Source organism: Rhodopirellula sp. SH410 (assembly GCF_055811895.1).
In genome coordinates, this window is the sequence record NZ_CM147949.1 from 517,291 (window position 1) to 574,961 (window position 57,671).

General features: G+C 57.7%; 41 protein-coding genes and 1 tRNA gene (1 of these 42 running past the window's edge). 21 read left to right on the forward strand and 21 right to left on the reverse strand.

Features of this window, described 5'->3' with window-relative positions:
• The 3 genes in view from glgC to SH410x_RS02145 are tightly spaced (at most 34 nt apart) and all read left to right on the forward strand, a layout consistent with a single transcriptional unit that may run on beyond the window.
• Nucleotides 1-915: the 3' portion of a glucose-1-phosphate adenylyltransferase gene (glgC, locus tag SH410x_RS02135; RefSeq protein WP_473674183.1), read on the forward strand. It extends 342 nt beyond the left edge of the window; only the last 915 of its 1,257 coding nucleotides appear in the window; its start codon lies off the left edge, out of view; the stop codon is at nt 913-915.
• Between the two features lie 31 nt (nt 916-946).
• Nucleotides 947-2,656, forward strand: coding sequence for a bifunctional riboflavin kinase/FAD synthetase (locus tag SH410x_RS02140; protein ID WP_473674185.1), 1,710 nt, complete (start codon nt 947-949; stop codon nt 2,654-2,656).
• A gap of 34 nt (nt 2,657-2,690) precedes the next feature.
• Nucleotides 2,691-3,683: a DHH family phosphoesterase gene (locus SH410x_RS02145; RefSeq protein WP_473674187.1), complete on the forward strand. Its 993-nt coding sequence runs from the start codon at nt 2,691-2,693 to the stop codon at nt 3,681-3,683.
• Nucleotides 3,684-3,779: 96 nt separating this feature from the next.
• Here the strand turns inward: SH410x_RS02145 and SH410x_RS02150 are convergent, their stop codons facing one another.
• The 3 genes from SH410x_RS02150 to SH410x_RS02160 are packed head-to-tail and all read right to left on the reverse strand — an operon-like array spanning nt 3,780 to nt 7,430.
• Nucleotides 3,780-4,868: a lysylphosphatidylglycerol synthase transmembrane domain-containing protein gene (locus SH410x_RS02150; RefSeq protein WP_473674189.1), complete on the reverse strand. Its 1,089-nt coding sequence runs from the start codon at nt 4,866-4,868 to the stop codon at nt 3,780-3,782.
• Nucleotides 4,865-5,524: a hypothetical protein gene (locus SH410x_RS02155; RefSeq protein ID WP_473674191.1), complete on the reverse strand. Its 660-nt coding sequence runs from the start codon at nt 5,522-5,524 to the stop codon at nt 4,865-4,867. Before SH410x_RS02155 ends, SH410x_RS02150 begins: the two co-directional genes overlap by 4 nt.
• Nucleotides 5,517-7,430 carry a cation:proton antiporter gene (locus SH410x_RS02160; RefSeq protein WP_473674192.1) on the reverse strand — a complete coding sequence of 638 codons (1,914 nt, stop codon included), beginning with the start codon at nt 7,428-7,430 and terminating at the stop codon, nt 5,517-5,519. Before SH410x_RS02160 ends, SH410x_RS02155 begins: the two co-directional genes overlap by 8 nt.
• Nucleotides 7,431-8,445: 1,015 nt before the next feature.
• On the opposite strand from SH410x_RS02160, the gene SH410x_RS02165 reads away from it, so the two are divergent.
• Nucleotides 8,446-9,807 carry a Gfo/Idh/MocA family protein gene (locus SH410x_RS02165; protein ID WP_473674194.1) on the forward strand — a complete coding sequence of 454 codons (1,362 nt, stop codon included), beginning with the start codon at nt 8,446-8,448 and terminating at the stop codon, nt 9,805-9,807.
• 131 nt (nt 9,808-9,938) lie between these two features.
• Complete coding sequence (locus tag SH410x_RS02170) at nt 9,939-11,348, forward strand: amidase (protein ID WP_473674195.1); 1,410 nt, start codon at nt 9,939-9,941, stop codon at nt 11,346-11,348.
• 105 nt (nt 11,349-11,453) lie between these two features.
• On the opposite strand, the gene SH410x_RS02175 is transcribed toward SH410x_RS02170, so the two are convergent.
• Together SH410x_RS02175 and trhO are read right to left on the reverse strand one after the other, a co-directional pair.
• Entirely contained in the window at nt 11,454-13,304 is a 1,851-nt protein-coding gene (locus SH410x_RS02175) for a hypothetical protein (protein WP_473674197.1), read from the reverse strand.
• Nucleotides 13,305-13,768: 464 nt separating this feature from the next.
• Nucleotides 13,769-14,803, reverse strand: a complete 1,035-nt coding sequence (trhO, locus tag SH410x_RS02180) for an oxygen-dependent tRNA uridine(34) hydroxylase TrhO (protein WP_473674199.1) — start codon at nt 14,801-14,803, stop codon at nt 13,769-13,771.
• A 210-nt stretch (nt 14,804-15,013) separates the two neighbouring features.
• Here trhO and SH410x_RS02185 point away from each other — a divergent pair, with 210 nt between their 5' ends.
• Nucleotides 15,014-15,748 carry an ankyrin repeat domain-containing protein gene (locus tag SH410x_RS02185; protein ID WP_473674200.1) on the forward strand — a complete coding sequence of 245 codons (735 nt, stop codon included), beginning with the start codon at nt 15,014-15,016 and terminating at the stop codon, nt 15,746-15,748.
• 174 nt (nt 15,749-15,922) lie between these two features.
• Here the strand turns inward: SH410x_RS02185 and SH410x_RS02190 are convergent, their stop codons facing one another.
• Nucleotides 15,923-16,711: a glycosyltransferase family 2 protein gene (locus SH410x_RS02190; protein WP_473674202.1), complete on the reverse strand. Its 789-nt coding sequence runs from the start codon at nt 16,709-16,711 to the stop codon at nt 15,923-15,925.
• 296 nt (nt 16,712-17,007) lie between these two features.
• On the opposite strand from SH410x_RS02190, the gene SH410x_RS02195 reads away from it, so the two are divergent.
• Nucleotides 17,008-17,430, forward strand: coding sequence for a thioredoxin family protein (locus SH410x_RS02195; protein ID WP_473674204.1), 423 nt, complete (start codon nt 17,008-17,010; stop codon nt 17,428-17,430).
• A gap of 98 nt (nt 17,431-17,528) precedes the next feature.
• Here the strand turns inward: SH410x_RS02195 and SH410x_RS02200 are convergent, their stop codons facing one another.
• Nucleotides 17,529-18,107, reverse strand: a complete 579-nt coding sequence (locus tag SH410x_RS02200) for an RNA polymerase sigma factor (RefSeq protein ID WP_473674206.1) — start codon at nt 18,105-18,107, stop codon at nt 17,529-17,531.
• 294 nt (nt 18,108-18,401) lie between these two features.
• Between SH410x_RS02200 and SH410x_RS02205 the strand changes: the two genes are divergently transcribed.
• The gene (locus tag SH410x_RS02205; RefSeq protein ID WP_473674208.1) at nt 18,402-19,427 is read left to right on the forward strand and encodes a sensor domain-containing diguanylate cyclase; all 1,026 of its coding nucleotides are present in this window, start codon (nt 18,402-18,404) and stop codon (nt 19,425-19,427) included.
• Between the two features lie 139 nt (nt 19,428-19,566).
• Nucleotides 19,567-21,900, forward strand: a complete 2,334-nt coding sequence (locus SH410x_RS02210) for a sulfatase-like hydrolase/transferase (protein WP_473674210.1) — start codon at nt 19,567-19,569, stop codon at nt 21,898-21,900.
• A gap of 91 nt (nt 21,901-21,991) precedes the next feature.
• Here SH410x_RS02210 and SH410x_RS02215 read toward each other — a convergent pair whose 3' ends face one another.
• From SH410x_RS02215 to flhA, 5 genes are all read right to left on the reverse strand, one after another.
• The gene (locus SH410x_RS02215; RefSeq protein ID WP_473674211.1) at nt 21,992-22,390 is read right to left on the reverse strand and encodes a hypothetical protein; all 399 of its coding nucleotides are present in this window, start codon (nt 22,388-22,390) and stop codon (nt 21,992-21,994) included.
• A 3-nt stretch (nt 22,391-22,393) separates the two neighbouring features.
• Nucleotides 22,394-23,620, reverse strand: coding sequence for a glycosyltransferase family 4 protein (locus tag SH410x_RS02220; protein ID WP_473674213.1), 1,227 nt, complete (start codon nt 23,618-23,620; stop codon nt 22,394-22,396).
• 2 nt (nt 23,621-23,622) lie between these two features.
• A complete protein-coding gene (locus SH410x_RS02225) occupies nt 23,623-24,441 on the reverse strand; it encodes a FliA/WhiG family RNA polymerase sigma factor (protein WP_473677227.1) in 819 nt (272 codons plus the stop codon).
• A gap of 549 nt (nt 24,442-24,990) precedes the next feature.
• Entirely contained in the window at nt 24,991-26,184 is a 1,194-nt protein-coding gene (locus SH410x_RS02230) for a flagellar biosynthesis protein FlhF (RefSeq protein ID WP_473674215.1), read from the reverse strand.
• Complete coding sequence (gene flhA, locus SH410x_RS02235; protein WP_473677228.1) at nt 26,184-28,232, reverse strand: flagellar biosynthesis protein FlhA; 2,049 nt, start codon at nt 28,230-28,232, stop codon at nt 26,184-26,186. Before flhA ends, SH410x_RS02230 begins: the two co-directional genes overlap by 1 nt.
• A 452-nt stretch (nt 28,233-28,684) precedes the next feature.
• Between flhA and SH410x_RS02240 the strand changes: the two genes are divergently transcribed.
• Nucleotides 28,685-30,127, forward strand: a complete 1,443-nt coding sequence (locus tag SH410x_RS02240; protein WP_473674217.1) for a neutral/alkaline non-lysosomal ceramidase N-terminal domain-containing protein — start codon at nt 28,685-28,687, stop codon at nt 30,125-30,127.
• 391 nt (nt 30,128-30,518) lie between these two features.
• A complete protein-coding gene (locus SH410x_RS02245) occupies nt 30,519-35,204 on the forward strand; it encodes a PVC-type heme-binding CxxCH protein (protein WP_473674219.1) in 4,686 nt (1,561 codons plus the stop codon).
• Between the two features lie 84 nt (nt 35,205-35,288).
• Here the strand turns inward: SH410x_RS02245 and SH410x_RS02250 are convergent, their stop codons facing one another.
• The 3 genes from SH410x_RS02250 to SH410x_RS02260 all read right to left on the reverse strand — a co-directional run bounded on the left by SH410x_RS02250 (nt 35,289) and on the right by SH410x_RS02260 (nt 39,132).
• Nucleotides 35,289-36,335, reverse strand: coding sequence for a molybdopterin-binding domain-containing protein (locus SH410x_RS02250; protein WP_473674220.1), 1,047 nt, complete (start codon nt 36,333-36,335; stop codon nt 35,289-35,291).
• Nucleotides 36,332-38,302: a uroporphyrinogen decarboxylase gene (hemE, locus tag SH410x_RS02255; RefSeq protein ID WP_473674222.1), complete on the reverse strand. Its 1,971-nt coding sequence runs from the start codon at nt 38,300-38,302 to the stop codon at nt 36,332-36,334. Before hemE ends, SH410x_RS02250 begins: the two co-directional genes overlap by 4 nt.
• A 464-nt stretch (nt 38,303-38,766) precedes the next feature.
• Nucleotides 38,767-39,132 (reverse strand): hypothetical protein, encoded by a 366-nt coding sequence (locus SH410x_RS02260; RefSeq protein ID WP_473674223.1) that lies wholly within the window; start codon nt 39,130-39,132, stop codon nt 38,767-38,769.
• Nucleotides 39,133-39,259: 127 nt separating this feature from the next.
• Here SH410x_RS02260 and SH410x_RS02265 point away from each other — a divergent pair, with 127 nt between their 5' ends.
• From SH410x_RS02265 to SH410x_RS02295, 7 genes are all read left to right on the forward strand, one after another.
• Nucleotides 39,260-39,982, forward strand: a complete 723-nt coding sequence (locus tag SH410x_RS02265; protein ID WP_473674224.1) for a 3-keto-alpha-glucoside-1,2-lyase-like domain-containing protein — start codon at nt 39,260-39,262, stop codon at nt 39,980-39,982.
• A gap of 880 nt (nt 39,983-40,862) precedes the next feature.
• Nucleotides 40,863-41,201 carry a hypothetical protein gene (locus SH410x_RS02270; protein WP_473674226.1) on the forward strand — a complete coding sequence of 113 codons (339 nt, stop codon included), beginning with the start codon at nt 40,863-40,865 and terminating at the stop codon, nt 41,199-41,201.
• A 563-nt stretch (nt 41,202-41,764) separates the two neighbouring features.
• Entirely contained in the window at nt 41,765-42,259 is a 495-nt protein-coding gene (locus SH410x_RS02275) for a hypothetical protein (protein ID WP_473674227.1), read from the forward strand.
• 1,621 nt (nt 42,260-43,880) lie between these two features.
• Nucleotides 43,881-44,921 carry a family 43 glycosylhydrolase gene (locus SH410x_RS02280; protein WP_473674229.1) on the forward strand — a complete coding sequence of 347 codons (1,041 nt, stop codon included), beginning with the start codon at nt 43,881-43,883 and terminating at the stop codon, nt 44,919-44,921.
• A gap of 1,211 nt (nt 44,922-46,132) precedes the next feature.
• Nucleotides 46,133-46,657, forward strand: coding sequence for a DUF805 domain-containing protein (locus tag SH410x_RS02285; protein ID WP_473674231.1), 525 nt, complete (start codon nt 46,133-46,135; stop codon nt 46,655-46,657).
• Nucleotides 46,658-47,338: 681 nt separating this feature from the next.
• Entirely contained in the window at nt 47,339-47,830 is a 492-nt protein-coding gene (locus SH410x_RS02290) for a DUF1569 domain-containing protein (protein WP_473674233.1), read from the forward strand.
• Nucleotides 47,831-47,867: 37 nt separating this feature from the next.
• Nucleotides 47,868-48,386, forward strand: a complete 519-nt coding sequence (locus SH410x_RS02295; protein ID WP_473674235.1) for a hypothetical protein — start codon at nt 47,868-47,870, stop codon at nt 48,384-48,386.
• Nucleotides 48,387-48,929: 543 nt separating this feature from the next.
• Here the strand turns inward: SH410x_RS02295 and SH410x_RS02300 are convergent.
• From SH410x_RS02300 to SH410x_RS02320, 5 genes are all read right to left on the reverse strand, one after another.
• Nucleotides 48,930-49,003 (reverse strand) — tRNA-Val (locus SH410x_RS02300).
• A 50-nt stretch (nt 49,004-49,053) separates the two neighbouring features.
• Entirely contained in the window at nt 49,054-49,248 is a 195-nt protein-coding gene (gene rpsU / locus SH410x_RS02305; RefSeq protein ID WP_044256699.1) for a 30S ribosomal protein S21, read from the reverse strand.
• Between the two features lie 224 nt (nt 49,249-49,472).
• On the reverse strand, nt 49,473-49,745 hold the full coding sequence (locus SH410x_RS02310) for a hypothetical protein (protein WP_473674237.1): 273 nt from the start codon (nt 49,743-49,745) through the stop codon (nt 49,473-49,475).
• Nucleotides 49,746-50,109: 364 nt separating this feature from the next.
• On the reverse strand, nt 50,110-51,597 hold the full coding sequence (locus SH410x_RS02315; protein WP_473674239.1) for a COG3014 family protein: 1,488 nt from the start codon (nt 51,595-51,597) through the stop codon (nt 50,110-50,112).
• 97 nt (nt 51,598-51,694) lie between these two features.
• A complete protein-coding gene (locus SH410x_RS02320) occupies nt 51,695-52,642 on the reverse strand; it encodes a penicillin-binding protein activator LpoB (protein WP_473674241.1) in 948 nt (315 codons plus the stop codon).
• A 318-nt stretch (nt 52,643-52,960) separates the two neighbouring features.
• Here SH410x_RS02320 and SH410x_RS02325 point away from each other — a divergent pair, with 318 nt between their 5' ends.
• The 3 genes from SH410x_RS02325 to SH410x_RS02335 all read left to right on the forward strand — a co-directional run bounded on the left by SH410x_RS02325 (nt 52,961) and on the right by SH410x_RS02335 (nt 55,660).
• Nucleotides 52,961-53,377: a hypothetical protein gene (locus SH410x_RS02325; protein ID WP_473674242.1), complete on the forward strand. Its 417-nt coding sequence runs from the start codon at nt 52,961-52,963 to the stop codon at nt 53,375-53,377.
• 11 nt (nt 53,378-53,388) lie between these two features.
• A complete protein-coding gene (locus tag SH410x_RS02330) occupies nt 53,389-53,604 on the forward strand; it encodes a hypothetical protein (protein WP_473674244.1) in 216 nt (71 codons plus the stop codon).
• Nucleotides 53,605-53,773: 169 nt separating this feature from the next.
• Nucleotides 53,774-55,660, forward strand: coding sequence for a hypothetical protein (locus SH410x_RS02335; RefSeq protein WP_473674246.1), 1,887 nt, complete (start codon nt 53,774-53,776; stop codon nt 55,658-55,660).
• 306 nt (nt 55,661-55,966) lie between these two features.
• Here SH410x_RS02335 and SH410x_RS02340 read toward each other — a convergent pair whose 3' ends face one another.
• The gene (locus tag SH410x_RS02340; protein WP_473674248.1) at nt 55,967-57,658 is read right to left on the reverse strand and encodes a Kelch repeat-containing protein; all 1,692 of its coding nucleotides are present in this window, start codon (nt 57,656-57,658) and stop codon (nt 55,967-55,969) included.
• Nucleotides 57,659-57,671: the final 13 nt, after the last annotated feature.

The following is a 57,671-nucleotide window of genomic DNA, read 5'->3' on the forward strand; positions in this document are numbered from 1 at the left end:
CGGGAGATGCCGGAGTACGTGGTGATTCTCGCGGGCGATCACTTGTACAAGATGAACTACCGCACGATGGTGGATTTTCACCGTCGCAAAGGTGCCGACGTCACCGTGGGTGCCTTGCGTGTGGACCGTCGGGAAGCTCATCAGTTTGGCGTGATGCAGGTCGATGCGGACAATCGGCTGGTCGAGTTCCAAGAGAAACCGGAGCATCCGCAGTCGACGCTCGATAACCCCGATGTCTGTTTAGCATCGATGGGGATTTACGTCTTCAGCACGCGGTTCCTGTTTGAGCGTTTGTGCGACGATGCAACGGATTCAAACAGCAGCCATGACTTCGGCAAAAATATTATCCCGGCGGCGATTGTCGACAGCAATGTGTTTGCCTTTCCGTTCACCGACGAGAATCGGAAATCCGATGCGTACTGGCGAGACGTCGGCACGATCGAGGCGTATTACGAGGCCAATATGGATCTCGTTCGTGTGGACCCCCAACTCAATCTGTATGATGCCGAGTGGCCCATCCGTTCGTTCCGGCCGCAGTTGCCGCCTCCCAAATTTGTCTTTGGCAGTGATGGAGGCTCGACGCGTCAGGGTGTTGCGTTGGATTCGATCATTTGCCAAGGTGCCATCATCAGTGGTGGCAGCGTGATGCGATCGATCATCGGGGCGGGGTGCCGAGTCAATAGCTACGCTCAGATCGAAGACAGTATTCTGTTTGATGATGTCGAGGTCGGGCGGCACACTCGCATCCGGCGTGCGATTATCGACAAGGGTGTACGGATCCCGCCGGAAATGGAAATCGGCTATGATCCGGTTGCGGATGCTGAGCGTGGTTTAACGGTGACGGAAAGCGGATTGGTGGTCATCGCGCGTGGCGAGCTGGTTGGCGCTCAGGATTCCGTATCTTCGTTCGCCTGATCGACTGGATCGGAAAGTACTTCTCGCTGTCATGTTGCCTGTCAACATCGTCTTGCTCAACTCTCTCGTATTCAACGCGGTCTCATTCAATGCTGGCGTGGTCGTTGCCAGCCTGCTCGTGCTGATCGGTTTTTGGGCTGGGCGGCGGACGCGTCGGACGGAACCCTATCTCACGGAGGCGTATACCGACTCGTTGACGGGTCTGTCGAACCGTCGGGCCTTTGATAAGCGGCTCGACGCACTGTTTCGAGCGTACCGCGACGGCGGGAGTGCGTTCGTCCTGGCGTTGGTCGACATCGATCGTTTCAAAGCGATCAATGATTCCCACGGCCACCCTGCGGGCGACGTCGTCTTGCAGCGAATTGCGGCGATGCTGGACGGTGGATGCGGCGAAGCGAGTATGGTGGCGCGGTACGGTGGTGACGAGTTCGCGATTCTCGTCGCCGGACCCCTCGAGGCTGCTGTCGAACGATTCGACCAATTGCGTCACCGGATTGCCGAACAACCGATCGCGGTAGGGCGTGCTGCAATCGATGTCACGATCAGTGTGGGGCTGAGTGAATCCCGCAGCGAGCAGGCGGTCGGCGCCGTTGTGCACCGCGCTGATGAATCGCTGTACCTCGCAAAGCAGCAGGGGAGAAACCGGGTCTGTTTCGACGCCGCCCTAACGGAATCAGCATTGATCGGGCATACTGGCGGCATTCTCCGTCCCAAGTTCGAGAACGATACCCGCCTGGAAATGACCCCGCCCCGCCCTACCCCCCTTTTGACCTGTCACCTGGACGAGCTGGAGACCAATCCCGAAGTGCAGGATCGGGTTAAACAGGGGGCTGTCAGTATCGGTAATTTTGACGGTGTGCATGTGGGGCATCGCGAGCTGCTCGCACGCGTGCGAGCGGCAGCCGATCGTTTGGGGGGGCCCGCCGTGGTGGTCGTGCTCGACCCGCACCCCGCAACCGTGCTGCGGCCGCATAGTGCGCCGGCCCGATTGACGACCATTCCGCGCCGCGCCGAGTTGATGGGCGAACTCGGTATCGACGTGCTGGTCGTTTGCCCGGCCTCGCTGGAGTTCCTCAATCGCACCGCGGACGAGTTTTTTCAGTTGTTGATCGTCGATCGTTTGCAGGCACAAAGCGTTGTCGAGGGACCCAATTTCTTTTTCGGACGTGATCGCGGCGGCGACATCAATCGATTGCGTCTGCTGTGTGAACAGACGGGGAAATCGTTGGAAATCGTTGAGCCACGGATGGCAGAGCAACGGATGGTGAGCAGTTCACGCATCCGTGAAGCGATATCGGCTGGGCAAATTCGGGCAGCCAATGCCATGCTGAACTCGACGTATCAAATCACCGGTCGGGTGGCGCGAGGCGCCGGCCGCGGTCGTACATTGGGGTTCCCAACGGCCAACCTCGTCGACGTCGCCGCGCTCATTCCAGGCCATGGTGTCTACGCCGCATTCGTGACGGGTGAGAGCTTGCCCGCCCAGGGCCAGGCCACCTCGCCACTGCTCGCTGCGGTCCACGTCGGTCCCAACCCAACGTTTGACGATGAGCAGCGGACCAAGGTCGAGGTCCATTGTTTGGATTTTGATGGCGACCTGTATGGTCAAACGGTAACCGTCCATTGGTTGGGTGCGATTCGCGGAGTTGAGAAATTCGATGGTGCCGATGCGCTCGCGGCACAGATCCAGCGGGACATCTTGGCGGTTCGCAATCTCGCTTCCGACATAGAATCTCTTTAACAACCGTTTTGTCTTAAAAAAAGAAAGTGTCTCCGTGGGAGTCAATTGGAAAGCCTTCGTCGATCAAATCAGTCACTACCAATCGTTTGTCTTGGTCAGTCACATTCGCCCTGACTGTGACGCCTTAGGCAGTGAGCTCGGCATGGCCGAGGTGCTCCGGGCGATCGGTAAAGACGTCCGTATCATCAACGCCCATCGCACACCGCAAGCGCTTTCGTTTCTCGACCCCGCGGGCAACATCGATGTGCTCGGTGACAGTGTCGAAGCGGAGGATGTGAAGGCGGATTGCATCATGATTCTCGACACCAGCGCATGGGCGCAGCTCGGTGACATGGGCGACGTGATCCGCGCCTCGCGCGCCGACAAAATGGTGCTCGATCACCATGTGGGCGAAGACGACCTCGGCGCGACGATGTTCAAGGACTATCAAGCCGAGGCGACGGGGCAATTGGTGGTTCAAGCCGCTGACGCGTTAAAGGTTCCGATCACCCGCGCGATGGCGGTGCCTGTGTTCGCAGCCATCGCGACGGACACCGGCTGGTTTCGCTTTCCCTCGGTGACAGCGGAGACGTATCGCGTGATTGCCCGGTTAATGGACGTCGGCGTCGTGCCCAGCGAAGTGTATGGTGATTTGTATGAACGGGACACGATCGGCCGCTTGAAACTGCGCGGTCTGATTCTCTCACGTACCACCACGGAAATGGATGGCACGCTCGTCTACACGCATGTCAGCAAAGGGGACTTCACCGCCTGTGGGGCTGAGGCGAACGACACCGAAGACGCGATCAATTTGACGCTAGCGGTGCGCGGCACGCAGGCGGCCGTGATCTTTGTCGAACAGCTTCGAGGTGGCTTCAAATTGTCATTCCGAAGTCGCTGTGGATTTGACTGCAATGAGATCGCACGTCAGTTCGGTGGCGGGGGGCACAAGGCCGCCGCCGGCGCCTTCCAAGAAGGGTCGCTCGCCGCTGTTCAAGAGCGAGTGTTGCCCGTCGTCCGCGAAGCATTGCAGCGGGCACTTGCTTGAAAACGGGCACTTGCGTCGACGCACAGGCACTTGCATCGATGGATGCTGGGCTAGCGTCCGAGGTCTTGGGGGGCCCCGGATTCGCCCCGTCGATTTTTAATGGGTTTTGTCGTCGAGCGTTTCCGTCGCAAAGTCGTCCGGGTGCTGCTCTGCATACACAAGGCTCTCTTGAACGTCTTTGCCAGCGGTCCAATAGAAAATGATTCCGATTCCGGCAATCACGAGCTTCACCAGTTCAAACACCAGTGCCACCAGCGTCCCCGACGCGTCTGTCACGCGGGCTGGAACGAGGTGGTAGAGCGTCTCAATGGTCACTTCGAGCACCCCAATCCCGGCGGGCGTGATGGGCAGGGCCGACGCGAGCATACCGATGGGAACGATGACGAAGTGCTCGGCGAGGGTCGGCGGTGAGGCGTACATGGATGTAGCGATCAAGTACATGCTGACAACGAAGGAACCCTGCACGCACACGCTCATCAGTAGCGACAGGGCAAACGCCCATGGATGGTTGTGGAAGGCGCGTAGGGGCGGTCCGACTTTTTCGATCAACGGCCCAACGACGGGGACGCCTGAGAGTTGCCGAATCACGCGGTCAACAATGTTTCCGCCCAGGACGAGCATGAGCAGGACGGCCGTGCCGGTGCCCAGCATTCCGCCCACGATCCATTTGATGTGCTCGACACTAATCCCGTTGAGCTCGAATGGATCGGTCGACTCACGCATGATCAGTCCCGCCGAAACGAGTAGGAGCAACCCATACATGCCCGACCCACGATCGACGAACACCGACGCGACTGCGGCAACGCGTTTCCCGGGGCTGCGGCGGGCCAGAAAGACAGCTTTAAACAGATCACCGCCTACGCTTCCCGCAGACACGAAGCTGAGTAGAAAGCAAATGGAACTGAGCCGTAGCGACTCGAGTAAACTCAGCGGGATGCCTTGGCAGCGAACGAGTACCCACCACCGCAGGAACGACACGAAGAGGGCGATCATGGCGACGCCCAGCGCGGCGGCCAGCACGGGGTAGTTGATCGGACGCTCGGCAAGTTGTTGCCAGTTGGACGCGGGCATCCGCCACAACAGGTATCCAATGATCAGGACAGGCGCAAGGAACTTCCCGAGCGTCAGCGCAATGCCAATCGCTTTGGATTTTTGTTTCGGACGTACGGGCGTGTCTGTATTCACCGGATGAACCACTCGTGAAATCCTTCGACGAGCATCGCGGGCTGGGCTGCAACATGGCGCAGCAGCAAGAACGTCGTCATCATGGCGGCGACTAACATGGCCCAGCCACGACGAGGATACGGGGGTGGGGTGGGGCGAAGTTCGGCGCGAAGGCGTTTGGCGAACTGATTCCAGAAGGCGAGCGGGAGTGTTGGCTCAAACGCCACCACGCTGCTGCAATCGTTCCCGCGAACGGGGTCGAGTCGCAGGTGGGCGGCCAATGCGGGGAGGTGCACCTGCAGTTGAGTGTCGTTTTCGACCGTGTTCGAGTCCAGTGCCTGGGCGGCCCGAATCATGGCGGGGTAGACCTCTTCAGCCGTGCGGCCATAGATGACTAGTTTCGCTGGGCTATTGATGACCACCAAGCAAGCGAACAGGAAATACAAAAGCAACAGGGGGATCCAGACCCATACGCCGAGCAGAGCAGCGGTTGCGCTGGGGAAGAATAATTCCATCGGTCCGATCACGATCAAGCCTGAGATCGCGAGCAAGACGAAGGCCAAGTCGCGGGCACCGGTGGTCACCCAAACAAAACCACCGATGCGAATGACCGAAAAAATGAGCAGGTAAACGATCAAGGGCGAGAACGCAATCGTTGCGGCGAATGGATCAAACATGGGTAGCTTTGTCTCCCGTTTCTGGCGAGTCATGGTCCGTCGTGTCGTCGGGTGAGCTGTTATCCTGTGAAGCGTGCTGCGATGGAATCGGGCTGACCGTGACGAATGTCACAATTGTTTGTCCTGCCACGGGGACGAGAGGATCGTCGATCGTGTTGATTTTCAGTGTGCCTTCGCCATCGATCGAACACATCACGATCGCTTGTTCACCATATTTGGCGTTGAAATCTTGGTAAGTGAATTCAGCGGATATTTTCGTCGACTTGATTACCGCGCCTGCGTCGTGCATATCACGCAGTAGCGAAAAGGTAACGCCCTTTCCGAACAATTCGCGACCGGCCAGACTTTTGGTCAGCTCTCGACGGCCTGGGACATTTTTCGTCTTGAATGTTAGTTGATACAGCCGCGAGGAATCAAACTGGTTGCGGCATTCTCGCAATGCCAGCGAGTTGACTTCATCGTTGGGCGTTAAGGCCATGAATCGACTGATCCCCGTCATGTCCAGTTCGTCGCGGACATGTTCGTTGAGGATATTGGCGCACTCAGCACGGATTCCTGCCATTCTCGCTTGAGTGACCTTATTGAAGTTCGTGTCGACCAGCAGCAGCGGTATCTTGGCGTGGTCGAGTTCCTCGGCAAACTCACGGACCCACGGATCCGCACCGACGATCAATATCCCTTGAGACGCTTCTTCGGCAAGCTTCAGAAATCTTGCGAGCGGACCGGCTGCGATGCCATAGACGGTCACCGTTCCGATGATGACTAAAAAGGTCACCGTCGCGAGTTGACTCGACCCCGGAATGACCAGATCGCCGCGACTCTCCATTCCGAGGGCAAACACACTGCTGACGGCTGCGGCGACAATCCCACGCGGTGCGAGCCCCGCGATAAACGTTCGTTCGCGATAGTTTAGCGGACTGCCCAGTAGCGATAGGTAAACGGAAAGCGGGCGGACGACTAACACCAGCGCCAAGAGCAAAGCCAGCCCCGGCAATCCAATTGCACCGATGTCGGCCAAATCAACACGCGATCCAAGAATAATGAACAGGCAGCCGATCAAGAGAGTCCGCAGGTTCTCCTTCAGCTCGACGATATGCTCGATATGAAAGTGCTTTTGGTTGGTTAGCCAAATCCCCAGGACGGTCACGGTAATCAGCCCCGACTCGTGGGCCAGTTCATTGCTAATCGCGAAAAGCAATAACGTCAGGGTGAGCGCGGTCACGCCGTGCAAATGATCGGGAACCCAGAAGCGTCGTAACGCCTGGGTCAGCATCGCACCGCCAGCGCATCCAAGCACCAATCCAACGGCGAGCGTCCAGGTCAGCGATCCGATGACACTCGTCCATTCCGGTGACGCATGTTGGAGCAGCACCTCTTCATAGACCAGCACGGCTAATACCGCACCGATCGGGTCGATGACGATACCCTCCCACTTCAGAGTCGCGGCGACCCGGCGGCTCGGCCGCACTTGACGCAGCAGCGGACCGATGACAGTCGGCCCGGTCACCACCAAAATCGCGCCCAACAGGGCGCTGAGTTGCCAGCCCCAGTGCAGCAGGAAATGCACGGCGACCGTATTGCCCATGAATGAGAGCAACGCTCCGATGGTTACCAGCCGCAGCGATGCCGACCCTGATTCGCGAAGTTCGCCGAGCTTCAGCGTCAAGCCGCCCTCAAACATGATCACGCCTACCGACAGGGCGACCCAGGGAAATAGCAAATTTGGGCCCGCCGAATGATCGCCGTCGGTCAGGTTGGCCAGGAATTCATCCGGCTGCACGAACCAGCCCAGGCAGACGCCGAACAGCAGTAGTACCAGAATGCTGGGGAAGCCAGTTCGCCACGCCAGCCACTGAGCCGTCACACCCAGAGCGGGCACCAAGGCCAAGTAAAGCAGAAAGTCCATGACGCTGAATCAGTTCAACAAGGAATGGGAAGGGCTGGTATTGTAGCCAGACGGCTCCGCCCGTCTGAGCTATGGGCAAATGGTAGCTCAGATCGAACGATCGATCGAAGCCGTTGGCGACCAGGTGCTAAAAAAATTTCGCTCTCTGTGATCGTTCAGACTCGCGAGTAACGCAGTTTTTGCGGTTCAATGGTGAACCGATTGCCGTAAGATGCCAAGCAATGTGGCGTGAACAGCCGTTTCCTCGCTGCGGCTCACCAGGTCGCCGGCAACCGCCAGTGCGGAGAAGCCGATCAAAAAATTTGTCCATCGGTGCCACCCTCGCCGACCTGCCCCATGAATTGCAAAGGTAGGGCCGGTTCCACCGGCCGTATGCGTTGGATGAGGGGCTCGATCGACGAAGGCCAGGGGATGGCCGGTAGGAACCGGCCCTACGTGATACCCCTCACGCAAATGAGTCGTCCTGTTTTTTCAAGAGGATGTAGGGCCGGTTCTACCGGCCGTATGCGTTGGATGAGGGGCTCGATCGACGAAGTCCAGGGGATGGCCGGTGGGAACCGGCCCTACGTGATACCCCTCACGCGAATGAGTCGTCCTGTTTTCAAGAGGATGTAGGGCCGGTTCCACCGGCCGTATGCGTTGGATGAGGGGCTCGATCGACGAAGTCCAGGGGATGGCCGGTGGGAACCGGCCCTACGAGATACCCCTCACGCGAATGAGTCGTCCTGTTTTCAGGAGTATGTAGGGCCGGTTCTACCGGCCGTATGCGTTGGATGAGGGGCGCGATCGACGAAGGCCAGGGGATGGCCGGTGGGAACCGGCCCTACGTGATACCCCTCACCCAAATGAATCGTCCTGTTTTCAGGATTATGTAGTATGTAGGGCCGGTTCCACCGGCCGTATGCGTTGGATGAGCGGCTCGAACGACGACCCCCAGGGGATGGCCGGTGGGAACCGGCCCTACCTGCTAAACTATTGGCAATGAATTCTTCCTTTTTTTTCCATGGATTTTTAAATGAGTGCTAATCGACGCGATTTCCTCCGTACCACTGCCGCTGCTGGCTCCGCTCTTTCGCTCGCGGGGGCTGCCTCCGCCGCCGAGCAAGCCGATGCCTCCGATTCAAAAAAACGACGCCTTGCTGCGATTGGTGTGGGAGGCAGTCGGGGACGCTACAACCGTGGAGGGAGTATCGCTCGGGGCGCCGCAAAATTTGCCAACATGATCGCGGTCTGCGACGTCGATGACAAACATACCGCCGAATTTAACGAAGACTTCGGCGGGAAGCTCAAGATGTACCGCGATTATCGGGAGATGCTCGAAACTGAAAAACCCGAAGTCGTCACGATCGGTACACCGGATCACTGGCACGTGCCCATTGCAATCGCCGCCCTCCGCAGTGGTGCGCATGTGTACTGCGAAAAACCGTTGACGCTGACGATCGACGAGGGCAAGCAGATTCGCAAAGTGGTCGAAGAGACCGGCAAGGTGTTCCAGGTTGGAACGCAGCAGCGGAGCGATATGTCTCGCTTTCTGACTGCGGTCGCGATGGTGCAAACCGGGTATCTTGGCGAAAACGTCAACGCCTACGTGGCGATCGGTGGCGCTCCCGATGGTGGTCCGTTTGAAAACACCGCTGCTCCCGAAGACATCGATTGGAACATGTGGGTGGGGCCAGCACCCGAGGTCAAGTATTGTGACGAACGCCGCCGGTTCTTCCGCTGGTTCTTTGAGTACTCCGGCGGGAAGATGACGGATTGGGGTGCCCACCACATCGATATCGCGCAGTGGGCACTCGCACCCGGTGAAACGGGGCCGGTCCATATCGTAGGCAAGGGCACGTTCCCGCAACGGGTGCCCGCTGACTTCAATTGGAACTCGTTCCTCAACGGAGAAGCTTCGTTGCCTAACGGCTATAACACGGCGACAAAGTTTCACATTGACTTGAAGTATGGAAACGGATCGACGCTCAGTGTCAACGATCACTACAAACGGGAAAATGACAATGTCGACTTTCCCAACGGCATCTTGTTTGAGGGCAGCAAGGGACGGATCTTCGTCAATCGAGGCAAGCTCGAAGGCAGTCCCGTCGACGCGCTCACCGACGAGGATCGCAAGAAGATCGACGAGCAAATCATCAAGCTGTGCAAAGGCAAGAAGCCGGGCAACCACATGGCAAACTTCTTTGAGTGTATTGAGGATGGTGGGGTGCCGATCTCCGACGTCTGGTCGCACCATCGCACCATGACGACCTGTCACTTGTGCAATATTTCATTGATGTTGGGCCGCGAACTGAAATGGGATCCCAAGGCTGAGGAGTTCATTGGCGATGACCAAGCCAATCAACTGCTCAGTCGCAAATCACGCGACGTGACCTGAGCGACCGCTGGGGTGACGCGGACCGTCTGGTTTGCGGAGGTTGCACGATAGGAGATCTGATCTATCTTGGTCTGGTTCCTGGCGTCCGAAGCTCCGCACACTGAGAGAAGTGATCCAACACTCATCTGCCCATGAAACCGCCTACCGCTTCCGCATTCACCGATGATGCGTTGGCCCGCCACGACGGGGTGGCGATCGCGCGTTTGATTCGTGATGGGCAGGTGAGTGCCAGCGAGGTGATCGGTGCGGCGATCGCGCGAGCGAACCTGGTTGATCCTTCCCTGGGAGCGATTGTCGCCAACTGTTTTGACACGGCTGGGCGTCGGGCCGGCCAGCCCGTCAGCGGGGCGTTTGCTGGCGTCCCGACCGTGATCAAGGATATGACGGACGTCGCGGGAATACCGACGAGATACGGTACGGCGGCGTTTGATCATTCGCCCTCCGTCAAACGCACTCACCCGACGGCCCAGCAACTGTTCGACATGGGCATGATTTGTTTGGGCAAGAGTGCGATGCCGGAATTTGGGTTCACCGCGTCGACGGAGTTTCCCGACCGGCCGCCTGCGCGAAACCCATGGAACCTCGAGCACACGCCTGGCGGCTCATCCGGCGGTTCGGCTGCCCTGGTCGCTGCGGGCGTGGTTCCGATTGCCCACGGCAGCGATGGGGGCGGTTCGATTCGCATCCCTGCCTCGTGTTGCGGGCTGGTGGGGCTGAAGCCCACACGCGGTCGGCTGCCGGCGTCACAGGGCCGCGAGCCCTTCGTGGGGATCGTGACCGACGGCGTGCTCACACGCAGCGTTCGCGATACCTCGCTGTTCATGGCCGAAGCCGAGCGACTCACCCCACGCCCCGGATTCACGCCGATCGGTCATGTTGAGCGGCCACTCGAGCGACCGCTGAGAATTGCTGCGGTGTCCGGTAAATTACTCGATGGTCCTGTCGACGCGATCGTCAAACACGAATTTGAATCAACCCTCAATCTGCTCGAATCGATCGGCCATCAGGTCTTGCCAATCGAACTGCCGGACACAGAGCAGTTTGCCGAGGACTTCCAGAATCTTTGGTGCCTGTTGGCATGGATGACAGTGTCGACGGCCAAGCGACGGATTGATTCGAGTTTCGATCGCCGTCGAATGTCCGATTTCGTGAAAGCATTGGCGAGCCAGGTACCGCGGCGACTTCGTCAATTGCCGGGGGCTCTGATTCGGCTCCGGAGGTCGTCGCGTCGGTGTGCCCGTTTGTATGCTCAGTACGACGTTTTGGTCAGTCCCACGGTAGGCCAACGACCGCCGCAGATCGGCCATCTCGCAATGGACCTCCCGATGGACGAGCTTATGCAACGGATGCGGCAGTGGGCGTGTTTCACCCCCATCGCGAATGCCACCGGGGCACCTGCGATCAGTCTCCCGCTCGGGTTTGACAGGGAAGCGAACCTGCCCATTGGGATCATGTTCAGCGCTAACCTGCAGCAAGAACGGTTGCTGTTGGAGCTCGCGCTGCAATTGGAGGCAGCGCAGCCGTTCAGGCAGTTGGTGTGAGTCGGATGGTACCCTTGTCCCGTCCGAGGCCGTCGTCATGACGTCACTTCCGTATTCACCCAACGCGCCGGTGTTTAATCGACGATCTCCAGCACTGCGAGCAGGTTACCGGCCTGTCGCGTACCAGCCACTGTCTTGGGACTGTTGCCGTACTTTCGATTGCCATGCGTTAGCTTGAGGCTGTTTCACCGGGGCTGGTGCAGTGGTGCGGCGACGTGTTGTCTCGCCGGGCACGCTCGCTGGCATGCGGTCGCTCGTTCCCTGGATCGAGGCTTCCCGAACCGGGACGCTGAGGCGTTGCGGTTGATGGGAGTGACTCGATGTTTGAGGAGTGCCGCGATAGTAGGATGCCGACGGGGGAGGCAGCGCCGGCAGTAAGTCCGGAGCCGTCAATTTTTTAGTCGAATCAAACGGATTGAGGTAGTCGTCTGGTGCGGGAATTGGGCGGACTCGCGGCGCCGAATCGGACGATTCATACACCAAACGATTACTGCCTTGAGGATTGGGCACTCCTGTCGTCAGCCCTTGCAAATCCCGTTCATCGCGTTCGATTTCGGCGCGGGTACGCTGAGACGAATCATCGGTTGATGAGCGCGTATTGTCGGGGGGATTGAGTTGATATTGCGAATCGGTCGATGGTTGCTTCGATTCGGAGCTACCACTGCTTCGATTGCTACCATACGGATCGCTTGTGTTCTCCGGTGCAGCATACGGCGACGCTTTGTCAGCAGATTCCTTTTGAGTTGCGGTGCGGCCGGCCTCATAGCCCTGCCGGTAGGCGTCGTCGACGGAGGCTGAGTTGTCTTGCGGATCTGGATACGCGGGTTTCGCGGAATTCAAGCTCGGTGCCGCAAGCGGTTGGAGGTCCGGCTGCACTTCTCGCTGGTAGGCGGGCGCGTTGTCCGAGGAACTGCCCGTTAGCGGGCTGAGGTTGCCATACGCTCCACTCGCATCGGAATCGGGATAGCTCAATCGACCGGAGAAATTCGAAGTCGTTGGCGGCGGCGGCAGCGTGGGGGGGGCGAGCGGCTGCAAGTCACCGTTGCTGGTGGCGCCACCCATCGAATTTTCGTAGCCGTTGGGCAGCGATGTGCTCGGGATGGGGGAGGTGCCGTAGTATGTACCCGCCGCTGGATCGTATGGGGATGTCGCGTTGCACGGGGCGATACCTGAGTTGGGAGTCATCTCATACGATGTGCCAGGGGGCGGCGTTTGAGCGTATGATTGGGCCGGCGCAAAGGTGGCATAAGGTGTCCGCTGTACCTGCTCAACCGTGGATGCACAGGATTGCTGGACCGTGACCGTCGTGCCCGTCACCGGATCGACGGTTGTCGCCGGGCGGTAATACGTGATCGGCGCCGCGTAGTAGGAGGTGCGGTATCCGGTCCCAAGCAGGGAATTGAAAAACCGCGACAATCCACCTTGTTGAGGTGCAGCGTACGTCGGCGTCACGGGCAACTGTACCGTTGATCCATAGTTGGCTTGATAGGTCGTCGCGGGGGTCGTGATGACGCTGGGCGACGCGGTCGCGTAATTATTGGGGTAGAAGTTCCCGGCTCCATAGGGGCCGCCACCTGCAGGCACCACGCCGCGATATCCCGTTGTGATGGGCTGGTCCGAATACACCGATGGATTATTAAGCGGTACCGCAGCATAAGCGGGCATCTGAACCGAACTGGGTTGCGCGTAGATGCTCGTGCCCGCCATCGGTAACACGGTCGTACTCGGCGCAGTCGTCACCAAGGGTGTGTAGCCCGAGGTATACGGCGTGTACCCTGCTGCATAGGGCGTGGTCGGGCATGTGGTTGGAACCCCCGGCGTGACCTGCACCGCGGGGGCGACCGCGTAGGCAGGTTGTCGACCGTACAACCAGTCCGTCAAGCAACAGGCCGATGCTGATGGCGCTGATGTCGCGCAGACCAACAAGGCAAGGAGTGTGCGACGAGCAGGTGTCATTTGTGATAAGTGGGCAGGCATGGGCCATTCCAACGGTTAGCGTTCAAAGCAAAAATCAGTCGTGTCAAATACGGGCGCAGCGTCACCAAATTCGCCGATATGGGAGAGGTTCCGATCCAAGTGAACGTCGCAAGCTCGACTTGGTCAATAGTTCTTGAGCTAATATTTTCATCCTGAGGAGAGTTGTCAGTAACAACACTCCGATCAAAACGACTGTGTGGAATATTCCGTCGCGCCGAGCAAATGGATAGACAGCTAGCCGCGCCGACTACTCATGATAATCGGGGATTGGGTTTGCTGGGCGACCCGCCGTATAAGTCTCTGAAAAGTTTGCCTGATCGGCAGAGTCGGTGGGTGGATAGGGCCGGCCAGCGATTCTGCTGCTGAGCCAAGAAGTTTCTGGCGGGCGCTGTCGCTGCTTCCATCTATCGACGGGATGCCGATAACGCCGCTTGACGGGGGGATCAGGAACTCGCTTTTTGGTCGGTCGTGTGCTCGGCGGCGTGCTGCCGATCGAGTTGTTGCTGGCGTTCGCGGCGTCGGCGACGTTGCTCTTCGGTGATGCTCGCGGCGCAGCGTGGGCAGGCCACGCCATGTTCATACCGAGCATCGTCTTTCATCTCAGGTGTCACCGGCCACCCACATCCGTGACACAGCGAGTGCTGGCCCGTTTGCAGTTGGTGGTCCACCGACACGCGGCTGTCGAAGACAAAGCATTCGCCCTGCCAGCGAGATTGTTCCGGCGACACCTTTTCCAGGTAATTGAGGATGCCGCCTCGCAAATGATAGACTTCCGAGAAACCGCATTCCTTTAGGTAGGCCGTCGACTTCTCGCAGCGAATCCCGCCGGTACAAAACATCGCGACCTTGGGATGCCGTTCAGGGTCGAGGTTCTCGGCAACGTATTGGGGAAACTCGCGAAACGAATCGGTGTTCGGATTCACCGCTCCAGCAAACGTCCCAATTTCGATTTCGTAGTCGTTGCGGGTATCGATCAAAATCACGTCGGGGTCGTCCACGAGCGAATTCCAATCCTCGGGGTCGACATAGGTTCCGACGCTGTGGAGCGGGTCGATGCCGTCGACACCCATCGTCACGATCTCCTTTTTCAATCGCACGCGGGAGCGTCGAAACGGAATTCGCGCGCACGTCGACCACTTTACATCCGTCGCCGCGAACGGCAGGTGAGCGTCGTGTTCAAGGTTTCGCAGCCAATCCACAAACGCCCGCAATGCTGGCGGTTCGCCAGCGATCGTGCCATTGATGCCCTCGTGGGCGAGCAAGAGCGTGCCGAAAATGCTGCCTTGCTGCATCCGATCGAGCAATGCGGCTTGCAGCGACGGGTGATCGGCCAGCGGTGTGAAACGATAGAGCGCCGCCACCAGCACTGGGGCAACCTCGGTCGAATCGGTTGGGAAATCTTCGGCGCGGTCGGTCACGGCAATCGAACAGCAAGTGTGATGAGAAGTGGTTGGTTCGAACAATTCGCCATGAATCATTGACGACCTATTTTAGCGTCCTCTCGCTTTGCAGTCCAGATTGCTGAGGAATCCTCTCAAGCATGTTCGTGCGTCAGCGGTGCCGATGCGGGGGGAGACGCCCGCCAACCGGTGCGCGGGTGTCTGAACGGCACACGATTCACGAAAGGTATGCCGTCAGGCAGCACGTGGGGTAACGCAGCGACTGGAATTCCATGTTATTATGTGTCGATGAATACTATTCTTCTTCAGAAAACGGCCGCTGCATTGTCTCGTGGGCTGCCCTGTGTCGTGCTCCTGGTGCTGGTTGGTTGCGGACAAACGCCCGATTCTCCAGCGGATTCTACGGGCACCCAACGCAGCGAAACATCGCAACCGGCAACCGAGGATGAGGCGACATCTCAGCCGGAGTCGGTGCCCCCGAAGCCGCCCGTCGCCGAGAAAACGGCTGAGAAGAAAGAGTCGGCCACACCACCGTCACCTGCCACGACACCGGTCGACGTCCCCCGATTCATGGAAGATGCCCTCGAGGGGGACACCACCGCGGTCGAGCAAGCCATTGACGCCGGAGTCGACGTCAATGCGATCGACGAAGAAAAACGCACCGCCCTGATGCTCGCGGGGTTCAATGGGCATACCGAGACCGTGAAACGATTGCTCGAACACGGGGCGAAGCTCGACAACCGTGATTCAATGGGGCGAACGGCTCTCATGTTCGCGGCGACGGGCGATAATGCCGACACCTGCAAAGCGTTGCTTGACGCGGGCGCCGATGTCAACGCGACCGACACGGGTGAAGGTTTTACAGCGCTCATGCACGCCGCCGCCGAGGGCCAGCTCGAAGTGGTCAATTTGTTACTCGAGCACAAGGCCGACCGTAGTCGCCGCGACATTGACGGCGATACCGCCAAGAGTTTTGCCGAGCAAAATGGTCATGCCGAGGTCGTTAAGGCACTCGCCAAATAACGTGGCATCGGCTTCCTGCCTGTGGGCATCCGGAACACAGGCCGGTTGCCTAAGCGATCGCGTGAGCAGCCAGTGACGTTGCTTGGGAAACCACGGCGCCATCCCTCCAGTACCCGTGGATCTGATTAAAGTAACCACGAAATACGCGAAGCACAGCGGACTTCTAAATTCGTGTCATTCGTGTGTTTCGTGGTTCAAATGAACCGCCTCGATCGCCGCTTCCAATACCTCGTTGTAGTACTTCAACCGAATTTCGGCTTGGTCGAGCGAGCCGCCGAAGGATCGCTCGAGGTCGAGATAGATCAGCGGCACAGGTAGCTCGATCACGCGCAGCTTTGCGGCAGCGGCTTGCACCCACAGTTCGAGTGGCATCGCGTAGCCATTGTCGGTGATCGTCATCGCACGCAGAGCTTCGGCGCGGTATGCCTTGAACCCACAGAAAGCGTCGGTGAGCTCGAACCCCAGTCGCTCATTGATTTCGGCGGTGATTCGCCGATTGATGCCCATCCGTTCGACAGGCGGTTCATCGTCGCCCTCAAACTTCTCCAAGTAGCGGCTGCCCGAAACGATATCTGCCGATGCTGCCGCCGCGATGAAACCAGGGATGCGGTGCGGTTGGTGCTGGCCGTCACAGTCGAGGGTCACAATCCCCGCGTAGCCATGCTCGAGCGTGTAGGAAAACGCACTTTGCAATCCTGCACCATAGCCGCGGTTCTGCGGATGATGGATCACGTCGATGCGATCGGGCAGGTCCGCCTGGCGAGCATCGAGCTTGGCCGCCGTCCCGTCCGTGCTGCCATCGTCAACGACCAGGATTCGGTCGCTGTACCGTAAAACTTGATCGAGCACGTCATCGACGTACGCGACTTCGTTGTAAACCGGCAGCGCCGTCAGCCACTGGGGCGAACCCTCGTCTGAACGATCCGGTTTCGAAACGATTTTACGGCGAACAGAATCAGGCATGGAGGACGATCAGTGCTAGGAAAAAAACAATACGGTTGAGTCATGGACGCTCGGCTCAGCGAGCCGAACGCGTCTGAGTATTTGCGATCAGCTGGGGGAGCTGAACGGCGCTCATTATCTGGGAAAATGTTCGTCGGGCACCACGCCCCGTCACCGCAACGAGTTCCAATACCACGAGGTACCTGAAATTCGGCGGGGCTGACCGTTCGATGCCCATTTTGATGGTGTATGATTCGTCGATCCGACCTGCGTGCGCGCACCCGCCCCAATTTTGAGTTTGCTTTGGACGGTTTAAAATGAATATTCAACAGTCATGTTCCAACCCCTTTCTGTTAGCCGCAGGTCTGTTGAGTCTACTCGCGTTGGGCAGTATCGGCTGCGAGCCGCCCCAATCACGCGAAGGCATTGCCACGCCGATCCCAACTAAATTTGACACAAACATCGATAGTAACAAACTGGTAATCGTTAAATTCGGAGCGACTTGGTGCCCGCCTTGCCGCGACGTGGAGCGTGAACTCGACGAAATGTCGGGACAGCTGCCCGCCAACGTCGAGGTACTCAAAATCGACGTTGATGAGAATCCTGAACTCGCTGAGCGATACGGGATTTTTAGCATTCCAAAATTGATGCTCGTTCGTGACGGCAAGATTCTCGACGAGCACGTCGGTTACATGAGCGGCAGCCAAATCCAGAAATGGATTAGCGAGTACCACCGATGAATTTCAGGGGCGTGGATCTTTCACAGGATCCACAGCCACCGACTCAACGGGGCCCCTCGTTTTGCCTGGTGCCCCCAACGCGAAGCCGCGACGGAATTCTAAGTTTTCCCGTTCATCTTTTGACGGGCACGGTGCAGCAGCGGGCCAATCGAGTTCTCATTGACACCGACCGCTTGGCTGATCTCTTGATACGACTTGCCTTCGAGGTGATACATTCTCACCACATGGGCTTCGCGAGAATCTAGCCGCGTCAGCAGATGCTCGACCTCTTCAGCATTGTCGATCCGCTGGATCTCGGTGGGCGCGGCACTGGCGGCCTGCTTCATCGCCGCAGCCTGTTCCTGCGCCCGCGGCCCATCGACGATGGTATCACGCTGTGTCTGTTGCAGTCGCCGGACGATGACCCGGCGAGCGATGACGGTGAGATAGGTGGCCAGAGAGCATTGGCGGCGGAATCGACGTAGAACCGCAAAATCGTGCCGGATCAATACCAAGAATACTTCGCTGACGTAGTCGTCTCGCGTGGAGTCGTCGATCGAGATTCCGCGACCGGCCGTCGTGCGGTGTACCACATGGACAACCAATCCCACGAAGCGATCGACGAAATTCTCCCACGCCCGCGGTTCACGGTCTAAGCAACGCTGGAGCAGGAGTCGATCGACGTCGGAAAGGCTCACGTGGGGGACTCGCGAGGAAGGGAACGAGAGGGGCGGTCATGGAATTTGCATCCAGTTCGGATGCGATTTTAACCGTTTTGACCAAGTTTGGCCCCGCCGCTAACAATGCATGGTAAGTCGAACTGGTTCGCAGGGCAAGTTTTGGTTTGTGGTAACGGGCATTTCTTAGCCAGGTCCATGATCCGGTTGTGTCGATTGCGGAAGAAATCGTGGCTTGTCATCAAACGGGCCCGCTGCGTGACCTAGGATTGCAGCAACCTTTTCAGTCCCCGACGCCCCGCGTACTGTCATTTTATGAACGACCAAATCGCTGACATCCTGTCGCCTGTCCCGACCGTGGTTTTCTCGGTACAGCCTCCGGCCGGGATCGGTAGCAGTGCTTCAGTGATCTCCCGTCACTTCTTCGAGGCCCTGGGCGACAGCCTGCACGATGGTGTCGTTTTCCTGGACGACTCCGGCCGAATTCTTTATTGGAACGACGCGATGGCTCAGTTGAGCCAGGTCGCTGCGGCAGACTGTGTGGGGACGCGGTGGGATTCTGTTCAACTTCACTTTGCGAGTGCCGAGCCAGGTGAGACGACCGAGTGCCTCGTCACCGCTTGCCTCGACCGACAAGTTGCATTTGCGAGAACCATGAAGCTCATCGCCAGCGATCCATACGCCTTCGACGAGAGGCCCGCGAATGAGGAGTCGGCTCGGACCGTCGCCATTCAGGCTGGGCGAGATGTGCTCCTGCACGCGACTCCGCTCGGTATGGAGCACGGTGGCGGCGCCGTGGTGATCGTCCGCGATTTGTCCGATCGGGTAGAAATGCAGAGCCAAATCCTATCGCTGCACAAGAAAGCGATGAGTGATCCCCTGACGGGCGTTGCCAATCGAGCGGAGTTCGATCAATGCCTGTTGCGATGCACGACCGAAGCCCGCCAGCAGGGACCCACGTTCAGCCTGATCATGTGCGACATCGATCATTTCAAACGGATCAACGATATTCACGGCCATCCCGCTGGCGACGAGGCCCTGATTCAGTTCGCCGACGTGCTGCGGCGTCAAACCCGCAGCTCTGACCTCGTGGTCCGCTATGGCGGCGAAGAGTTTGTCGTCCTGGCGATCAGCAGCGACAAGGCCACTGCCACGCGGCGGGCCAACGAAATTCGTCAAACCGTCGCCGCCACACCGCTCAAGGGGCTCGGGGGGCAATCCATCACCGTCAGCATCGGTGTTGCTGAATATCAAAGCGGCGATACGCCCCAATCCATCGTCGCGCGAGCTGATCGTGCCCTGCTGGACGCGAAAGGAAACGGCCGCAACCGGGTCGAGTAAGCGGTGAGCGGGGACCACGCTGCGTCGATCAATCGCCCGCTGGGACCTCCGACTCAACCCATTCGCAACGCCTACCGCAAATCGGATTTCGGTTATGATGGGCAGTCCCCACCTAACTCCCCTATCCCCAGAGGCTACCTTGAAATTTGCCACATCGATCGTCGCGGTTTGCACGCTTTTCTTAGCACCGGCGCATGGTGACGAAGTCGACGCGAAGGTGCCTGCCACGGCAACGCAAAATACCGCAGCACAAAATGCCACGAGCAGTGATGCGCAAGCGGAATCGTCGCCATCGAATGCGACACCGCCCAATATCGTGTTTTTCTTTGCCGACGATCAAACCACCACCACGCTGGGCTGCTACGGCAATGACGTCATCCAAACACCCAACATAGATGCCTTGGCCGCCGACGGCGTTCGCTTTCGCAACGCATTCGTGAGCCAATCGATCTGCTGGGTGAGCCGCACCACGATCCTGTCGGGGCTGACCGGTCGTACCTATGGCACGCCCGCTAACCCCGAATTGGCCCGTCCCGAGGCGGTCGCAGAGCTGTATTCCGACATCCTTCGCGAGCATGGCTATCGAACGGGTTACTTTGGGAAATGGCATGCCAAGATGCCACAGGGGTACAGACAGCAGGATCACTTTGACGAGTTCGAAGCGATTGGGCGCAATCCGTATTACAAAAAGCAAGCAGACGGAACTCTTCGTCATGAAACGGATCTGGTCGTCGACCGCGGCATCGAGTTCCTCCGCGAGCAGCCCAAAGGCAAACCTTTCGCCCTGAATATGTGGTTCAATGCCTGTCACGCAGAAGACGGCGACCGGCGGCCTGGCATCGGGCACTTTCCATGGCCTGAATCAGCCAACGGGATGTATGAAGGCATCGAGATTGCCCAGCCGCCCTTGAACGCCGCAGCTGTCTTTGACGCGCTGCCCGATTTTCTGAAAACAACGATCAATCGAGAGCGGTTCTTCTGGCGATGGAATACCGACGAAAAGTATCAAACCAATATGCGATCCTACTACCGTATGGTCAGCGGCATTGACAATGCGATCGGGCGATTTCTCAAGGTTCTTCGAGAGCAAGGATTGGCCGAGAATACCATCATCGTCTACTCCGCCGACAACGGTTACTACATGGCCAACCGGGGTTTGGCCGGCAAGTGGTCGCACTTTGAGGAATCACTTCGCGTCCCCTTGATCATCATGGATCCCCGGGCCGCGGCCACCGAGCGTGGTACCACGACAGACGCCATCGGATTGAATCTCGATCTACCGGCAACGTTTTTGGATTGGGCGGGGGCTGAAATCCCGGAGCGGTATCAAGGCCATAGCCTGGCGCCGATTGTCGCAGGGGACCAGCCGCAGGACTGGCGGACCGAAACGTTCCACGAACACTTTGCCGTTCGTAACCGGATCCCTGCCTTTGAAGGACTGCGCAACGATCGGTTTAAATATGTCGTCTATTTCGACGATGACAACTACGAGTTCCTCCATGACCTGAAGAACGATCCCGACGAACTCGTGAACCTCGCCGGTGACCCCAACCACGCCGATACGCTGGCCGCGATGCGTGGGCGATTGGCAGAGCGAGTCAAGGAACTCGGTGGCCCTCTGGATAAACTGAACACACGGTTCAGCAAATCAACCGTGCCACATCCGGTCGCCGCAGCCAATGTCGGTGCCCGTGTTGACAAAGATGGTTTTGTATCCGTGTTCGATGGCAAAACGCTGCGGCATTGGTCAGGCGATCCTAAATACTGGTCCGTTCAAGACGGGGCGTTGACGGGCGTGACAGATGGTTCGCTGAAGATGAATCAGTTCATCACCTGGGAAGATTCAACGATTCGGAACTTTGACCTGCGTGTGAAGGTCAAAGTCAGCGCTGGCGGGAATAGCGGGATTCAGTATCGCGGTCTCTCCCGCCCCGATCTCGGGCTCGATGTGGTCACGGGCTACCAATGCGATGTTGTCTCCAATAACCCGAACTACAACGGCATGCTGTACGAAGAAAAAGGCCGTCGCATCCTGTCACATGCCGGTGAAAAAGTCATCGTCGATGCGAAGGGGCGCGCCTGGGTGGTCGGCAGCACATGGGGTACCGATTCGGGATCTGTTGCGAGCATGCCATCGGACTTGAAGCACTTCGATACCGATCAGTGGCACGACTACCGGGTGCTCGCCCGAGGGAATCATTATCAGCATTGGATCGACGGGCACCTGACGACCGATGTGATTGACTTCGATGCCAAGGGACGTGCCCTCGAAGGTGTTTTGGCGGTCCAGGTTCACGTTGGGCCGGCAATGAAGATTCAATACAAGGACTTTAAGATCAAGCATCTTGCAGACGACCTCCCGCTCGCGGCAAAGGATGACATTCCCATTTCAGACGCGGCTCATTTAGTCCGCCCGCAAGGCAAGCTCCCACCGGGCTGGACACCACCGACCTACGGTGAGCGAGACCAATAGTTATCGGTGAATTCGCGATCACCCGTCGGTGTGCCGCCGACGCGGTGATCGGGGGACCGATCGCACCTCGTCGGCGAGTTCGATGAGGTGCTCAAGTACCGGCGGGTTGTTCCACGGCCGATTTTAACGCGCGGTAGGCTTCGATGCTTTCGATCACCTCCGCGGGCCCGCCTGCGGCGTCGACGTGTTGCAGGATCAGAAGTAGATTATCTGCGTTACTCGCTGCGGAAATGGCAGCGGCGAGGTTTTCGAGCTTGTGCTCACTTGGCATCAGCGATCCTTGCTTCGCTGCGGGGGCCTTTGTCTTTTTCGGACGCGCTGCCGCTGTGGTGTCTTTCACTTGATTGCTGGCCGGGCGTTTGGTGGTCACCGCGTCGTCAGGTTTTTCCTTGACCGTGTCTTTCTTGGCTGTCTCGGCCGCATCCGCCGGCGTCGCTTGCGCAGATTCGGTGGGCTTGTTCGATGGTTTCGTGTTGGCAGGTTTGGCCATGATTTAGCTCGATGATGATTGGTTGTGAGCGAGAATTTGACAGTACAGTTGTCGGATGCTTCGCGTCATCGTCTGATGGCGGAATTGGTCCGTGAATCGCGACCGCCCTGCACTGCCCTGCTGCAGTCGTTGATCAGGGTGGGCGATCAGGTGGATCATCCGATTGGCTAGGTAGGATTCGTCCCCGGGCGGCACGAGGTAACCGGTCTCGTCATCGATGACCACTTCGCGGGCTCCGTCGATGTCGTAGCTGATCACGGGTTTGCCGGCGATCAAGGCTTGCGGGAGGGCGCGGGCGAGTCCTTCGCGGTACGAGGTGTGAACGAGTAGATCCATCGCACCGATCATTGCTGGGACTTCACTCGGTGGGACAAGTCCCGTGAAGATAAAGTGATCGTCCAGTCTCAGTTCCGCGATTTGTGCTTGCAGGTCATCCCGCAGCACGCCGTCGCCGACCAGAAGGAAACGCACCTGAGGGCATGCGTCCACGACGGTGCGCGCCGCACGGATTAAGTCCTCATGGCCTTTGAGGTGAAATAGGCGGGCGATTTTGCCGACCACGACGTGTTCCTCAGTGATCCCGTATCGCTGGCGAATTCGCTCGCGATGGCCGTTGGCAGCGAGGAACGGTTCGACGTTCATGCCGCTGCTGATCGTCGTGAATTTCTCGCGTGGGGCGACACCTGCTGCGACCATCAGGTCAGTCATCGCATCGGCGACGCTGATCATGTGGTGGCAGCGTCCGGCGGCCCATCGTTCGCATGCGATGAAGAACTGCTTGGCAGACGTGGATTGATATGCGTGAAACGGCGCGCCATGGACGGTGTGAATCACTGCGGGGCGACGGTCCGATGCCGTTTTGAACTGTTTCCAGGCGACATGCCGTCCCAGCAACCCTGCCTTGGCACTATGCGTGTGGACGACATCGGGATCGAACTCGCCCAGCACACGGGCGAGTTCGCGAGCAGCCTGCCAGTCTCGCGTCGGATGAATGGACCGACGCATGGAATCCACGATCTGGACGGGCACGCGTGGCGAGGCACCCGGTCCTGGTCCGCCCTGGGCCGCTGGCTGCGTGCGACCGAGCAGGTCACCTTCGGGGCCGGTTTCAGGACCGCAGATGAGCAAGACCTCATCGCCGTGATTGGCAATCAGGTCTTGGCAATTCAACAGCGTATTCTCTTGCGCTCCACCGATGATCATCCGTGTGATCACATGGGCGATCCGCATGCTCAGGCGCCGAATTCGAGTCGCCGGACGCCGAGTTGCTGCTGCAGACGCGTCACGATCGAGGTGTGCATTTGGCTGACACGCGACTCTGAGAGATCGAGCGTGGCTCCGATCTCTTTCATCGTCAACTCTTCGTAGTAGTAGAGGATGATGATCAAGCGTTCGTTGCGATTGAGTCCCTTGGTGACCAGTCGCATGAGGTCGGTCTTCTGCACCCGACGAGTAGGGTCTTCGCCCTTCTTGTCTTCCAGAATGTCGATTTCGCTAACGTCTTTGTAGCTGTCGGTCTCGTACCACTTCTTATTCAGCGAAACGACGCCCACCGCATTGGCTTCGGTTTGCATCTTCTCGATTTCGGGAATGGCGAGTTCCATATGTTCCGCAATTTCAGCCACGGTGGGGGCGCGTCCGAGCCGTGTTTCGAGTTGCTTCGTCGCAGCTCCGAGCTTGCTCGCTTTACTGCGAACGAGTCGTGGTACCCAGTCCATCGTGCGAAGTTCATCGAGCATGGCGCCGCGAATTCGTGGCACGCAGTACGTTTCGAACTTTACGCCACGGTCGCGATCGTAGGCATCGATCGCGTCCATCAGGCCGAAGATGCCCGCACTGATCAAGTCGTCGAGCTCGACGCCATCAGGAAGTCGCTGCCATATTCGCTCACCATTGTATCGCACCAATGGCATAAACCGTTCGACGAGTCGGTTACGCAAACCCTCGTAGTTGGGATGGTCTTTGGTGATGGCTTTGAATGAATCCCAAACTTGGGCGATTTCTTCGTCGACGGGGGCAGCGGCGGGCATCGAATCCTCCATGATGATCACTGATCGCCAGTGCATCTCGTTGTCCGTGAGAACAATAAGACACGCCTGACGATGGAATGTTTCTACGTTAGTTTTAGTTCGAAGTGGGCGGAGACGAGGCCTGGCATCCATGCCTCGGTCACATCTCCTACTTCGGATTTAGGCTTTCGTCGATCTCGCTGCCGAGGAGAGTATGTCCCCCTGCGAGCGGTCACTGCGAAATAGCGAGCATCCGTTTCATAAGTCAACTCCGGTTATTGAGTACACCGTTAGTGAGTGCTTATTGAGTCGGCGGTATCGCGTCTCCCAAATCGATTAATCGGCATCGTGAAAAATTGTCTCAAGTGAGCTTTGTTCTTCACGCTCCGGTTCAGTTCATGTTATCGGCTCAGTACCGTTTAGTTCTTGAGGTAAAAGTCGTGGAAATGATTTTGGCTCTTGGTCGCTGCTGGAAATCGTTGTTGTCGGTAGTGGATCTTGTTAAAGATCCTGCGGCATGAGGATCTTGAACAAATCCAAGTCCCTGGAATTCATTGGTGATCTCGCACGACCTGCTAGCCGGCCGCTTCATCAAGCCGCTTCTCCGAAGGGGACGGTCAGTGGGGTCATTGGCAGGAGTGCGCCCACCAGATTGGGCGCGTCGGCGACGGCGATGTCATCGGGCACCTGCTGGCCATGGGTGATGTAACTCAGTGGCGTCGACAGATATCTCTCGCTCGCCGTCAGTGCCGAGAGCACGCCCGCGGTATGCGGGGTCTCGTCCAGCTTCGTCAAAATCACGGAGGTCGCTCGTACCGGCGTGAACCCACTGAGCGTGGTCAGGATATTTTCGCTCGAACTCGTTGCGCTGAGCACGAGATGGGTCTCGTCCGGTTGGGCAGCGCGGAGGAACTCCGCCAATTGATCGATTCGGGCATCACTGCGGGGACTGCGACCCGCCGTATCGATGAGTACCAAGTCGACATCCCCGAGTAGATCCATGGCGGGTTGCATTTGCTCAGGCTTTTCAACGACCTGCATCGGTAGGTCCATGATCTCAGCGTAGGCCTGGAGTTGTTGGACGGCGGCAATTCGGTATGTGTCAATCGTTAGCAAACCGACGCGGCGTTTGGATTCGATGCGGAAACCTGCAGCGAGTTTTGCAACGGTCGTGGTCTTGCCGACGCCGGTAGGACCGACCAATGCGACGACGTGTCGCTCGCCGGGCTGCGTTCGAATCGGACCACAGAGGTTCAGTTCACGGGAGATTGCACGCTGTAAATGCTCCAATCGGCCATTGAGGTCGTACGGCAGTCGGTCGTTCATACCAACATTGCCAGCGAAGCTTGAGGCCGACGCCAGCCAGCGACGGATGACCGCCTCGGGGACACCGGCTTGACGCAAGGGGCCAACCAGCGGATCGATCGACAGCGGATCAACGTCGCTCGAATCACCCATGTCATACAGCTTCATGGAGATCGTCTCCCCGTGTCCCGTTCGATCAATCGATGAGGACGCGCCGGAGAAGAGTCCTTCCGAATATCGCTCGAGGCTCTGAAGGTCGTCAGGACGCGAGACGCTACCGTCATCGGTCGTCAGGCCGGATGGATAACTACCCGCCCCACGCAAACCCGCGATCACTTCGACTTGGGTACGGCCGAGCCAACCAAGCCAGCCGTCACGGACCTGGCGGGTGTGCAGCACCGAGGCATCCGGACCCATTTGTTCCCGGATGTCGGCCAGTGCGGCTTGCAGGTTTGCTGCTTTAAAAGTTCTTATGGACATCAATCACTCACCACGCCATGCGATTGGATTTGCGTATCTTGCGTGATCTCGTTGTAGGATAGGATCCGCACGCGGGGCATCGATGCGGCGACGATCCTGTGCAGCCCCGGACGAATCCGCGGGCTAACCAAAACGACCGGGTGATGACCCAACGCAATCAATTTCTTAACACCAACGGAGATTTTCTCGCAAGTCGAGTCGACCGCCGATGGACTCATCCGTACAAAAAGTCCACGATCATTCTGTTCGATGCCCGCCGCGATCTGATCTTCTGTTGCTGCGTCGAGCGCGATCACGTGCAGTTGTCCTCGTCCGTCGCGATATCGGGTACTGATCGTACGGGCCAGACGTTGCCGGACGTGCTCACTCAAGGCGATCGGGTCTTTCGTCGTGCGCGCGTGATCGCCCAATGTTTCGAGAATGATCGCGAGTTGGCGAATGGGCACATCTTCACGCAGCAGCGTCTGCAGTACCTGCTGCACATCGCTGACGTTGAGCAAGTCGGGGATGAGCTCCTCGACGACCGCCGGAGCAGCCTGTTTGAGTTCGTCGATCAAGTGTTTGGTCGCATCACGGGTCAGCAGCTCATCGGCGTGACTACGGGCAATTTCTTGCAGGTGGGTCGCCAGCACGGCGGCGGGTTCGACGGGCATGTAGCCGTAGATGGCGGCTTGCTCACGCCGGAGCGGATCAATCCACACCGCCGGCCCACCGAAGGTTGGATCGTAGGTCGGTTCCCCTTCGATCACGCCAGTTGTGCTGCCGTGGTCGATCGCGAGCATGCGGTTGGGCAAGACCCGCTCCGTCGCGATGGGATTGCCCGCGATTCGGATCTCGTACTGATTGTCTTCGAGATTCATGTCATCGCGAATTCGGACTTTCGGTAGCACGATCCCAATGTCACCAGCCATCGAATTGCGCACTCCCGTGATTCGCTGCATCAGATCGCCGCCTTGCCGGGGGTCAGCCAACGACAGCAGGCCGAAGCCGATCGCCAGTTCCATCGGGTCGACGGCGAGAAAATCTTCAACGCGCTTGGTGGGGGTCAGCTCCGCGGCGGCCTGCTCGTCCTGTACGGCCTGCTCGTTAATCGTGTCCTGCTCGTTCTGCCGTTTCAGCACAACGGCCAGTCCCAGGCACCCTGCACCGAGGGTGGCCATCGGAACCGTCGGTAGATTGGTCATGATCAGTAGGCACAGAAAGCCTCCCGCCACCGCCAGAGCTTTGGGGTTGCTGAACACCTGCTGCAAAAACTGTTCAGGTAGATTGGCTTTGTTCGCACTCCGCGTGACCAGCAACCCGGCCGCCAGTGAGATCAACAGCGCGGGCAGTTGGCTGACCAAGCCGTCACCGATGGTGAGTTTGGTAAACAGTTCGACGGCCTCAGGAACTGACATTCCATACCGCATCACGCCGATATACAGACCACCGGCCACGTTCACCAGCGTGATCACGATCCCAGCGACGGCGTCACCGCGGACGAATTTACTCGCACCGTCCATGGCCCCATAAAAATCGGCTTGCGCACCGACGTCTTCACGTCGCTGCTGAGCCGTCTTTTCATCGATATTGCCCGCGTTGAGATCCGCGTCGATGGCCATTTGTTTGCCCGGCATCCCATCGAGGGCAAATCGGGCCGCCACTTCGCTGATCCGTGTGGCACCTTTGGTGATCACAATGAACTGGATCAATACGATGATGACAAAAATAATGATTCCAACTTCGATCCGGTCGCCGGCCACAAATTCGCCGAAACCTTGGATCACCCCCCCGACGGCACCGCTGTCGCCGGACTCCGTACTGGTCAGAATCAACCGCGTCGTGGCCACGTTGAGCACGAGTCGGGCGAGCGTGGTTGCGAGCAGCAGAGACGGGAAAATGCTGAATTCTAGCGGCGTTTGGACGTAGACCGTCGTCAGCAGCACGATCACACCAACGGTGATATTGGCAGCCAGCAACAGATCCATCAGAAACGGTGGCAGCGGTACCAGGATCACCACGAGGCAACCGATGATGCCCAATGGCAACACCAGATCTCGATAGCGCATCAACGACTGCATGGACCGTCCTTTGTCCCAGAAACTAGAAATTTCGTCTCAAGATCGAGGGTAGCAAGTCCGGGGAGCACGCGTCCAGGTCGTTCCCAGGTTGTTCGAGTTTCACGCCGAGCGAGATTTTCACGCCGAGCGAGATCACGCTGACGCCGCCAGGCACCCATTGCCATGAATTGTCGCTCGGCGGCACGATCAAAGAAAGAAGAGCGGTCGACCGGGGAACATCGCATTGCACGGGGCGTGGGGAACCGGGACATGGGGAGCCGGGACATGGGGAACCGGGCCGTGGGGCCATCCGAGTTTGAGCTTCAGCGCAGAAGATGTGACGCCCTTGGTGATCTGCTAACATAGCGAACAGAAATACGAGAGACTCGCGTTCTCTGTATCCCACCTTCCCACCATCGCTCTGGGCGTTGGTGCCCGCCGGATCAACCGATTGGATTGATATGACCTCTCCTGCATGCGCTCATCGCAACTTCCCGCTGACTCGTCGTGAGATGCTGACGGGCATCGGTGCGACACTCGTCGCGACGGCCGCCCCTCATCCTCTGGCAGCGGATCAAAGCCGCGATGTCTCCCTGGCGATTGGTCAGGCGGTCGTCGACATCACTCCACCGCTGGGGATCGAACTTGCTGGATTTCACAAACCACCCGGTCAAGAACGCCGCATCACGGGGATTCGGCAAGCAACAGCAGCGAGAGCCTTGGTGCTGCAAATCAAGGATCAGGTGGTCGCCATCGTTACCCTGGATATCCTGACGCTCTCGGCGAGTTTCACCCAAAAGGTGCAGCAGCAGGTTGCCAAGCGGACGGGGATTCCCGCGTCGAACGTACGCGTCTGCGCGACGCATTCCCACTCAACGCCCACATTTACCTTTTTACAACAATGGGGCGCCATACCGGAAGATTACCAAGACCAAGTTGCCGGGCTCGCCGTCGACGCCGTTGAGCAAGCACAACAGGATTTATCCTCTGCCCAATTGCACTTGGGTAAAAGCAAGGTCGAAGGCGGCAGCTTTAACCGCACCACGCCGACGTGGAAAACCGAGCAAGCGTTCGATGACGAATCAACGGATGCCGACCGCTGGTTGGATACAACGCTGCATCTACTCCGCTTCGTTCGGGCGGGCAAGTCGGATGTGTTGTGGTATCACTTTTCCTGCCACCCTGTCTGTTACCAAGATGGTCTGGCTGGGCCCGATTGGGTGGGCTTGGTGGCAAAACAAGTACAAGCCAAACACGGAGTCACGCCCGGCTTCCTGCAGGGGCATGCCGGAGACGTTAATCCGGGCGACGGGAAAATTTGGATTGGGAAAGCCGAGCCAACCGCCGCGGCGATCTCGCTGGGAATTGATAATGCTCTCGCGGTCGCTCAACCGATCACGACTGACGAATTACGAATCGTTTCAGAACCGTTTGCGATTCCGTTGGACATCGAATTGCTGCAGTCGCAGTTGCAAACCTATCGCGACCATCCCGAACAGTGCGTCTCGGGAGAATGGGTCGATGCGCGGTTCTCCAAAGCTTGGTATGACTCGGCAAAAACGTGGGATCTCAACACGAAGGCACATTCGACACCTATGTCGGCACTGCGGTTGGGAGACCTCGCGATCCTGTTCCACTCCAGCGAACTGTATAGTTTCTACGGTCTCGACATCCAACGCCGGTCGCCATTTGAGCACACAGTGGTCGTCGGTTACGCCGACGACAGTGTCGGATATCTCGCCGACCCGACTGCTTACCAGAACAAGGAATACGCAGCCGTCACGGTTCCTCGGATTTTGGACCTGCCGCCCTTCACGCCGACCGCTGCTGCGCATCTATCGCAACACGCAGTTGAACTGTTGGGGAAACTGACCTCAGCACGTTCACGCAATGGTTTCGGCTAAATATCGCATGGGCAACAGGTGACGAATTCTCCCGCACCTACGCTCGCCAGAATGTGAAATCCCGCACTCCGGCGAGTGTACCGACGTCATCTTTTCTCCACGCGATGCTAATAGAGGTTAGGTGGAGTGAATCACCCAAACGTGCTTCGGAACGAGCGGAAAATAAGTGGCCGAACGCTCCGCGGTCGGAATGGTCGACCGCGGAGCGTTCGACCACAATTTCAGACAGTAATTTTCCGCTCGTTCCTTAACAGGCGAGGAAGCCAGTATGCACATCGCCACGGCAGTGGCAGTCGCATTTATCCCGGTGCATCCGCATGGGGGTAGGCTGGCCCAGAAATACATCCCGTCGCAATCGCGGCCGCAGCAAATCATTCTAAGGAGAAACATCATGCGTCGTATTGACCGAAAACTTTTCCGGGCGTTCCTTTTCGGAGTCTCCGCCACTCTGTTGAGCGGTGTCGTCGGTGAACGCTTGCCAGCCGCCGACGGCAATCCGTTTGCGTATCTCGACGATTACTCAAACCCGTACTATCCGCACACGAATTTTCCCAAACTGACGACGCCGCAGTGGGTGGGGGAACCAGGCGTCGAGGCGGTCGTCGTATTGGGGATCGATGACATGCGAGACACGGCGAAGTACGAGGCCTACTTGCGACCGATCCTCAATCGTCTGAAACAGATCGACGGGCGAGCGCCGCTGAGCATCATGACCTGCCAAGTCGATCCTGAGGATCCGCAACTACAAGCTTGGCTCGACGAAGGGCTGTCGTTCGAAACGCACACCGTCGATCACCCCTGCCCCTGTTTGCAGAGTGGTCAGTTGGAGCAAGCCAAATCGACTTATGATCGCTGTGTCGATATCGTCTCGGCGATTCCCAATAGCCAACCGGTCGCGTTTCGGTTCCCTTGCATGGATTCTCAAAACACGCCCAGCCCGCGGGCGTTCGCTGAGATTATCAACCAAACCACGCCGGCGGGGAACTTCCTCCAGGCGAGTACATCGGTCGTCTGCGTTTTTACATCGAGTGACCCGGACATTCCTCAGTCGATCACGCTGAATTCCGACGGCGAGGAGCGGTTCAAACGTTACATCCCGTTTCCCTCGTTTGTCAATCAAATCGAAAACTATCCCTACCCCTTCGTGATCGGCAAGAAGTGCTGGGAATTCCCGTGCATGATCCCGGATGATTGGCAGGCGCAGAACATTCAACAACCCAACAACCCGAGAACGGTCGACGATATGTTGGCCGCGATCGATGCGACGGTCGTGAAAAAAGGAATCGCCGATATCGTTTTTCATCCCTACGATTGGATCCGTAGCGAACAGATTGCCGAAGTCGTTGACCGAGTCGATGCGAAGTACGGCAAGCGGGTTAAGTTTTTAACCTTCCGTGAATGCATCGAGCGAATCAACAAGTATCTGTTACTCGATCAACCACTCCGTCGGCGAGTCGGTGGAGGGGACAATGGGGTCCGCCTTGTCGACCTGAATTTGGACGGATATTTAGATGTGATGATCGGAAATGATCAACGGCAAGTCGCGAGAGTTTGGGACCCTGAAAACCAGGTGTGGAATGATTTCACCAGCCCGGTGAAATTTGTGGCCAGCGATGCCAGCTCAAACTCGATTGATCAAGGGGTTCAGTTTGGGCAGCTGATCGCCGGCCAAGGCGTTTCCATGTTGGTTAATAATGACCAGGACCAGTCAATCTATCAATTTGCAGGGAACCGCTTTGTGCGGAAAGCGTTGCCTGAAGAACTGATTCCGTTTCGCACTCGCGTCGCGGGCGTTGATCAAGGGGTTCGATTGCGTGACTTTGATAAAGATGGAACGTCCGAAGTCTTGGTTGCCAACCCTGAAACGAAAACATTTTTCGAAGTGGAGCGAGACGGTACGTGGAAGCCAAATCCGTTTCCGTATGCGGTGGTGGATATCAATGGGGCCGATAATGGGCTGCGTTTCGTTGACTTGGACAAAGACGGATACGATGACCTGATCGTATCGAATCCATCCGAATCCGCGGTCCGTTTGTATGACGCCGGATCGCGCAACTTCACTCGCTCGGTCGAACCGGATGGCGAAATCCCGCTGATTGTTCGAGGCGGAACGAACAACGGAGCCTGGTTTGCCGACGATCATATGTGGGTGCAGAACGAGGACACCAACCGGTTGCCCGATGGGGTGGATCGTCGCTCGTTTTCGCAGTTGACCGGCAACGCCGAGCCCGGCCCACGCAGCGCCGATCAATCGTTGAAATCGATGCGGGTGCGACCCGGTTTCACGATTGAGTTGGTCGCCGCCGAACCGCTGACGATGGATCCCGTCGCCCTCGATTTTGGACCGGATGGAAAACTATGGGTTGTCGAAATGGCCGACTATCCGCTCGGACTGGACGATCATGGGACGCCGGGCGGTCGGGTCCGGTATCTGGAGGATATCGATGGGGATGGAGTCTACGACCAATCGACACTCTTTCTCGACAACATCCCCTTCCCCACGGGCGTTCTCGCTTTTGGCGATGGCGTCATCGTCAGTGCCGCCCCCGCGATCTTCTATGCTGAGGACACCGATGGTGATGGAACCGCTGATGTGCAAACAGAACTCTACCACGGTTTTGGGGAAGGGAATCAACAGCACCGGGTGAATGGATTTGAACGCGGGTTGGACAATTGGATCTATTTAGCCAATGGAGACAGCGGCGGGACGATCAGGTCGACTCGAACAGACGAGGTCGTCGATATTCGCGGACAGGATCTTCGCATCCGACCGACCACCGGGGCGTTCGACCTCCAAGCGGGCCCGACTCAGTTCGGACGCCATCGCGACGATCATGGCAATTGGTTCGGATGCAACAATTCCGTTCCCGTTCGACATTACCTCCATCCCGCTCAGTACCTACGACGAAATGCCTTTGTGCCGCCGGCGACGCCGAGTCGAGACATTGCCCGTCTGGACAACACGCAGGTGTTCCCTATTTCTCGTGTGCTCAGCCACTGGTCCGGGTATGTGCCTCCCGCTCCCGGCAGTCGGCATGCATTCACATCCGCGTGCAGCACGATCGTCTACCGCGACAGCTTGTTGGGACCCGACTTTTTGCGAAACACCTTTACCTGCGAGCCGGTCCACAATTTGGTCCAGCGACGTCGGCTTGTGCCCCACGGGGCGACCTTTGAGAGTCATCGGGTCGGCGACGAGGCAGACGTTGAGTTCCTGGCGTCGGCGGATAGCTGGTTCCGCCCTGCGAGCGTGACGACGGGCCCCGATGGCGCGATCTGGGTCGCGGACATGTACCGGTTGGTGATGGAACATCCCGAGTGGATCGACGATGAGCGGGAGAAAACGCTGGAACTTCGCGCCGGCCATGATCGTGGCCGGATCTACCGCATCTTCCCAACGGACCAGCCTCCCAGGCCGATGGTGAATTTGAGCAGCATGAGCACCCCTCAGCTTGTTGATCAACTCGGTTCGCCCAGTGGCCGCATCCGCGACTTGGCCCAGGCGATGTTGATCCGCCAGCAGGGCACTTCCGCAACTCGATCGCTGCAAGAGGTCGTTGAATCATCACCGCGCCCCTTGGCGCGTTTGCATGCGATGTGCACGCTCGACGGATTAAACGAATTGACCGTCGATACGCTGGAAGTGGCGTTACGGGATCCGGATCCCACGGTTCGGCGGCACGCGATTCGGTTATGTGAACCGTCGCTGAGCGGTGACGCAGGTTCCGCCCCACTGTTGATGGCTGTGCTGCAGTGTGACGCCGCCGATCCACACGTCCGACAGCAGCTCGCGTATTCACTTGGTTACAGTGATTCGCCGCAGGCGGTTGCGAAGCTTGCCGACATCGCTGCGAACTCGGCCGATCTGCCGGCGATTCGGGACGCCGTCATCAGCTCCCTCCGTCCCGAAATGCTGGGGGCATTTCATGCTGCCATCCAACAGAACCCTCGCGCCGCGGCGGCCTATCAGGACGTCATCCTGGAAATGGCCGCTCGCAGCGGCGAAACTCAGTTTATATCGAGCTTGGTCAAATCCCTTGTCGCCTCGATCCGTGATGACGTTCCCGCCCCAGATCGAATTGATGCATTAACAAAGACCTTGAAAACTCTGCGTCAAAAAAACGCGGAGCTTGCGTCGAGTACCCAAACGCTCATAGCTGAATTGAAAACGCAAGCGGTGCAGTGGGCATCGGACGCCCAGGCCAGCATCCCGCTGCGAGTCGCCTCGCTCCGGTTGCTCGCGTTGGAGAAGCGGGACGACCGTGTCAACCTAAACCTGCTCACCGCCGCGCAACCGGTCGACGTCCAGATCGCTGCCGCCGAGGCGATCGTTGCCAACGATCCCGAGGCGATATTGGGCCGCCTCGCATCGATGAGTCCCACGGTGCGGCGAGCGGCGTTAGACGCAATCCTCGCCCGCGAATCGACGACACTCGATCTGATCGCAGCGTTAGAGTCCGGAGGGGTGCTGCTACACGCGATCAGCGACGACCATCGACGGCGGCTTCTTTCACACGCCAGCGACGAAGTCAAAACGGCGGCGGCCGACCTGTTTGGACGCCCCAGCTCCGCCGCGGAAAAACAAGTGCTGTTGCAGCACTACCTCGCTGCCGCGACCGGGGCGGGCGATCCACAACAGGGAGCGATCGTTTTCCAAAAACACTGTGCCGCCTGCCATCGAGTCAACGAAGTCGGGCACGCCATCGGCCCAGACATCGCCAGCCTGAAGGACCGCACTCCCAAAACGATTTTGACGGCGATATTGGATCCCAATCTCGCGGTGGAGGACAAGTATCAGGGCTACAGCATCCTGACGCTCGACGGGGAGGTGATGACGGGAGTCATCAGCAATGAATCCAGCACGGCGATTGAGCTGCAAATGCAAGAGGGGAAACGTCAAAGCGTCTTACGAGACGATATCGAGTGGATTCGCAATACGGGTATCTCGCTGATGCCCGAAGGTTTCGAACAATCCATTTCGCTGCCGCAAATGAACGATCTACTGGCATATCTGAACGTCCCCGCCGATCTCGCTCCCACTCCCGCACCAACATCACCTGCAGGAGAAACCCCATAGAGTGGCCGCATCGTTGGCGGGGGTTTCAGCCTCGCCGCCAGGGCGAGATCGGTCTCTTGAGCGTTTCGTCGGCTGTCCAATGTTTCAGGATTGGTTGGTCAACAACTCATTCAACAAATCGGTTTCACTCGGCAAATCCGACTTCACTGCAGTCGCCAGGGGCAACGATACCGATCCGTCGCCACGGATCACCATCCCAGGTCGATGCAGCCCCGCGACAGAACATGCTCGGTAGGTCTCCGCCAACTCCGGTCCCGGATCGATGCCGCCAAGTTGCAATTCAGCGGCGCGCGAATCGATACTGAGCGGCGAACCAATCCGAATGTCGAAAGCGGTATCACCGTTGGCGCCCGTGGTCGTCTCAGGGCTGGTGTTGCTGCTCCACAGGCACACACTTCGTAGCGTCGCAGCGGCATCGAGCGTCAGCAACACGGCGCGTTTCTTCGCGTTGCGTTGTCGCACCAAGCGTGCCAGCATGGTCGCACTGAGCGATTCTTCGCCGCTCACAAAGGCTCCCGGGCCAATCAAAATGGCACAGTACTCGGACGAAATCCAGTTGTCCGAGTGATGAACGAGTTCATTGGTTGCCAGGGGCGAGACGTGCTCACGTTCAGCCGTCGCGGCCGCGACGGCGGTAGCAGCGGCGAAGCGTGAAAGGTCATCGGCGGTGCATTGCTCGAACCGCTGGACTTGCGTTTGATCAGAACCGTTTCCTTTCAACCGTAGCTTTTCACCCAAACGTGGCCATGCCTGATCGACACGACCGATCATCCACACGAGATCAGCATGCGTTGCGATGTCGGCGAGCGTCGCCGAAACGATTCCATCGCGACTGGCCGTCTGCAGCAACGCCTCGATGCTCGGGTCCGATTCGATGGTCAAGTCAATCCGCTCTGCCGCTTGCCACCGAGCCAATTGCCGCGCGGTGGATAAATCGACACCCGTCGTGACCACGCGAAGTGTCTTGGCCGAAACGCTCGCGATCGGGAGGTTACCACGCTTAGGAGGCGGGATCTTAACCGGGGACGCCGCTGACAGGATCGGGCAACGGTTCCCCTCCCCTGCTCCATTCTCGTCGATGCGAACGTCGTCACAGTTCAGCGGACACAGCGGGCAGACGATGCTCGTCATGCGTCTGGCCCGCCGGCAAAATCGTCCCGCACTGAGAGTTCTTGGACCGCCTTCACCAGCTCGATGGCGTTCTCAACGGGGGTCATCTGCATGACGCCATGCCCCAGATTGAAAATATGCCCAGGCCGACCGCCGACTTGATCGAGCAATTCTTTCGCGGCCGCACGAATGGTTGCTGGATCCGTCAACAACACGGTGGGGTCCATGTTGCCTTGAACGGAAATGTCGTGGCCGATGCGTTTCCACGCCGTCGCCATGTCAATCCGCCAATCCACGCCCACGACCGTGCGGCGGTCACCACGTAGCAGAGGCAACAGTTCCGGGTTGCCTGTCGCAAAGTTAATCAGCGGCACTCCAGGGGTGACTCCAGCAATGATCCGCCGCATCCAGGGCAAGACAAATCGGCTGTAGTCCGCTGCCGACAAACACCCTGCCCAGCTGTCGAACAACTGCACGCACTGCGCGCCCGCGGCGATCTGTTCATTCAGGTACACGATGATTGCGTCGGTCAACCGGTCCATCAACGCCGACCATCCGCCGTCATCCGCTCGCATCAGTTGCTTGGTCGCCGCGTATTGTTTGCTGCCGCCACCCTCGATCGCGTAGCTGGCCAGCGTGAAGGGGGCGCCGGCAAAGCCAATCAGCGGGATGGAATCGGGCAGGTCCTTCCGCGTTTGTCGCACGGTTTCGTAAACGAAGCCGAGGTCTTGAGGATTGTCCAGCCCTTTGACGCGGTCGATGTCCGCTGCCGTCCGGACCGGGTTGTGGATGACGGGCCCATCTCCTTTGACGAACTCAAGGTCGAAGCCCATTGGCACGAGAATGGGAAGCAGATCCGAGAAAATGATCGCCGCATCAACACCGAGTCGATCGACAGCTGTGCACATCACTTCGCTACACAGGCCCGGATTGGCACAGAGTTCGAGGAAGCTCTGTTGCGAGCGAACGGATCGGTACTCTTGCATGTATCGCCCGGCCTGACGCATTAACCACACCGGCGTCCGCGGTGTCGACTCACCGCGACACGCTTTCATGAACAGGCTCGATTGCGAGGGATGGTCGTCGATCGCAGTCATCGGTTCTCGATCCTCTTCGTCTGTCACGCTGACTCGCATTTGTTTGGCATCTGCCGTCGCTAGGACTCGGCGTTTTTCCACGAGCATCGCCGAATCCCGCGCCGCCTCATTGACGAGATGGCCCATTTTGGGGTGCGAGGGTTCCATGTCAACGTGGATATCACTCTCGCGAAGCATGTCGCTCGTCGTGGGGCCGATCGACGCGACAACGGTTTGGGCCAGCCCCTGACGCAACGCATCTGTCAGGCTCAGCGAGTCCGCCATGCGGAGCATGTTGACGACTTGGTGGGCACTCGTCAGCAAGAGCATGTCTCGCTGGCCCGCCGCGATCGCACGAACATTGGCCTCCAGTGGTTCGGTGTCTTCGGGGTATTCCCAGCCGTAGACACGCACCGTTTCGGGGATCGCGCCGCGAGTTTCCAGTCCCGCGATCAGAGACGTATTGGTCACCCCATATTCCTGGACACCCACCACTTGGTTGGCGATCGGGATGCCCCCATCGATCATTTTGAGCAAATCCCGCCACGTATTCGGCTCAGGCACCCGGAAAGTGGGGGTGACGCCGACATCTCGCATCGCGGCAGCCGGTTTGGGGCCACGGCAAATCGTCGTGATGTCGCTCAACGCATCGAGAAATCGTTGGGGTTCAACGTGCTTTTCGATGCTCTTGAGCAAGTACCGGAAACCACCGCCAGTCATGAATATCATGATGGGAATCTCACCCGTGATCACCCGATAAGCGAAATCGATCGCCGGCCGGTTCGGTTCGATCGGTACCTCCCGCATCGATGGGCTGACGCAGGCCTCCCCGCCAAACTTCGTGATCAGTCGGGCCATATCCTCCGCCCGACGGCTTTCGAGCGAGGCAATACGAAGTCCAGAGAAAGGCATAGTGGGAGCAGAGGGGGAGGCAGGGGACGGGAGAGGGGGAGACACGGAGAGGGGGGAGACAAGGAGCGAGCTTCGAACTCATTGTTTGGCAGCCAATCCTCCGCAGATTGTAGGGGAATCTGCCGCGTTGGGGATGCCGGGCAAATATCGTCGCTCGGCTCTCCAGGCCGCTAGTCTAGTGGATTCCTCCGGCAAGATTTGCTCCGATATCCAAGCGGTGGGGAAGACGTGAGCCTGGCGGGCTCAACCGTTGGGCTCGCGCCGAGTTGAAGCTGGAGTTGTGTCGTGTTTGTTCTCAGTGGCGAAGCCACGGCATGCAATAGCCCCCGGAGACGCCAGTCCGGGGAACCCGTTGCGAAGGATGGTGGCGAAATCCTGAAGGGACGGTATGCGTCTCTCGCGCCAAATGGATTGCGGGCGAAATGCTTGGCATCGCTTCGCGATTTCAATTTGTTGAGTACCCGTTACCTCGGACTGGCGTCCGGGGCTATCTCGTGCCACCGCTTTGCGGTTACGAACAGGAGTGCGATCCCGAGCACGATGGACACCTCCCCAAACAACCAATTCACGCCACCGGGGAAGTGATTCGCCAATCCAATTGGAACCTCGGTCGGGTGCCGGTACTTCTCTATAAAGGCCTCGTCCACATCAATGCCCTGGGCAATCCACCGTGTCTCGTCCGTCGCAATCTGCTCCTGCAGGGCTGCCGCATCCGCCAGTTCTGAATGCAGTTCAGCTTCGACTTGATCGATGTCGTGGCCGACTTGCATCGACAAGCTCGCTTCGGCTTTCTGTCGATATTTTGATCGTGCGGGCTCGTTGCGTTGCATCTTATTGCACCACGCCCACCTTGGGAGCAGTATGATAGACAATGCGATTCCGGTGAATCAACACGCTGCTAGGCGATGCCAGAAATCAGCGACAATGCGAGCAAAATTTTAAAGGCAAACAATTCCCATGACCAAAACATTTTTGACGTTGATGCTCCTGATTCCGTTCGCTCTGTCGAACGCTGCGCGTGCCGACGACAGTGGCACGCTGATCTTCAGCGACGATTTCGAACGAACGGAGTCTCAGGAAGTGACCGATGAAATCGGCAATGGCTGGGCAACGAACAGCAAGTCGCGTGCGGGGGGGAATAAGCAGGTTGATCTGAAGGATGGCGCGATGCATATCAAAATGCATCCCACCGCCGACCACGCGGTGTCCGTAACCCACCCCGCTGAGTTTCGAGACGGTGTCGTGGAGATGCGGTTCATGTTGGAAAACGATAATGATCGGCTCGGCCTCGACTTCGCCGACCTGAAGTTCAAAGACGTTCATGCGGGGCACTTGTTCAAAGTCGATGTGACTAACAAGTTCGTGCAGATCAATGACATGAAAAGCGGCAGCATGAACATGAAGTTCTATGACGCCAAGAAAGCCAAACAGCTGACAGCGGAACAACTGGCGTTCCTCAAGACGACGATCAAAAAGTTTCCCACCAAAACGGCCAAAGGCGAGTGGCACCGGCTCGTTGTGCGGGTAAAAGGTGACCAGGTAACGGCGTCGGTCGATGGAACGGAGGTCGCGAAGTTCACCGCTCCCGGGTTTGCGCATCCGACCAAGAGAATGCTACGTCTATCGGTACCCCACAGCGCCGTGGTCGACGATGTGAAAATAATCTCGCTTGCGAGCTAAGTTCACGAATTCAGAGCGGAACCCGCACTCAGCCGCGAAGCGGCCCGCTCTACGTAGCCATGGCCGTGAGGCGGGATGAGGGGTAGCTTGGGACCATTGTCCCGAGCGCGCGTTCAGCCGACTGCTCAGCCGCATCGCCGCAGCATTACGTGCCAGCAAAACAGGTCAATCCTTGTGCCGGACATTTGTTCATGGTTTTGCTTGACCCAAGAATTCAGACCCCCCATACTCAGCAGTCGCCAACCGGCGATAACCTTCCCTCGAACCGGCGATAACACTCCGCGTGTCACCGAGGGAACCGAAGGTCCAACCGGCGATAATTACCTCGTTCGCCAACTGAAATGACACAATGTGGCCTGAACTGAAACCCGGTCCGCTCTACCTCATTGAGGTCGATGGTGCGATCCTCGCTGAACTCACCGACCCTTCGTGGAGTGACCGGTTTTGGTGCGACTATACGTTGTGTCCAACTGATGATGAGTCGGATGCGGCACTTCACGATCCCAACCTTTGGAACGAAGTTCTTTTTGCGGTCCGACACGTGCGGACTCAGTCCATTGCTGAGCACTGCTTTTCTGGTGGGTTCGAATCATATTGCAAAAGAGAAACTGATCGCCTGTCTTTCCGTTCACTGTGGCCAAGGTACGAAGACGCAATAAACCCACCCGGAATGATCTCGCGTTTGCTCGATCGTTTTTGGCGATGATACTTTAGCGATACAATCCGACACACAAGAGCGGAGAACCATGCGTTGGACCGAAAAAACGCATCGGGCGTTTTGAAATGGAAACCACAATGGCGTTGCTCGGTCAACGCGGCCGTTATTTAATTTAGAGAGCCTCATCGCATCGTCCAGAAATTAAATCCGTATAGGCCGCTGATGGACAACGCTGCTGAAGATTCGACGAGCCTTCGTTCAATCTCTACGTCACGCTCGAGGTTGGTCTTGCTCGCGATCGCGACTTGCTACGCTTGGCTCGCCGTGCTCTTTGCCGTATGGCTGCAAGATGGACTGAACGTGCTGATCCAACGCGAATTTGCAAACCTTCTCAAACTCGCTACATTGCTGGGCACCTTGGTCGTTGCGATTACCTACTTCCGATTGCAATTCGCTCGCTCAGCATACCGTACTGTGGCATACATTTGCGTGCTTGCTGTACTGCAAATCGCCGCGACACTCGCGATATCGAACCATACTGTTGATCGCTTTCCGTTTTGACGATCGCCCAACTCGGCAAATAGCAATGGATTGCACGAGAGTTGGGCGTCACTTGTTTTTGCAGTCCAATCCCTTCGCGTCCCGGTTACGTGAATCCTAGCGTTATTCGACGGGAATCGGTACATGACCTATCGGACATTCGACCTGCTAATCCTGGTCGTCGCTTTCGCGGGCGTTTTCGCCGCACAGCGACTTTCAACAGCACCCGCGACATTCATCTCGGTTGCGATTTGCACGTTTTTCGCTGCTTTCAGGTCGGCACGTACATCCGGGTCTTTTCCGCGTATCATTGCAACCGTCGTCTCGGTTTCCGCCTATTGGCTGCTGCTCCTAATTCGGGGTGTCGCTTACCCGTTAGTATCGGACGGCGGCCTTGACCGATTTTCGTCAGCGGGTCGGTTCGTTGATCCCCCATTGCTCTTCCTGCTTGTCGTGGGACCGACTATTCTCGTCGGGTTGTTCGGACTGCTCGTCGGGCACTATTTCGCAATGTGGCGAGACCACGGCTGGACGCGCGTGTTCGACGAACCTGGCGGCCACCACTGACGTTATCGGACATACGAATGAGCCGTAGGCGAACCGCAATCTTGTGTGCCGTTGCCCTTGTGTCACTTGCGTGCGTTGCATCGCGGAAAACAATCTATCGCATTTACCTCGCGGTGAACCGCGCTCGTGTCGCAGCATCAGCTCCACTTGCAAATGCGCTGTCGCCTTCCGTCGCATGGGACGAGTCACAAATCATCGGCTGGCATTACTCGCTCGTATCGACATCACGCGTTGCCAACTTCGGGTTCTACGCAGCTGGCGCAACGGCGAGTATTGGCGGCCCGCCGGAAGAGGATTTGCCTCATCTTGGAATCAAGGCGGGCGATCCAAATTTGATGGAGGTGCGAATATCTGGCGTATTCTGGAGCATTTCGCCGACAGGCGAACTCATCCTTGTTGAACCTGATTCCGATTACGCGGTAACGCTTCGGCTGGTATACATTGATGACCATGTTGCGTCAGTTTGGAACACCACACTGTGTGAGCCGGAGGTTTACGTTCGATCCAAGTAGCCTACGTTTGTCCCGTTAGTAACGCGCGATCAATAACTGGCGTAGTGGATCTTGTTAAAGATCCATCCAGGACAGGATCTTTAACAAGATCCACTACGGTAAACCCGTCACTTATTGTTCCTGGTATCCTTACTCGAATGTTTCTGTTCCATGCCTACGCGTTTCCAGCACGAACGATAACCATGCGATGGCTACGGAGCGGCGCTGGTCACGTTTTTAGTCTGCTTGCAGGTCAACCGCCGCCGCCCGCACATCGCTACCGTTGAACTTAATCGAATTGCTCCGGCGCAGTGCTTGGAGTGAGGTGTCCAGTTGGCTGGCCGCATCCCTGCGGATGGTGGGCTGGCATCCATGCCAGCCACCAACCCAACGGATGAGTTTCCTGGGCTCGCGTCCGGGGCTATTGCATGCCGTGACTTTGTCGCTAAGGGGGAGTCAAAACGAAGAAGCTCAGAGGTGCATAGGAACGCGGGATCAATAACTGGCGTAGTGGATCTTGTTAAAGATCCATCCAGGACAGGATCTTTAACAAGATCCACTACGGTAAACCCGTCACTTATTGTTCCTGGTATCCTTACTCGAATGTTTCTGTTCCATGCCTACGCGTTTCCAGCACGAACGATAACCATGCGATGGCTACGGAGCGGCGCTGGTCACGTTTTTAGTCTGCTTGCAGGTCAACCGCCGCCGCCCGCACATCGCTACCGTTGAACTTAATCGAATTGCTCCGGCGCAGTGCTTGGAGTGAGGTGTCCAGTTGGCTGGCCGCATCCCTGCGGGTGCTGGGCTGGCGTTCCTGCCAGCCACCAACCCAACGGATGAGTTTCCTGGGCTCGCGTCCGGGGCTATTGCATGCCGTGACTTTGTCACTAAGGGGGAGTCAAAACGAAGAAGCTCAGAGGTGCATAGGAACGCGGGATCAATAACTGGCGTAGTGGATCTTGTTAAAGATCCATCCAGAACAGGATCTTTAACAAGATCCACTACAGTAAACCCGTCACTTATTGTTCATGGCATCCATAGTACCTTCTCAAACGCGGCCTGTGCGATGGTCGGGGCAATGTTGGTCGCTCCGTTGTCATGGACATTGATTCGACCACGGAAAACACGAATTACACGAATTTGACCCATGCCGCTCTTTTCGTGTGATTCGTGTCTTTCGTGGTTCAAGCCTCACGCTGGTTGCCGGGCTAGCGTGGGTGTCTCTATGGGCTGAGCTGTCCGTTGCCATTTCGATTGACGCACAACTGGGCGTTTTGGGATCATTCGCCAAGCCCGCCGTCGTCTGCTCAGCAAGTCAACCAACCCGACTGAAGCAGAGCAGATCGCGTTGGCCAACGTATGCGACAGTCGTGGCGTAACGATTCGTGACGGTCTATACTTACGGCAACACACAAATTAACGGTGGTGGTGTCTGGGTTGCATACGGCCGACACGCTGGGCGTGCCTACTACCAGTCTGCACCACGTTGACAACTACTGCGATGCTCTTGTGAATTTATAACAGCCGGGAACCATGGCATGCACGTTTTCTCAAGTAGACAGTCTTCTGTCTGGCTTCCCCCCCCCCCCCGTGATTTCTACCGTTATCCGAAAGAACAGCTCAATTGAGGCAAACGTTCATGAATCGACTTGCAACCTTATCCGTTGTCTTTGGCGCCTTTCTGGCCTCTCACGCAGTTGCACAGTCGCCCGTTGATACGCCCCGGATGATGTTCGCAGATGACGCTAGTGGCAAGCCGATGTCAAAAGACCCGGCTGTCGTCAAATTTAAGGGGAAGTACTGGCTCTACTACTCGATACCGCCTTTTGATCGCAAGCCAACGACAGGCTGGACAATCGGGGTTGCGACTAGTGACAACCTCGTGGATTGGGAAAAGGCCGCGGAACTGCAAAATACCGGGGCAGCGGAGGCGAAGGGCTTCACCGCTCCGGGGGCGATCGTGTTAAACGACAGGATCCATCTGTTCTACCAGACCTACGGCAATCGCCAGAAAGATGCTATTTGCCACGCTTGGTCTGACGATGGAATCAACTTCGTCCGAAATCCCACAAATCCAGTGTTTCGCCCGACTGGCGACTGGACAGCCGGACGGGCCATCGACGCCGATGTAATCGTCCATGAAGGTAAGCTGTTGTTGTACTGGGCAACACGGGATCCGGGAATGAAGGTCCAGATGATGGGGGTTGCAGCAGCGCCGCTTGACAGTGATTTCTCCCGCGAAAGCTGGACCCAGCTTAATTCAGATGGCCCGATACTCGCCCCAACCGTTCCGACCAAACTGGACGACAAAAACCTCGACTTGGCATGGGAGAAGCAATGTGTCGAAGCCGCGGCAATGGCCCGTCATGACGGTCGACTCTACATGTTCTATGCCGGGGGTTACAACAACGATCCCCAGCAAATCGGTGTGGCTGTTAGCGATGATGGAGTGAACTTCAATCGCTTGTCGGACATACCGTTTGTACCCAACGGCCCGCCAGGTAGTTGGAACTCCAGCGAGTCGGGGCATCCGTTTCTGTTCCAGGACGACGATGGTCAAGATTACCTCTTCTATCAAGGCAACAACTCCCAAGGAAAGACTTGGTACTTATCCGTTGTCCCGATTGACTGGAAAGACGGAAGTCCGGTTGCAGCGTTTGAGAAACTTCCGCGGATTTGACGGGCTCTGGTATGGAAGTTCGTTTCCGACGGATGCGCTCCTCAGCGAAGTGCAGTCATTCTCGATGGCGGTCTGTCCGGTGTGCGGTGGTCGTCGCTCCGTTGTCGTGGGTATTGATTTGACCACGAAAAACACGAATTGGATCCATGCTGACGATTCGTGTGATTCGTGGTTAAACCTCGAAGCTTAGGGGGGGGCATTGCACGTTCTCAAGGAATTTCTGCAAGCGTCAAAATTCGGTTGTCCGCTCGGATGGGGATCAACGGTGTGCAGTCATTCTCGATGGCGGTCTGGCCGGTGTGCGGTGGTCGTCGCTCCGTTGTCGTGGGTATTGATTTGACCACGAAAAACACGAATGACACGAATTGGATCCATGCTGATGATTCGTGTGAGTCGTGGTTAAACCTCGAAGCTTAGGGGGGGCATTGCACGTTCTCAAGGAATTTCTGCAAGCGTCAAAATTCGGTTGTCCGCTCGGATGGGGATCAACGGCGTGCAGTCATTCTCGATGGCGGTCTGTCCGGTGTGCGGTGGTCGTCGCTCCGTTGTCGTGGGGATTGATTTGACCACGAAAAACACGAATGACACGAATTGGATCCATGCTGACGATTCGTGTGATTCGTGTGATTCGTGGTTAAACCTCGAAGCTTAGGGGGCATTGCACCTTCTCAAGGAATTTCTGCAAGCGTCAAAATTGGGTTGTCCGCTCGGATGGGGAGGTCAGTCGCCAAGCCGTCTTGGAGCGAGCCGCCGTCTGATCAGCAACTCAATTAGGCACCGCGAACAGGGGCTGTTGTACCGTTACGGCCTAATGAGTCGAAGAGCCAACGCATGCGGCCGGTGGAACCGGCCCTACGGCGATAGCGATTTTTACGGTTGGTACCGGGGGCGCTGGTGGAAGGTGCAAAGGAAACCGGGCAGCGATGGGCACAGCGGATTCCGTTACGCCCTCCCCGTCTGGACGGTTTGGTGTCACCCTGCGAATACTATCTGCTAGAATCATTCTGACGAATCAGTCGTCCTGATTCCACGTCCAGCATCGCCCAGTGTGGCGACAAAGTTCAACGCACGGTCTGTTTGCACGTCAGGCGATCGGCTCAGCCGATCAAGTTGAGATTTTTCGGCGCCTGGCTGCGGGTAGATCGCAATTCGTTCCTCGAATTGGATAATCTTGAGTCACCGTGAGTATCCTTAGCTGTCCGAATTGCGGGATGCGAGTCATCCCAGAATCAAATGGAGCTTGTCCCGCGTGCAAGCAAGACGTCCACGGTATGGGCGGGGGCGAACCTCGGCCAGCGGCCGCGGGTCTCGGGGCGGTTTCGCAACCTCGAGAGAACGAAGAGGCACGTCCGACACACTTCGATCTGTTTTGGATCTTGTTCTCGTTGCGGGGCCGTCTTTCTCTCGCAATGATTTGGATCGCAGCGGGGCTGTTCATCATTTGTTGGGGTGGGATTCTACTGTTAATCGCCGCCGCATCGGCCAGTTTCCCAATCCCGCAGTTGGCTTTCCTGAGTATTCCAATTGTCATGTTTTGGAATGCAGTGGCTATCGGAGCGAAGAGATTTCACGACATCGGATGGTCTGGTTGGTCGATTGTTCCTGGGCTCATTCCCGTTTTCGGTCGAATTTTCCTCTTCTTTACCATCGGAACGCTCAAGGGAAACCGTGGGCGCAATCGATACGGATATGATCCTCGCCAGATTTGGTCCGCAGGTATCATCGACGAACAGTGATGCGCACCGAAGCACGCGAGCTGGAGCGATGTTGGTCGCTCCGTTGTCGTGGGGATTGATTTGACCACGAAAAACACGAATGACACGAATTGGATCCATGCTGACGATTCGTGTCATTCGTGTGATTCGTGGTTAAACCTCGAAGCTTAGGGGGGCACAGTACATTTCACTCGCAATTGTCTAGCCGCAATGGATGCGAGCCGTGTAGGGGGTGCGAAGCTGCAGGGTTTGCGTTGATGTCTCTCTCGCAAACGTGCTGTGTCCCTCGTTTGCCGAAGAAACCGACGCATATGGCCGGTGGGAACCGGCCCTGCCGCTGGTTCTGTTGTACGGTTGCTGCCCAAGGAGTTGGAGAAACCGACGCATATGGCCGGTGGGAACCGGCCCTACTGCTTTGATTTCAATCTTGCGTTGCGATACATTGCTCTCGTCGGGCGAGTGGTTGCATCGGCCTCTGCGGTCGCAGGGGGGCATGATAATCCTTCGCTCGAAACCGGATGCTACCGGCGACACCCTGACGGCAGACCCTATACGGCGGTCCAATGCGGACGGGCAACCAAGCCATCCAACCGAGCGCGGCTTGCACGTTTTTACTAATGGAACGCCAGTTGTCCGTGCACGCTGATGGCCATCGTTCGTCGACTGACTTATTCACACCCGCAACAAACGAATTGAATAAATATGCTTCAAAAGCCTGATCTCGTAAGGACGATCGCAGATCGACGTATGGATTTATGCTACGCGGACTTGGGCGCCGCTTGCGCTGATGTTGCTCGGTTGCGTGAAGACGGTTATGCACTGGTCGGCAATTGGAGTCTTGCCCAAATTCTCGATCATTTGAGCATGTCCATGCAGATGACAATCGACGGTGCGGGATTCACATTTCCTGCCCTGATGCGCCCGGTGATGAGACTGATGTTCATGCCGACGATGCGGAGGGGCAAGCCATCCAAGATGCGTGGCAAAGCTCCGAAGCCGCTTCAGCCCGCAATCGATCTCGATGAAGACGCTTGTGCAGACCGATTCTACGCACTGGCGAACACTCTAATGGACCCTTCCACCCCTTTCGTCACGCACTATCCGATGCTGGGGCGACTCAATCGTGGGCAATGGCTATTGCTTCAGCAGTGGCACGCCGCCCATCACTTGAGCTTTGTCGTACCGCAAGTCTAACCGCCCATTCATGGCCTCCCGCAAATCGAATGAGATCATGCGAACTGTATTGCTAGCCTTGTTTGCAGCGTTGGCGGTCTCGGTTCACGCAGATGATCCACCATACCGGATGGTGATACATCTCCTCGATCCCCGTGGCGCACTTGCTGGCGATCAAACTGTCTCCATTGAATGGCATGATCGTGTTGCTGACGTCATTGCAACTCGCCGACTCAACCGAACAGAGGCGAAGAAACTGCGCACGCTTCTGCGCAAAGACCTTGCAGATGACGCCAACGTTCCATTCTGTGGCCACAGCCCTGCGTACGCCGTTTCGATCACTCCCGAAGGCAAATCAATGACGACGGTAACGCTTTGCGGCACCTGCGGAACATGGGCCAAAAAGGGCAAGTTGCGTGCGCTTCATGGAAAAGGGTCGCTTGAATACCTCGACGTGCTGCTTCCACTTCCGGATGTCTTCCGCGCTGTCGATGGAAAACCTCCTGAATTGCTGATGCCCTTCTTCGACGGGAAGAAGATTCCGTTCCACGAACTCGAAGCTGTCGATGGCGGGTAGACCGCGCCCAATGGGATCCGTTTCTTCAGACGAGTTTTGGGCTTCTTCCACGGTTTCCAATCACAAGCTCGGATGCGTCGCCCAGACCTACTGAGGGATACAGCGATTCTTCGAGCGGTTTCACTTCTTCATCGCAGTTGATGAGCAGGTCTTGGGGCTTGCCGCGGATTGCTTGCGGGGCTGCTCTTTCCCTCCACTGCTGACGCCGTTGATGAATGTTGGTGAAAGAAAGTGGACGCAGAGACGCGAGAGTCGGGGAGGCGCAGAGAAGAGGGAGGGGGGGCGTGTTGGGAGACCGACGCATGTGGCCGGTGGGAACCGGCCCTACGGTTGTTTTGCGGTTGTGGTCTGGTGAGGTGAAGAGCCAGTGCATGTGGCCGGTGGAGCCGGGGGTACTGGGATGGGTCGGTGGGGCCGCTGGTGGTTTCGGTTCAGGGGGTATTCGGGGGATTGAGGGCTCCGGCCGAAACGAAGAAAGCCCTGTTTCCGCTCGGAAAACAGGGCTTTCTGTAGTTCAGGATAGTAGGGGCAACTACTACCTGATGGGCGTTGAGGGACTCGAACCCCCGACCCTCTCGGTGTAAACGAGATGCTCTAGCCAACTGAGCTAAACGCCCTGAAGTTAGCTGCTGGTCGCCGATGGCGGGGCAGCTAGTTGAGGTGATTCTTAGCGGGCTAAGAGTTGGGTGCGTTTGTTGCGGCGTTCGGCACGTAGGCGGGCGCGGCGGTTGGTTTCGCTGGGCTTTTCGTAGAATTCGCGGCGGCGCATCTCTTTCTTGATGCCGCTGCGTTCAACCAACTTCCTGAACCGTCGTACTGCTTCTTGAATCGTTTCCCGATCTCGCACCAATAACTTTACCATATCCGCTTCGTAAACCCTTCGTCTGGAATTTTGTGCATGTGAAGTTCGCCTCCATTTGAGGACTGTCTGAAAGGGGATTCGCAGAGCGAGAGGCGTGATAAAACGCATCTCGGGCGGGGAATTCCCTCGTGAGGAACGGGGATCATAGCGTTACAGGGGGATCATCGACAACCGAGGATCGCAATGATTTATCGAAATTCCTTTGGATCTTGGCAAATTCCGCTTTACAACGCGTCCCAATCGACGGTTTCCCGGCGGACTCCGTCACTGCCGTAGTACACCATCGAGCGGGTTTTGAGATCCGCGATAGCGGTTAATTTGACACTACGGGGGCCGTGCAGGCAGAAGTAGATCGCACAGGTTTTACCCCGGCGTACCACTTCTCTCTGGGTCAATGGGAATTCTCGCGGTTCGAGTGCTCCCAATTCACAGAGTTTCAATTCGACTTGCTGCCGCATCCGCGACAAGTCCAGTGATTGGAGGGAAAAACCGATCATCGACAACTTTCGGAAAGGAGCCCAGCAGCTTGGGAGGCCGCTACCTTGATAGATGCTCCCACGGCCATCCTGGCATCGTGGGGTTCTCGGTCGCCGAACGTACGCAAAATGGTCGAGCGTGGGATTTCGTCAAATCCGTTGCCGCCGCTGCGAGGTCGAACGACCGATAGCGAGGGTATCGGCGGTCGGGCAACTTCAGTTCAGCTTGCCTGGGGCACGCGGCCGAATTTTCATGCCCTGCCGACGGGTCAGGATAAATCGGCAAGACGGCGTCAGTTATGCGGGTTGTGCGGGGGGGCGGCGCCTCAATTTTTGAATTCCGGGACGTTTCTCTTCAGCGTCCCCAGATGTTCACTGGGTTGGTTCATTCGACGATGTGTAAATTTCCCGCCGGCGCGATGACGACGAGATAGGTGTTGCGTCCATTGGCCACGCGAACGGTAGCCGGCCGCTCGGGGCCGATCGAGAATCCGTCGGGGCCCACGGGAGCGAGCTGGATGCGGTGCTCACCGGCGGGCAGTTCGGCCCGCAGGACTTGGATCTCCCGTGGTAGCAGCCCCCAGCACCGGGTGTCGGCTTTTTCGGTGGCTGTCCACGCCGTCGAGGCGGCGAACTGGACCGCGCTGCCCACGCCGCCGGTCAGGCCGAGTCCCTGGCGAGCTTTGCTCACCGCGAGCTCTTTGCTCGCTTGCCGGATGAAGCTGCGGGCGATCGTCCAGGGTTGTTCCGCGGCGGCTTGGGTTTGGACCATCTCGGCGACGTCCGTCAATGATTGGGTGGCTCCCAGCATTTGGAACGACCCCATCGGCTGCGCCCCTGGGCCGCCGTTCGAGGCCCCTGGGCCGCCATTCGAGGCCCCTGGGCCGCCATTCGAGGCCCCTGGGCCGCCATTCGAGGCCGGTGAGGAACTGGTGACGGTCACCGCGGCAATGGGTGAGTGCGGCACCACGACGGCCGGGATTTTGACGCTGATGATTTTTGGCAAACGCGTGATATCGTCCGCTTTGTCTTGATCGTGGAACATCACCATGGAAGCGATGGACACGGCGGCGGAGGTGACGGGCGCGTCGGTCGGCACCAGGACGGGGCCGCGTCCGACCAGCGCAAAGACGTACAGGGCCCCGTGGCCGGGCTGGCTGTGGGCGCCAACGGTGGCTCTCTGCAGGTCATCTTGGGCAGGGCGGAAATCGGGTTTGATGGCGCTGACGAGCCGGTAGTTTCGCTGGGCATCGTCAAAATCATGGTGCGTCGCCTCTCGCAAGACGCCTCGCAGATAGGGTGCCAAGGCGAGTTCCTGGTGCGGGGTGGCCTCGAACGAATCGGGGAACAGGTCGTGCTGACGCGTTTCAGCGACTTTCCTCAACTTCGCCTGATGCATCGCCGCTTGGTTGATGTAGCTTTCCGCATCCATGCCATCGCCAGCGAGCGAGCAGATCGCAAGCATCGTGCGGATCATCACTTCTTCGTATCCGGCGGGCTTGAAGACGCGTGCGGTGTCGTCGGTGACCATCGACATCGCCTTACCGGATGCTGACTTAGCACCCGCGATCAGCCCGCCACCCCCGGCGCCGATCGCTGCCGCGTCGCTGGTTTTGTCAAACTGATCCCGCAGGCTGCGGAGGCCTGCGGTGGCTCCATCGATGTCACCGGAGGCGAGCTGGACGACGGCTAGATCGAGCCGGGCGGGGGCCGCGAAACGGCCGTTTGAGTCAGCGACTTCGCCGAGCATGGTTGCGGCGGTGTTCAGATCGCCGGTCACGAAGGCATCGCGGGCGGTGTCGATCGAGGCGAGTTGGGTGGCGCAGCCGGAAAACAACAGCACGCCGCCGAGCAGCACGCCGCCCAATAGCATGCCGACTGGTGGGCATGAGCGGATGAGGGGCGGAGTCGTCGGTCGACAAATCGCCGTGTGGGCTGGCGCACCCTGTTGGTTTGGTTCGAGGGTCACACTAACCATCAGCTTGGTCAAAGAGGCCAAAATTCCACCATTTGCCAGCCCGTGTTTTGTGATAGCCCTTGCGGATTTTCGAGGATTCTTTGATGTAATCGCCCGTCTCTAAATTCACCATTTCCAGCGTCAAGAGATAATCTCGTTGCGTCGATTTGTTGCGATCGGTCGTGCCAGAGGTAATCGTGGCGTACAGCAAATAGTCGACCGGTGAGCCTTGGCGGCCGAGCGCCGCGGCGAAAGCGGCGCGATTGGCGGGCAGAAATAGCGAATCGGGACGTAGTCGGGCTTCAATCAGTGCCGCATCGATTAGCCGCCGGTTGATGCTGCGAAATGCTTGGCTTTCATTGATTTGGGAATCGATGCGCTCATAGAGTTGGTCCTTGAAATCGACTAATTCTTCGGCACTTTTGTTTTCGATGCCGATAAAGCACACGCGTGCAGGCCCGGTGACGAGCTGTGTGGGGCCGTTCGGTTCGATCGTCCCGAAGATTTCTTCTGCTTGAGGACCCATCCCTGGCAGATTGCCCGAGAGGTTGTGGCTGGCCATTTTCGCGGGCGTGCTGCCCTCACCTGAGGAAGGCGTCTGCGCAGTCGCACCATTTGCCGAGGCGGCCTCCGCGGCGGCATCCGCATAGGAAGGGTCTCCAAAGGGGGCCCCTAATGATGTCGGCAGCGACACAGGCGGGCAGCGTCCGAGCAGCTGTGCGACGGACGTGTCGACCAAGGGATTCCAGGTCGCCGCGCCCGCATCATGGCTGCCGACCATATCTTTGTCGTCGCTGGCGAGCAGCTGTCCGTATTGGTGTGACGCGCAGCCGGTCAAAAGCACCGTGGCAACGACGCAGCTGATCAAGACAAACAGCAACGGCAGCATGCGAGCGGAGTCGGCCGGGTTGGCTGCGGACAGGGCAGCGGTCGATTTGCGGGTCTGAAAATCACCATCCATGGCAATGTGAGCTCTCAATTGGTGAAAATGCCAAAATTCCGGCGCGGGCGGCTTGTGATGATTGCACCAGTTAGCAAAATGATCGGCATGGTGTCGAGATGTCGCAAGAAATGTCCAGCCTGTGGATAAACTCGCCCCAGTTACTACAGACCCTGCAAGTGGTTTATCCTGTCTATTTGGCCGAGTGTCGGGATCTGGCCCGGATTCGCCCGATCTGGTCCACTACCGCGACGCCAACCACGATCTGGCTGGCGAGTTTTGCTGTCGGCCTGTTCTCGCACTTTCACTTCTTTAGACTTCCGTGTTGATTGACCGTACATGACTGTCACGATCCAGCCAAAATCGCTCTACGTCGATTCTCAACAACTCACTGCGGCGAGCCCTTTGCCCGGCGTGAGAATGCCGTTGTACATGCCGACTCCCGTGCTGATCGAACATGATGACGACGACGATGATTCATCGTCAGATCACGATCATGATGATGATGACGATCACGGTGGGTTCGGGGACGATCTGGATGACGACGAAGATGACATCGACGAGTTTGATGACATCGACGAAGATGATTTCGATGACGATTTCGATGACGATTTCGAAGAAGAGCTCGACGACGACTATGAAATCGAGATAGACGACGAAATCAGCGCCGAGTTTGGACTCAATACCGCTGGCGACGAACTCGACGAGGAAGAAGATGACCTCGACGATTTCGACGACTTTGAAAATATCGATTGAGAGATAAAAACATGGAACAAGTCAAGCTGTTTAAAGGCGTCGATAACGATCTGCCTGAACTCGAGCGGCAAATCAATCGCTGGATTCGGAAAACCGGCGTGAAAGTGCTGTCGATCTCTGGCAATCTGTCCAGTCAATCGGGTGCCAGCGGGGGCCCCATGAGCAGCTTCGCCGCCGGCGATGTCTTGATCATCGTGCAGGTGGAAACCGACAAGCCGCTGGGCTGAGGGGCGAACACTAGGAAAGTGCGCCAATCTCTGCGAAACGGTGACCGATCCCTCCCCGAGAAACTCGCTGAAGGATCGTTTCTCGACCCTCCCAAGCTTCGCTCGGGAGGGTGAAGTCAGGACGCTTGTGATCCATCTATTCTCACGTCGGTCCGCCTGGAGAACTTCAATGGTTACGATCTGTAGTCGCGCGGTAGTGGTTGTTGTTTCGCTTGCTCCGTTGGCTGCATTCTCTCAGGAGCGAGATAAGCCAGTATCCGCTGACCAATTGATTGCCGAGGCGATCTGGTCGCTCGTTGACTTCGATACGATGGAACCTCAGGATCCACAAGCGGCATTCGCAAACGCTGTCAAAGCCTATCCTGAATCCGCCCATGTCGCTTATTGGCGGGGGCGATTCGGTGCCTACTCCGCCGACCGAAGTCGGATCACTCGCCAGATTGGCGCGACGCTGAAAAAGCTATCCGAACCTCAGCCGGATGATTCAAAGATCACCGATCCCGCTCTCGAGCGAAAGATGCAAAGTGTTCGAAGCTACGCAAAAGTAATCGGTGACCGACTTCAACAGCGTGCCAATGACGAGTCGAACGCCGATACGATGGAGTCGCCTGAAGCGTGCTTCCTCGATGCCGTCTCACTTGATCCGTCCTTGATCGCCGCATGGGCGAGACTGGCGGAAAGCTCTGACCAGAAAATCGCCTTCGCGGCGATCGATGCTTGGGCGGAGCAAGAACCGGACAACGCATTGCCGTTCTACGCCAAGGCGATCGTGCTGATGCGAACCGCAAACCAGGGCGATCCGTTGGATGTGGCGGTGATCGAAGCATTGGAAGAGGGCAACAGCCGGCCAGGCTGCCGAGTGCCCGAGCAACCTTGGCCTGTTGATTTTCAATTGAGCTTTCCTGAGTCCCTGCCCGAGGACGGCGCTGAATTCGCGGGCAAGCCGGTCAGTCCGTTCATGTGGCGAAGCATGATCGAGAACCTGTTCTTCCAGATTCTGGCCATTGATGGCGGCACCACCGTTTCCGAGACATCACTTCGCCATCTTGGCAGCGCAATTTTGCAATATTCACATCGGCTATCGCCCCAGGAGGACGTGCGTTATCTCCGCGCGTTCGTCGGTCTTGGATTGCACTTGATCGACTCCAACCGACTGATATTCGGGGGTACGGCCGCCAGTGTCGAGCGGATCCTCCACCGCCTTGAGAACATGGCCGTCGATCAAGGCGACTTCCAGCATGCCGACGAATTTTTGCAGATTGAGAAACATGTGGGGAAAGTCCAACGCAAGGTCTTCGACGAATATCGCGCAGCCGAGATTGGTGAAGATCCAGCTCGCAACGATCGCGAAGCGACCAAGATCATGGCAGCGAATCGGAAGTTTTTCACGGTGCCAACGATTCAGTTCACTCGCTCGACGGAACCTGTCATGGTTATTTCGGACACGGATGAGGCCGGTGAAAACGGCTGGGTGCTGATGAACTTATTTCTCTCTGGCGACCGCCGTGTGATGGTGGGGCCGTCCGACCAGGAACTACCAGACCCCGTGCCGGACGCGGATGCTCTGTCCGATCTTGGGTATCTCACACTCGGCCAAGCGATCAACCACGTTCGCAAATCGAACATGGAGAATCGTCAGCGGCAAGGACTTTTTTTAGTCGTTGACCAGCCGTATCTCGACACCGATATCGTCGGCGAGTGCTTCACCAAAGGTTATATGGGACAGCGTGATTCTTGCGTCGTTGCGTTCACCGAGCCAAAGTCGCTCGAGTCGTTTCGCGAATACGATCCTGAGGTGAACGTGCGGGTCGCTCAAATTTTGAGTCTTGGTGGTGGCCTGGATGACGAGAGGATCGATGCGGTCTCGCCGAAGGCAGATTTGGTCGTCGTGCCGCTGGCGAGTCTGCTGGGCCCCGATGGTGGGATTTCGACCGCGATGAAGTCGAGCAAGCGACGGTTTGTCGTGACGGGAGCGGATCAGAAAAGATTGATGCGAGTGGCGACGAAGGTGCCGGCGATTGTGGGCGTGGTTGTGGCGGAGTTGCCGTTGCGCTAGTTGCATCGTGCGATTCGCACCGGATTCGTAGCTTGGGACCATTGTCCCGAGCGAGCAGTTTGGCGACGGTTTACTAAAAAGTTGCCCCGGACGGGACAATGGTCCCATCCTACGGTCAAAAAAATGCTTCGCAGTCTTATCCGCGAGAGGCGGCACGCCCGCACTGAAGTCGCTGTCGTCCCTCCGGTATTATGCCGGGACTCAGGAAAGTCAGCTGGTGGACGCGAAAACAATCGTTTGGCATTCAAATGAAAGTCGCACGCCCGCTTGCGGCTCGGGGAGCCGAGTGACAATCTTTCGACTCGACTACTTCACTTTGATGAGGTCGATGGGGCTGAACTTGCCAACTTCCATGCTGGCGCCGCCGATCATCAACAATTCATGATCGCTCAGTGGCACCATTCGGTGGAAGAACCGTTCGCGATCGGTTTTGGCGATCGTGTGCCAGCTCTTGCCGTCATCGGAAAGTTGGTTGACGAAGCCGTCCATGGTCGTGACGTACAAGTGCCCGCCGGTGGCGAATGAGGACGAGCCGAAACCGGACATGCCTGTGCCGGGCAGTTCAGGGCCTTTGCTCCAGGAGTCGGAGGCTGGATCATAGACGGCGACTTCCGTGGTGGTCTCGTTGTCCGACGTCATGCCGCCGATGACATAGAGTTTACCCTGATGCGCCGCCACGCTGATGGCTCTGCGTTCAAAGTCGGTCGCTGCAAGTGGTTGCCACTTTGCCGATGCATCGCTGAGGTCGAGTGACCAGGCGGTGTCGTGCCACTCGCTTTGGTCGCTTTCGCCCTGCATGTTCCAGCCACCGAAGACATACACTTTGTCACCGAGGACTGCGGCATCGAGTGACGAGCGAGGTTCAGGGAGATCGGCCAGGTTGGTCCAGGTCTTCGATTGGGGGTCGAAGCTCGCCACGGTGCTCTGCGACTGCAGATTGTGATCCTCACCCTCCTCGTTGACCGCGGTGAAACCGCCGATGCGGATCAAGCGGCCGTTATGAGCGACCAGGGCCAGGCCTTGCAGGGTCGGACCGCTGGGCAATTTCTCCCATTTCGCGTCTTTTCCCTGGGATAGATCCACGCTCCATAGGCGATCCGACTGTTCTTGTTTGGAATACGAGTGGGCACCACCGGTGTGGCCGCCGTAGACGTACAGGTGTCCGTCCGCGATCGCGGCACCGAAGCTGGTTAGATTCTCAGGCAGGTCGGGCAGGTTTGCCGGTCCCGTGCTCGCGCCGCTGTTAGGATCGACTTGGGGTTCGGGCTTGGATTCCTCTTTCGCTTCGGGCTCGCCCGCGGGCGAGTTCGGCATGCGAAAGGTTGCCGTCAAGTAGTCGGTGGTGCTGGCGTAGCTCTCGCCGTTGAGGCTGCCGGCCGCCTGATCGTCGGAATAGCCCACGATTACCGCGTTGAGCCCTGATTCGACTTCCTTGTTCGTGAAGTGAACGAGGCCTTTGTCATCGGTTTTCCGATCGGCTTCCTCGTGACCTGCTTCGCAGTACAGCTTGACGTCGGTGCTCGGTAGCGGCTTGCCGTCACGCAGGACGGTGACATTCACGCCACCCTGGTCGTCGGGGCGGATCACGGTTTGCAATGGAGCCTCATCCCGGGCCTGCTGCGGCCACTCAGCGGGGTTGCCTTGCGGGAGGTGTTCGACGTGATAGGTCAACTTGGTGCCGTGGTACAAACCGTAGGTGACTGTGCCGGCGAGTTCGGAATCGGCGTCGATTGTCTCGACACTTTGGATGCCGACCAAGTCGTCTTGGTCGACCGACTCGGTCGTGATCGGTTTGCCCGCAACGCTGTTTCGTAGTTGAATCGTTTGGATCGATTCCGGCATGGGGTAGGTTCGGTCGTCGGTGGACTCACCGAACCACATCACGGCATGGCCCTCGTCGTTGGTCGCCAACCAGGGGAAGTGGGCTTGAGCGGGACGTGCGAGCAGGCAGCTCGCGGTGACCAGGGCGATCGGCAGGAACAGTTTGTTTTGATTCATCCGAGTAAATCTC

Bases quoted from the DNA above. Each gene is read 5' to 3' on its own strand.
- SH410x_RS02275 (WP_473674227.1), top strand. From the start codon at position 41,765: ATGAGCCGTAGGCGAACCGCAATCTTGTGTGCCGTTGCCCTTGTGTCA.
- SH410x_RS02260 (WP_473674223.1), bottom strand. From the start codon at position 39,132: ATGCAACGCAACGAGCCCGCACGATCAAAATATCGACAGAAAGCCGAA.
- SH410x_RS02215 (WP_473674211.1), bottom strand. From the start codon at position 22,390: ATGGCCAAACCTGCCAACACGAAACCATCGAACAAGCCCACCGAATCT.
- flhA (WP_473677228.1), bottom strand. From the start codon at position 28,232: ATGCGCTATCGAGATCTGGTGTTGCCATTGGGCATCATCGGTTGCCTC.
- SH410x_RS02170 (WP_473674195.1), top strand. From the start codon at position 9,939: ATGAAACCGCCTACCGCTTCCGCATTCACCGATGATGCGTTGGCCCGC.
- SH410x_RS02220 (WP_473674213.1), bottom strand. From the start codon at position 23,620: ATGCGGATCGCCCATGTGATCACACGGATGATCATCGGTGGAGCGCAA.
- SH410x_RS02190 (WP_473674202.1), bottom strand. From the start codon at position 16,711: ATGCCTGATTCTGTTCGCCGTAAAATCGTTTCGAAACCGGATCGTTCA.
- SH410x_RS02280 (WP_473674229.1), top strand. From the start codon at position 43,881: ATGAATCGACTTGCAACCTTATCCGTTGTCTTTGGCGCCTTTCTGGCC.
- SH410x_RS02295 (WP_473674235.1), top strand. From the start codon at position 47,868: ATGCGAACTGTATTGCTAGCCTTGTTTGCAGCGTTGGCGGTCTCGGTT.
- SH410x_RS02165 (WP_473674194.1), top strand. From the start codon at position 8,446: ATGAGTGCTAATCGACGCGATTTCCTCCGTACCACTGCCGCTGCTGGC.
- SH410x_RS02265 (WP_473674224.1), top strand. From the start codon at position 39,260: ATGACCAAAACATTTTTGACGTTGATGCTCCTGATTCCGTTCGCTCTG.
- SH410x_RS02310 (WP_473674237.1), bottom strand. From the start codon at position 49,745: ATGATCGGTTTTTCCCTCCAATCACTGGACTTGTCGCGGATGCGGCAG.
- SH410x_RS02140 (WP_473674185.1), top strand. From the start codon at position 947: ATGTTGCCTGTCAACATCGTCTTGCTCAACTCTCTCGTATTCAACGCG.
- SH410x_RS02315 (WP_473674239.1), bottom strand. From the start codon at position 51,597: ATGCTATTGGGCGGCGTGCTGCTCGGCGGCGTGCTGTTGTTTTCCGGC.
- SH410x_RS02270 (WP_473674226.1), top strand. From the start codon at position 40,863: ATGGACAACGCTGCTGAAGATTCGACGAGCCTTCGTTCAATCTCTACG.
- SH410x_RS02340 (WP_473674248.1), bottom strand. From the start codon at position 57,658: ATGAATCAAAACAAACTGTTCCTGCCGATCGCCCTGGTCACCGCGAGC.
- SH410x_RS02320 (WP_473674241.1), bottom strand. From the start codon at position 52,642: ATGGATGGTGATTTTCAGACCCGCAAATCGACCGCTGCCCTGTCCGCA.
- SH410x_RS02250 (WP_473674220.1), bottom strand. From the start codon at position 36,335: ATGACGAGCATCGTCTGCCCGCTGTGTCCGCTGAACTGTGACGACGTT.
- SH410x_RS02195 (WP_473674204.1), top strand. From the start codon at position 17,008: ATGAATATTCAACAGTCATGTTCCAACCCCTTTCTGTTAGCCGCAGGT.
- SH410x_RS02230 (WP_473674215.1), bottom strand. From the start codon at position 26,184: ATGTCCATAAGAACTTTTAAAGCAGCAAACCTGCAAGCCGCACTGGCC.
- SH410x_RS02160 (WP_473674192.1), bottom strand. From the start codon at position 7,430: ATGGACTTTCTGCTTTACTTGGCCTTGGTGCCCGCTCTGGGTGTGACG.
- SH410x_RS02290 (WP_473674233.1), top strand. From the start codon at position 47,339: ATGCTTCAAAAGCCTGATCTCGTAAGGACGATCGCAGATCGACGTATG.
- SH410x_RS02185 (WP_473674200.1), top strand. From the start codon at position 15,014: ATGAATACTATTCTTCTTCAGAAAACGGCCGCTGCATTGTCTCGTGGG.
- SH410x_RS02205 (WP_473674208.1), top strand. From the start codon at position 18,402: ATGAACGACCAAATCGCTGACATCCTGTCGCCTGTCCCGACCGTGGTT.
- SH410x_RS02325 (WP_473674242.1), top strand. From the start codon at position 52,961: ATGACTGTCACGATCCAGCCAAAATCGCTCTACGTCGATTCTCAACAA.
- SH410x_RS02175 (WP_473674197.1), bottom strand. From the start codon at position 13,304: ATGACACCTGCTCGTCGCACACTCCTTGCCTTGTTGGTCTGCGCGACA.
- trhO (WP_473674199.1), bottom strand. From the start codon at position 14,803: ATGATTCATGGCGAATTGTTCGAACCAACCACTTCTCATCACACTTGC.
- SH410x_RS02335 (WP_473674246.1), top strand. From the start codon at position 53,774: ATGGTTACGATCTGTAGTCGCGCGGTAGTGGTTGTTGTTTCGCTTGCT.
- rpsU (WP_044256699.1), bottom strand. From the start codon at position 49,248: ATGGTAAAGTTATTGGTGCGAGATCGGGAAACGATTCAAGAAGCAGTA.
- SH410x_RS02330 (WP_473674244.1), top strand. From the start codon at position 53,389: ATGGAACAAGTCAAGCTGTTTAAAGGCGTCGATAACGATCTGCCTGAA.
- SH410x_RS02240 (WP_473674217.1), top strand. From the start codon at position 28,685: ATGACCTCTCCTGCATGCGCTCATCGCAACTTCCCGCTGACTCGTCGT.
- SH410x_RS02245 (WP_473674219.1), top strand. From the start codon at position 30,519: ATGCGTCGTATTGACCGAAAACTTTTCCGGGCGTTCCTTTTCGGAGTC.
- SH410x_RS02285 (WP_473674231.1), top strand. From the start codon at position 46,133: ATGCGAGTCATCCCAGAATCAAATGGAGCTTGTCCCGCGTGCAAGCAA.
- hemE (WP_473674222.1), bottom strand. From the start codon at position 38,302: ATGCCTTTCTCTGGACTTCGTATTGCCTCGCTCGAAAGCCGTCGGGCG.
- SH410x_RS02155 (WP_473674191.1), bottom strand. From the start codon at position 5,524: ATGTTTGATCCATTCGCCGCAACGATTGCGTTCTCGCCCTTGATCGTT.